The 57,671-nt window shown below is 35.8% G+C and carries 57 protein-coding genes (2 of these 57 cut by a window edge); 43 read left to right on the top strand and 14 right to left on the bottom strand.

Annotated elements, in window-relative coordinates; all coding sequences use genetic code 11:
* Positions 1-1,953, top strand: the 3' portion of a protein-coding gene (locus tag RUH95_RS11760) for a S9 family peptidase (protein ID WP_313893060.1). Its footprint begins 24 nt before the window's first position; 1,953 of the gene's 1,977 nt are visible here — the last part of the coding sequence; its start codon lies beyond the left edge, outside the window; its stop codon occupies positions 1,951-1,953.
* Between the two features lie 84 nt (positions 1,954-2,037).
* Here RUH95_RS11760 and RUH95_RS11755 read toward each other — a convergent pair whose 3' ends face one another.
* Positions 2,038-3,393, bottom strand: a complete 1,356-nt coding sequence (locus RUH95_RS11755; protein WP_483880135.1) for an amino acid permease — start codon at positions 3,391-3,393, stop codon at positions 2,038-2,040.
* Between the two features lie 151 nt (positions 3,394-3,544).
* On the opposite strand from RUH95_RS11755, the gene RUH95_RS11750 reads away from it, so the two are divergent.
* The 5 genes from RUH95_RS11750 to RUH95_RS11730 are packed head-to-tail and all read left to right on the top strand — an operon-like array spanning position 3,545 to position 6,314.
* The gene (locus RUH95_RS11750) at positions 3,545-4,069 is read left to right on the top strand and encodes a GNAT family N-acetyltransferase (protein WP_397469501.1); all 525 of its coding nucleotides are present in this window, start codon (positions 3,545-3,547) and stop codon (positions 4,067-4,069) included.
* A complete protein-coding gene (locus RUH95_RS11745; protein ID WP_313893057.1) occupies positions 4,066-4,794 on the top strand; it encodes an ABC transporter ATP-binding protein in 729 nt (242 codons plus the stop codon). The genes RUH95_RS11750 and RUH95_RS11745 overlap by 4 nt, the downstream gene beginning before the upstream one ends.
* The gene (locus tag RUH95_RS11740) at positions 4,791-5,540 is read left to right on the top strand and encodes an ABC transporter permease (protein ID WP_313893056.1); all 750 of its coding nucleotides are present in this window, start codon (positions 4,791-4,793) and stop codon (positions 5,538-5,540) included. The genes RUH95_RS11745 and RUH95_RS11740 overlap by 4 nt, the downstream gene beginning before the upstream one ends.
* A 22-nt stretch (positions 5,541-5,562) precedes the next feature.
* On the top strand, positions 5,563-5,733 hold the full coding sequence (locus RUH95_RS11735) for a hypothetical protein (RefSeq protein ID WP_313893055.1): 171 nt from the start codon (positions 5,563-5,565) through the stop codon (positions 5,731-5,733).
* Between the two features lie 23 nt (positions 5,734-5,756).
* Positions 5,757-6,314, top strand: coding sequence for a hypothetical protein (locus RUH95_RS11730; protein WP_313893054.1), 558 nt, complete (start codon positions 5,757-5,759; stop codon positions 6,312-6,314).
* Between the two features lie 768 nt (positions 6,315-7,082).
* Here the strand turns inward: RUH95_RS11730 and RUH95_RS11725 are convergent.
* Positions 7,083-8,084 carry a S66 family peptidase gene (locus tag RUH95_RS11725; RefSeq protein ID WP_313893053.1) on the bottom strand — a complete coding sequence of 334 codons (1,002 nt, stop codon included), beginning with the start codon at positions 8,082-8,084 and terminating at the stop codon, positions 7,083-7,085.
* Positions 8,085-8,782: 698 nt separating this feature from the next.
* On the opposite strand from RUH95_RS11725, the gene RUH95_RS11720 reads away from it, so the two are divergent.
* The 9 genes from RUH95_RS11720 to RUH95_RS11680 all read left to right on the top strand — a co-directional run bounded on the left by RUH95_RS11720 (position 8,783) and on the right by RUH95_RS11680 (position 17,758).
* Complete coding sequence (locus tag RUH95_RS11720; protein WP_313893106.1) at positions 8,783-10,627, top strand: SLC13 family permease; 1,845 nt, start codon at positions 8,783-8,785, stop codon at positions 10,625-10,627.
* Between the two features lie 134 nt (positions 10,628-10,761).
* The gene (locus tag RUH95_RS11715) at positions 10,762-11,400 is read left to right on the top strand and encodes a class I SAM-dependent DNA methyltransferase (RefSeq protein WP_313893052.1); all 639 of its coding nucleotides are present in this window, start codon (positions 10,762-10,764) and stop codon (positions 11,398-11,400) included.
* A 12-nt stretch (positions 11,401-11,412) separates the two neighbouring features.
* Positions 11,413-11,883 (top strand): S-ribosylhomocysteine lyase, encoded by a 471-nt coding sequence (locus RUH95_RS11710; RefSeq protein ID WP_313893051.1) that lies wholly within the window; start codon positions 11,413-11,415, stop codon positions 11,881-11,883.
* The gene (gene cysK / locus RUH95_RS11705; protein ID WP_313893050.1) at positions 11,883-12,815 is read left to right on the top strand and encodes a cysteine synthase A; all 933 of its coding nucleotides are present in this window, start codon (positions 11,883-11,885) and stop codon (positions 12,813-12,815) included. The genes RUH95_RS11710 and cysK overlap by 1 nt, the downstream gene beginning before the upstream one ends.
* Position 12,816: 1 nt before the next feature.
* Positions 12,817-13,953 carry a bifunctional cystathionine gamma-lyase/homocysteine desulfhydrase gene (locus RUH95_RS11700; protein WP_313893049.1) on the top strand — a complete coding sequence of 379 codons (1,137 nt, stop codon included), beginning with the start codon at positions 12,817-12,819 and terminating at the stop codon, positions 13,951-13,953.
* Positions 13,954-14,736: 783 nt separating this feature from the next.
* Positions 14,737-16,224, top strand: coding sequence for a carboxylesterase/lipase family protein (locus tag RUH95_RS11695; RefSeq protein ID WP_313893048.1), 1,488 nt, complete (start codon positions 14,737-14,739; stop codon positions 16,222-16,224).
* A 69-nt stretch (positions 16,225-16,293) separates the two neighbouring features.
* A complete protein-coding gene (locus RUH95_RS11690) occupies positions 16,294-16,662 on the top strand; it encodes a hypothetical protein (RefSeq protein ID WP_313893047.1) in 369 nt (122 codons plus the stop codon).
* A 12-nt stretch (positions 16,663-16,674) separates the two neighbouring features.
* The gene (locus RUH95_RS11685; protein ID WP_313893046.1) at positions 16,675-17,211 is read left to right on the top strand and encodes a GNAT family N-acetyltransferase; all 537 of its coding nucleotides are present in this window, start codon (positions 16,675-16,677) and stop codon (positions 17,209-17,211) included.
* Between the two features lie 40 nt (positions 17,212-17,251).
* Positions 17,252-17,758 (top strand): P-loop NTPase family protein, encoded by a 507-nt coding sequence (locus tag RUH95_RS11680; protein WP_313893045.1) that lies wholly within the window; start codon positions 17,252-17,254, stop codon positions 17,756-17,758.
* 129 nt (positions 17,759-17,887) lie between these two features.
* Here RUH95_RS11680 and RUH95_RS11675 read toward each other — a convergent pair whose 3' ends face one another.
* Both RUH95_RS11675 and RUH95_RS11670 read right to left on the bottom strand, forming a co-directional pair.
* Complete coding sequence (locus RUH95_RS11675; RefSeq protein WP_313893044.1) at positions 17,888-19,318, bottom strand: GGDEF domain-containing protein; 1,431 nt, start codon at positions 19,316-19,318, stop codon at positions 17,888-17,890.
* Positions 19,319-19,466: 148 nt separating this feature from the next.
* The gene (locus tag RUH95_RS11670) at positions 19,467-19,715 is read right to left on the bottom strand and encodes a hypothetical protein (protein WP_313893043.1); all 249 of its coding nucleotides are present in this window, start codon (positions 19,713-19,715) and stop codon (positions 19,467-19,469) included.
* A 128-nt stretch (positions 19,716-19,843) separates the two neighbouring features.
* Here RUH95_RS11670 and RUH95_RS11665 point away from each other — a divergent pair, with 128 nt between their 5' ends.
* Positions 19,844-20,695: a DUF2268 domain-containing putative Zn-dependent protease gene (locus tag RUH95_RS11665; RefSeq protein WP_313893042.1), complete on the top strand. Its 852-nt coding sequence runs from the start codon at positions 19,844-19,846 to the stop codon at positions 20,693-20,695.
* Here RUH95_RS11665 and RUH95_RS11660 read toward each other — a convergent pair.
* Positions 20,676-21,383 carry a class I SAM-dependent methyltransferase gene (locus tag RUH95_RS11660; protein ID WP_313893041.1) on the bottom strand — a complete coding sequence of 236 codons (708 nt, stop codon included), beginning with the start codon at positions 21,381-21,383 and terminating at the stop codon, positions 20,676-20,678. The two genes, RUH95_RS11665 and RUH95_RS11660, sit on opposite strands and share 20 nt — an antisense overlap.
* A 227-nt stretch (positions 21,384-21,610) precedes the next feature.
* On the opposite strand from RUH95_RS11660, the gene RUH95_RS11655 reads away from it, so the two are divergent.
* From RUH95_RS11655 to RUH95_RS11585, 15 genes are all read left to right on the top strand, one after another.
* Positions 21,611-22,102 carry a GNAT family N-acetyltransferase gene (locus RUH95_RS11655; protein WP_313893040.1) on the top strand — a complete coding sequence of 164 codons (492 nt, stop codon included), beginning with the start codon at positions 21,611-21,613 and terminating at the stop codon, positions 22,100-22,102.
* A 132-nt stretch (positions 22,103-22,234) separates the two neighbouring features.
* Entirely contained in the window at positions 22,235-23,029 is a 795-nt protein-coding gene (locus RUH95_RS11650) for an alpha/beta fold hydrolase (RefSeq protein WP_313893039.1), read from the top strand.
* Between the two features lie 55 nt (positions 23,030-23,084).
* Positions 23,085-23,324, top strand: a complete 240-nt coding sequence (locus tag RUH95_RS11645) for a hypothetical protein (protein ID WP_313893038.1) — start codon at positions 23,085-23,087, stop codon at positions 23,322-23,324.
* Between the two features lie 615 nt (positions 23,325-23,939).
* Positions 23,940-24,638: a response regulator transcription factor gene (locus RUH95_RS11640; protein ID WP_313893037.1), complete on the top strand. Its 699-nt coding sequence runs from the start codon at positions 23,940-23,942 to the stop codon at positions 24,636-24,638.
* Between the two features lie 20 nt (positions 24,639-24,658).
* Positions 24,659-26,068 carry a sensor histidine kinase gene (locus RUH95_RS11635; RefSeq protein ID WP_313893036.1) on the top strand — a complete coding sequence of 470 codons (1,410 nt, stop codon included), beginning with the start codon at positions 24,659-24,661 and terminating at the stop codon, positions 26,066-26,068.
* A 94-nt stretch (positions 26,069-26,162) separates the two neighbouring features.
* Positions 26,163-26,921: an ABC transporter ATP-binding protein gene (locus RUH95_RS11630; RefSeq protein WP_313893035.1), complete on the top strand. Its 759-nt coding sequence runs from the start codon at positions 26,163-26,165 to the stop codon at positions 26,919-26,921.
* 5 nt (positions 26,922-26,926) lie between these two features.
* Positions 26,927-29,323, top strand: coding sequence for an ABC transporter permease (locus RUH95_RS11625; RefSeq protein ID WP_313893034.1), 2,397 nt, complete (start codon positions 26,927-26,929; stop codon positions 29,321-29,323).
* Positions 29,324-29,539: 216 nt separating this feature from the next.
* Positions 29,540-30,574: an ABC transporter permease gene (locus RUH95_RS11620; RefSeq protein WP_313893033.1), complete on the top strand. Its 1,035-nt coding sequence runs from the start codon at positions 29,540-29,542 to the stop codon at positions 30,572-30,574.
* Between the two features lies 1 nt (position 30,575).
* Positions 30,576-31,250: an ABC transporter ATP-binding protein gene (locus tag RUH95_RS11615; RefSeq protein ID WP_313893032.1), complete on the top strand. Its 675-nt coding sequence runs from the start codon at positions 30,576-30,578 to the stop codon at positions 31,248-31,250.
* Positions 31,251-31,526: 276 nt separating this feature from the next.
* Positions 31,527-31,892, top strand: coding sequence for a DUF2089 domain-containing protein (locus RUH95_RS11610; RefSeq protein ID WP_313893031.1), 366 nt, complete (start codon positions 31,527-31,529; stop codon positions 31,890-31,892).
* 12 nt (positions 31,893-31,904) lie between these two features.
* Entirely contained in the window at positions 31,905-32,291 is a 387-nt protein-coding gene (locus tag RUH95_RS11605) for an SHOCT-like domain-containing protein (protein WP_313893030.1), read from the top strand.
* 9 nt (positions 32,292-32,300) lie between these two features.
* A complete protein-coding gene (locus tag RUH95_RS11600) occupies positions 32,301-32,582 on the top strand; it encodes a hypothetical protein (protein ID WP_313893029.1) in 282 nt (93 codons plus the stop codon).
* A 235-nt stretch (positions 32,583-32,817) separates the two neighbouring features.
* Positions 32,818-33,384 (top strand): RNA polymerase sigma factor, encoded by a 567-nt coding sequence (locus RUH95_RS11595; protein WP_313893028.1) that lies wholly within the window; start codon positions 32,818-32,820, stop codon positions 33,382-33,384.
* Positions 33,362-34,990, top strand: a complete 1,629-nt coding sequence (locus RUH95_RS11590; protein ID WP_313893027.1) for a DUF4179 domain-containing protein — start codon at positions 33,362-33,364, stop codon at positions 34,988-34,990. Before RUH95_RS11595 ends, RUH95_RS11590 begins: the two co-directional genes overlap by 23 nt.
* A gap of 191 nt (positions 34,991-35,181) precedes the next feature.
* Entirely contained in the window at positions 35,182-35,448 is a 267-nt protein-coding gene (locus tag RUH95_RS11585) for a YqhV family protein (RefSeq protein ID WP_397469500.1), read from the top strand.
* Between the two features lie 21 nt (positions 35,449-35,469).
* Here the strand turns inward: RUH95_RS11585 and RUH95_RS11580 are convergent, their stop codons facing one another.
* Positions 35,470-36,717, bottom strand: coding sequence for an MFS transporter (locus tag RUH95_RS11580; protein ID WP_313893026.1), 1,248 nt, complete (start codon positions 36,715-36,717; stop codon positions 35,470-35,472).
* A gap of 77 nt (positions 36,718-36,794) precedes the next feature.
* Positions 36,795-37,421, bottom strand: a complete 627-nt coding sequence (locus tag RUH95_RS11575) for a LysE family transporter (RefSeq protein ID WP_313893025.1) — start codon at positions 37,419-37,421, stop codon at positions 36,795-36,797.
* 416 nt (positions 37,422-37,837) lie between these two features.
* Here RUH95_RS11575 and RUH95_RS11570 point away from each other — a divergent pair, with 416 nt between their 5' ends.
* Entirely contained in the window at positions 37,838-38,104 is a 267-nt protein-coding gene (locus RUH95_RS11570) for a YqhV family protein (protein ID WP_397469500.1), read from the top strand.
* Positions 38,105-38,271: 167 nt separating this feature from the next.
* Positions 38,272-38,592 carry a DUF378 domain-containing protein gene (locus tag RUH95_RS11565; protein ID WP_313893024.1) on the top strand — a complete coding sequence of 107 codons (321 nt, stop codon included), beginning with the start codon at positions 38,272-38,274 and terminating at the stop codon, positions 38,590-38,592.
* A gap of 51 nt (positions 38,593-38,643) precedes the next feature.
* Here RUH95_RS11565 and RUH95_RS11560 read toward each other — a convergent pair whose 3' ends face one another.
* Genes RUH95_RS11560 through RUH95_RS11550 form a run of 3 tightly spaced genes read right to left on the bottom strand, consistent with a single transcriptional unit; the run spans position 38,644 to position 41,721 of the window.
* Entirely contained in the window at positions 38,644-40,206 is a 1,563-nt protein-coding gene (locus RUH95_RS11560; RefSeq protein ID WP_313893023.1) for a YndJ family protein, read from the bottom strand.
* The gene (locus RUH95_RS11555; RefSeq protein WP_313893022.1) at positions 40,196-40,807 is read right to left on the bottom strand and encodes a DUF4166 domain-containing protein; all 612 of its coding nucleotides are present in this window, start codon (positions 40,805-40,807) and stop codon (positions 40,196-40,198) included. Before RUH95_RS11555 ends, RUH95_RS11560 begins: the two co-directional genes overlap by 11 nt.
* Before the next feature lie 11 nt (positions 40,808-40,818).
* Positions 40,819-41,721 (bottom strand): DoxX-like family protein, encoded by a 903-nt coding sequence (locus RUH95_RS11550; RefSeq protein ID WP_313893021.1) that lies wholly within the window; start codon positions 41,719-41,721, stop codon positions 40,819-40,821.
* A 110-nt stretch (positions 41,722-41,831) separates the two neighbouring features.
* Here RUH95_RS11550 and RUH95_RS11545 point away from each other — a divergent pair, with 110 nt between their 5' ends.
* From RUH95_RS11545 to RUH95_RS11520, 6 genes are all read left to right on the top strand, one after another.
* On the top strand, positions 41,832-42,266 hold the full coding sequence (locus RUH95_RS11545) for an NUDIX hydrolase (RefSeq protein ID WP_313893020.1): 435 nt from the start codon (positions 41,832-41,834) through the stop codon (positions 42,264-42,266).
* A gap of 57 nt (positions 42,267-42,323) precedes the next feature.
* A complete protein-coding gene (locus RUH95_RS11540) occupies positions 42,324-43,169 on the top strand; it encodes a DUF2268 domain-containing putative Zn-dependent protease (RefSeq protein WP_313893019.1) in 846 nt (281 codons plus the stop codon).
* 32 nt (positions 43,170-43,201) lie between these two features.
* The gene (locus RUH95_RS11535) at positions 43,202-43,990 is read left to right on the top strand and encodes a class I SAM-dependent methyltransferase (protein ID WP_313893018.1); all 789 of its coding nucleotides are present in this window, start codon (positions 43,202-43,204) and stop codon (positions 43,988-43,990) included.
* 156 nt (positions 43,991-44,146) lie between these two features.
* Positions 44,147-45,190, top strand: a complete 1,044-nt coding sequence (locus RUH95_RS11530; protein WP_313893017.1) for an ArsR/SmtB family transcription factor — start codon at positions 44,147-44,149, stop codon at positions 45,188-45,190.
* 24 nt (positions 45,191-45,214) lie between these two features.
* Positions 45,215-46,438 carry an MFS transporter gene (locus RUH95_RS11525; RefSeq protein WP_313893016.1) on the top strand — a complete coding sequence of 408 codons (1,224 nt, stop codon included), beginning with the start codon at positions 45,215-45,217 and terminating at the stop codon, positions 46,436-46,438.
* 80 nt (positions 46,439-46,518) lie between these two features.
* On the top strand, positions 46,519-47,322 hold the full coding sequence (locus RUH95_RS11520) for a class I SAM-dependent methyltransferase (protein ID WP_313893015.1): 804 nt from the start codon (positions 46,519-46,521) through the stop codon (positions 47,320-47,322).
* Between the two features lie 83 nt (positions 47,323-47,405).
* Here RUH95_RS11520 and RUH95_RS11515 read toward each other — a convergent pair whose 3' ends face one another.
* The 3 genes from RUH95_RS11515 to RUH95_RS11505 form a co-directional block, all read right to left on the bottom strand.
* On the bottom strand, positions 47,406-47,936 hold the full coding sequence (locus RUH95_RS11515) for an MFS transporter (RefSeq protein ID WP_313893014.1): 531 nt from the start codon (positions 47,934-47,936) through the stop codon (positions 47,406-47,408).
* Positions 47,933-49,369, bottom strand: a complete 1,437-nt coding sequence (locus RUH95_RS11510) for an FAD-binding protein (RefSeq protein WP_313893104.1) — start codon at positions 49,367-49,369, stop codon at positions 47,933-47,935. The genes RUH95_RS11515 and RUH95_RS11510 overlap by 4 nt, the downstream gene beginning before the upstream one ends.
* Before the next feature lie 181 nt (positions 49,370-49,550).
* On the bottom strand, positions 49,551-50,327 hold the full coding sequence (locus RUH95_RS11505; protein ID WP_313893013.1) for an enoyl-CoA hydratase-related protein: 777 nt from the start codon (positions 50,325-50,327) through the stop codon (positions 49,551-49,553).
* A gap of 160 nt (positions 50,328-50,487) precedes the next feature.
* Here RUH95_RS11505 and RUH95_RS11500 point away from each other — a divergent pair, with 160 nt between their 5' ends.
* Positions 50,488-51,717, top strand: a complete 1,230-nt coding sequence (locus RUH95_RS11500) for an EAL and HDOD domain-containing protein (protein ID WP_313893012.1) — start codon at positions 50,488-50,490, stop codon at positions 51,715-51,717.
* Positions 51,718-51,806: 89 nt separating this feature from the next.
* Here RUH95_RS11500 and RUH95_RS11495 read toward each other — a convergent pair whose 3' ends face one another.
* The gene (locus RUH95_RS11495) at positions 51,807-52,349 is read right to left on the bottom strand and encodes a competence protein ComK (RefSeq protein ID WP_313893011.1); all 543 of its coding nucleotides are present in this window, start codon (positions 52,347-52,349) and stop codon (positions 51,807-51,809) included.
* Between the two features lie 175 nt (positions 52,350-52,524).
* Between RUH95_RS11495 and RUH95_RS11490 the strand changes: the two genes are divergently transcribed.
* The 3 genes from RUH95_RS11490 to uvrA all read left to right on the top strand — a co-directional run.
* On the top strand, positions 52,525-52,761 hold the full coding sequence (locus tag RUH95_RS11490; protein ID WP_313893010.1) for an IDEAL domain-containing protein: 237 nt from the start codon (positions 52,525-52,527) through the stop codon (positions 52,759-52,761).
* A 118-nt stretch (positions 52,762-52,879) separates the two neighbouring features.
* The gene (gene uvrB / locus RUH95_RS11485) at positions 52,880-54,862 is read left to right on the top strand and encodes an excinuclease ABC subunit UvrB (RefSeq protein WP_313893009.1); all 1,983 of its coding nucleotides are present in this window, start codon (positions 52,880-52,882) and stop codon (positions 54,860-54,862) included.
* A gap of 6 nt (positions 54,863-54,868) precedes the next feature.
* Positions 54,869-57,671, top strand: the 5' portion of a protein-coding gene (gene uvrA / locus RUH95_RS11480; RefSeq protein ID WP_313893008.1) for an excinuclease ABC subunit UvrA. Its footprint extends 86 nt past the window's final position; 2,803 of the gene's 2,889 nt are visible here — the first part of the coding sequence; the start codon lies at positions 54,869-54,871; its stop codon lies off the right edge, out of view.

The raw sequence follows: 57,671 nt of genomic DNA, 5'->3' as shown, positions 1-57,671 counted from the left end.
GCAGATTTGTTTAAACTGCACTCAGTGGCAAGTCCAGTAATAGCACCAAATGGAAAAGAAGCTGTGTTTATACGAACACAAATGGATGAAAAAGATAATACATACTATGCGTATTTATATCATGTCAATTTGGACACGGAAGTAATTACACAATGGACGCATAAAAAAGAAAGAGTTTCATCTGCCCAATGGTCAAAAGACGGGAAATATATTGCGTTCTTAAGTAATCGTGAAGAAAAGAATCAATTATTTATTTTGCCGACAAGTGGAGGAGAAGCAAAGAAACTAACAGAATTAGAAAATGGAGTTTCAAGCTTTCTATGGTCCCCGTGTGGAGAAAATATTTGGTTTTCTGCATCTTTAAAAGAAGGAAAAGCTTGGACAGATAAGCCTGAAAAAGAGGAAAAGAAACAACCAGAAGCTTATGTAGTGGATAAAATGAAGTATCATGCAGATGGCGTTGGTTTGTTACCTAAAGATATGTATAAACAAATTGGGTGGATTGACTTAGCTACAGAACAATTGACACAGTTTACAGAAGGTAATTATCAGTATAATTTACAAACGATTTCTCATGATGGGAAAAAGCTTGTCGTTGGTGTCAATCGTGATGAAAATCAAGATTTTTCATTCCGCCAGCCTTTGTTACTAGTTGATATAGCAACAAAAGAAGAAACAATTATTAAAAATGAAGAAGGTTATTTTGGAGGAGCCGCATTTTCCGCAAATGATCAGTATATTGCTTTTGTTGGAATGACACAAATGTTCAAAAATGCAACACAGGCTGAACTTTTTGTATATGAAGTGGGCTCGGGTATTAGCCAAGTATTAACAGAAGGAATGGATGCACCAGTTGGTGATTATTCAGTTGCAGACTTCCAACAAGGAGCAGCTGCACCTGATGTAGTTTGGACAGATGCTAATCATTTGTATTTCCAAGTATCAACTATGGGAGATGTTCGTCTTTATTTCGCTACTTTAGAAGGAGAATTATATCCAGCTACTGTAGAAAATGAGCATGTTTATGGATATGATGTCGACGCTTCAGGAACGTTTGCACTTGTAACAGCGAGCAACCCAATATTTCCCGGGGAATTATTTAAGCAAAATTTAGCGACTGGTGAAAGAACTGCTCTTACAAACTTCAATGAATCTTTTATAAATGAAGTCGAGATTGTCGAACCAGAAGCAATTGTGTATCAAGGTGCAAATGAGTGGGATGTGCATGGTTGGCTAATGAAACCAGTGGGATATGTAGAAGGAGAAAAATATCCTTTAATTGTCGAAATACACGGAGGACCACATGCGATGTATGGAAATACATTTTTCCATGAGTTACAGTTATTGGCAGCTGGTGGTTATGGGGTGCTATATGTGAATCCTCGTGGAAGTCATGGCTATAGTCAAACATTTGTAGATGCTGTTCGAGGAGATTACGGCGGTGGAGATTATAAAGATATCATGGCTGGACTGGATCTTGTGTTGAAAGAAAATAATTGGATTGATGAAACGCGACTTGGAGTAACTGGCGGAAGCTACGGTGGATTTATGACGAACTGGATTGTTGGACATACAAATCGTTTTAAAGCTGCCGTGACACAGCGATCTATTTCAAACTGGATTAGTTTTTATGGTGTATCGGATATTGGCTATTATTTTAGTGAATGGCAAATTGGAACAGATATGACCGATATCGATAAGCTATGGAATCACTCTCCGCTGAAATATGCTGCGAATGTGGAAACACCATTACTTATTTTGCATAGTGAAAATGATTACCGTTGCCCAATTGAACAAGCACAGCAACTGTATATTACGTTAAAGGGAATGGGGAAAGAGACAAGCTTCGTCCGCTTCCCACAAGCAGATCATAACTTATCACGAACTGGTTTACCAAATTTACGCTTAACAAGACTAGAGCAAATTACTAGTTGGTTTGAAAAATATATTTGAGTATGAAAAAGCCCTTCATTTCGAGTGAAATGAAGGGCTTTTTGTGGAATCAATCGAACTTCTTCGATAATCGATCAATCTATTCTACCGCTTATGGAATCCTTTTCTATAATAATTAAACACCAATCCGATGATCCAAATAGGTCCTACGATTAATGCAATACGTGTTTCAGGGAAATATGCCATAAGCCCGAGTACTAAAAGTAAAAAGCCAAGTGCTAAATAAGATCCGACTGGGTAAAATAATGCTTTATACGATAGTCGAGAAACTTCCGCATTTGTTAGCGTTTTTCGGAATTTTAATTGGGATAATAAAATAATTCCCCACGTCCAAACTGCACCGAACGTCGAAATACTCGTTACCCATATAAATACTTTTTCAGGAACAAGGTAGTTTAAAATTACCCCAATTAACAATAAAAAAGCAGAGAACACAATTGCTTTTGAAGGAACACCTGCTTTACTAATCTTTTTAAAAGAAGCAGATGCTTGCTTTTGTTCTGCTAAATTAAATAACATACGCCCAGTGCTGAAAATTCCACTATTACAACTTGATAATGCAGCTGTTAATACAACAAAATTAATAATGCCAGCAGCTGGCCCAATGCCGATTTTTTCAAACATTAATACGAAAGGACTTCCATTTTCACCAATTTCATTCCATGGATAAATGGACATAATAACAAATAATGCCCCAACATAAAACAGTAAAATACGCCAAAAGACAGTATCAATAGCACGAGGAATAACTACTTTTGGATTCTTTGCTTCTCCGGCAGTGACACCAATCATTTCTACTCCTAAGTATGCAAACATAACCATTTGTAAGGACATAAGAATACCAGTAACCCCATTTGGAGCAAAGCCACCATTTGACCATAAGTTACTTATTCCTACCGCAATTCCGCCATTTCCTACACCAAAAATAATGACGCCTAGTCCGACAATAATCATTGCAATAATGGCAACAATTTTAATAAGTGCGAACCAAAATTCAAATTCTCCATAAGCTTTCACCGTTATTAAATTAATTAATGTCATCAATACAAGTGCGGCTAATGCCCATATCCAACTAGGTGTATTTGGATACCACATTTGCATATAAACTCCTACAGCTGTAATCTCCGCCATACAAGTAACTACCCATAAAAACCAATAATTCCATCCTGTAATATAGCCTGCAAGAGGTCCTAAATAATCTTTAGCATATCTACTAAAAGATCCAGCTACAGGATTATGTACAGCCATCTCCCCAAGTGAACGCATAATGATCAAAATGGCGAGACCCCCAACTACATAGGAGATAAGAATTGCTGGCCCAGCTAATTTAATCGCTGTTGCAGATCCTAAAAATAATCCAACTCCAATTGCTGCTCCTAAAGACATTAAGGTGATATGTCGTTGTTCTAACCCACGTTGTAATTGCTGATTGCCACCCAAAGTTGTTGCACTCCTTTTTTCCATTTAAATTGCTTAAATACTTTTGTTATATAACACTCTAACATAATAAAGTTCATCAAGGAAACAGTCTATATTGCCGATATTATGATAAAATTATGTATATGCAAGTAAGGCGGAGGTCATGAAATTGATGCAAGTAACAATTAGACCAGTAGTAGAAGAGGAAATAAAACGATTATGGGAATTAAGTGCAAAAGATGATGTGCCAGAATGGAAAAAGTGGGATGCACCATATGATCCTTATGAGGCACAAACGTTAGAAGTATTTTTAGAAAAAAAAGATCAGTTTATTAATCAAGAAGATTATTGGGGAATTTATGTAGAGAACGAACTAGTGGGGTCATTGTGTTACTACTGGGAGCACGAAGCGTCACTATGGCTAGAAATGGGCATTATTATTTATGACCCAAAACATTGGAGTAGTGGAATTGGAACAGAAGCAATTCGTATGTGGGTTACACATTTATTTAATGAACTGCCGCTTGTTCGAGTTGGCTACACAACATGGTCAGGAAATGAGCGAATGATTAGAGTAGGGGAGAAGTTAGGAATGACAATGGAAGCAAGGTTGCGTAAATGTCGTCTTTATAATGGAGTTTTCTATGATTCCATTCGTATGGGGATTTTGAGAGAAGAATGGGAAGGACAATCATGACATCTTTATTAGCAATAAAAAATGTAACGAAAAATTATTGGGATACGAAAGAAGAAACAAAACGTCCTCACTTATTTTCTGATATAACGGCGGCGCTTCAAAAGTCTGAACGTGTTACATTACTTGGAACATCTGGACAAGGAAAAAGCACTCTGTTAAGAATTCTTGCTTTGTTAGAGAGTGCAGATAGTGGTGAAATACATTTTAACGGTACTTCTTATACAAAAATGGATGCCCGCACTTGGCGAATGAAGATCTGTTACGTTGCGCAACAGTCTGTCATGCTTCCAGGAACGATAGAAGATAATCTAAAAATGATTAGCAAATTACATAGCAGCATATTTGAAGAAGATTTTGCCCGAAAATTAATGAACCAAGTAGGGCTAGAGCATTTAGACTGGGCAAAACAAGCGACAGATTTGTCTGGCGGAGAAAAACAACGGGTTGCTTTAGTTCGCTCCTTGTTATTAAGACCAGCCATTTTATTACTAGATGAAATAACTGCATCACTCGATCAAAAAAGCAAAGAACATGTGGAACAGCTGTTGATGCATATGAGTAAAGAAGATGGAGTTTCTTTTATATGGGTGACACATGACATCGAGCAGGCGAGAAAAGTAAGTGAACGAGTGTGGTTAATGGACGATGGAAAAATAGTGAGAGATTTAGAGACTGAAGAGTTTTTCAACGAACAAAGTGTTCGAACAAGTAAGGTGACTGTATGAGTCTAGTTGCGCTTAGTTTTACATTATTATTTGTTATTATTACGATGCTTGTTTCTGTTTGGCAAAAGCTCGATTTAGAAAAAGATATTGCGATTGGGACGATACGTTCAGCTATTCAGCTTCTAGCTGTTGGATATGTTTTGCAGTTTGTATTTAAGTCGGAAAGTATATTATTTATCGTGGCTATCATATGCATAATGATTATCGTTGCTGCTAGAAATGCGGCTCAGCGTGCAAAAGGGTTGAACGGAATTGAGTGGAAAGTGATTATTTCCATTGTAACGATGGTTGTTTTAATGATGGGGCTACTTTTAAGCCTTCAAATTATTGAAGCTACTCCGCAGTATATTATCCCTTTAAGTGGAATGACTATTGGAAATGCAATGGTTGCGTGTGGGTTATTTTTAACACAATTAAAAAGAGAGGTAGAAGCTTCTAAAGGAGAAATTGAAACACTTCTTTCTTTAGGAGCAACAGCTAGACAAGCAGTACAAGAAGTTTTAAAACGCTCGGTTAAATTCAGTTTGATACCAACGATTGATTCGATGAAAACAGTTGGATTAGTACAGCTTCCAGGTATGATGACTGGGATGATTGTTGCAGGAGCAGATCCAGTAGAGGCTGTTCGCTACCAACTATTAATCATCTTCGTATTTACTTGTTCTTCTGCAATTACTAGTATGATCTTAAGTTCACTATGCTATAAGAGTTTGTTTACGAAGGATTTCCAATTAAAACAGTGGTGAATAAAAAGGAGATTACTTATAATTGAAACCAGTCATTGTTGAAACAGTACCTAAAAAAGTAACCGTTAAATTAGATTCTACACCTTTATTACTTCCGAAAAAAATTCAAGAGCAGCATCAGAAGTTTTGGGAGGAACGAACGGAGCAGAATCCTATTTACGTAACGGAGAAGTTTTTACGATTACGGAAATAAAAGAGACATCTGAGGAACTTCAAGTGACAGTCATAAAAACAGACTACAAACACTTTTTGTATACGATTCACCATCCAGAGTGTACGTATCCTTGTAAAGTTATTTTTACTTGTGTATCAGTTATAACAAGTGACAATTATATTGCTTTTGGTCGGATGAATGAACATACCTCTACACCTGGACGATTACAATTTACTGGTGGAGGACTGGATGAGTCTGCTTTAGATGGCTCTGTATTTGATCTGGTCAAAAGTATTGGAAGTGAGTTAGAGGAAGAGATGGGCTTGCGTATTGAGTCCTCCTATACGAAAGATTTTGCTCCTAAGTTTGTTAAAAATAAAGGAAAGTATGATTTTTGGGCTATTATATTTGAGCTTCGTGTTGATTATTCAGCACAAGAGCTTCGAGCGTTATTCGAAGAGCATAATGAGCGTTTGCTTGATCAGGGAGAACAGCCGGAATTTGATGAATTTGTCTTGGTGTTGTTAGAAGAAAATGAAGTGGAAGCATTTATTGAAAATGATAGCTCTTTAAAAGAGGATTACTTAGAACCGATTTTGAGGAAGTATGTTGAAAAATAAGTTGAATTTATAAAATGGATTCAACGGTTATCTAATAATGAAATGCAGTGAGGGCAGAGTCCCACACTGCATTTTTCTATATATTTTTACACGTCTGTTGATTATCCTACTTCTTGAAAATTTGTGCTAATAGGAAAAAAGAGCACCATTTAAAACAAACACTCGTTTTCGACTTGCTTTACGTCCTCATTCGTACTTTACATATAGTGCGTCTTAGTGGTTTCGGCAAGGATTTGGGCTACAGAGGCGGACGCTTACCACGTGCATGGCTTCAGCAGCTTCCTTCACTTCGTTCAGTCCAGGGTCTTCAGCTCGGTGCTCCTGCGGTTACTCGTCGCAGAAAACATCCGCTACACCCGCTGGTATCGCCGCCTGTTTCGCTCCAATCCAATGGAGCATGCTACGTATTTAGAATGGAAGCACTATTTCTTAGAAAAGCAAACGTAGAGTGACAGATGGGAAAGTAAATGAACATGTAAAAGCATTAAAAATAGAAAACTGATCGTCACAATTTATTGTTAAGACCTATGATTACTAACCTATATAGATAGAGATTTACTGAATGCCGTAGCGCGTCGGGCCGCATGAGCCGAAGTATGAGACCCACTTGGGCGTAGCACAAGTTGGCTCATGCAAGGTGCGGCAAGCGCGAAGGCATAGTGACTATTCACTCAGACATACTTTATCTAGAAATCGAACGATAATATAAAATTGAATAAAATGGTTAATCAACACGCGTGATATTTTTATTGAGTTCTGTATGTGATTTCACTTCACCCATTGTTCCAAAATGGTTACTTCTTTATTGGTTGCATCCATCTTCACTGTTCTTCCTAATGGCATCGTTAGCATTGGATGTGTATGGCAACAATCGAAGTCTGCTAAAATTGGAATATTAGTTTCTCCTATCACTTCGAGCAAAATACCATAAGGGAGTCTTCCAGTGCCTTGATCATCAAATACTTCATGCTTTCCTAATAGTATGCCTGATACACGATCAAACACTCCGTTTAACTTTAGCAGGTTAAAGTTTTTTTCGACTACAGAGGCTGTTTTCATCGTGTCTTCGATTAAAAGAATATCTCCATCCTTTATAGGAGGCATATAAGGACTTCCCCAAATGCCATACATCGCATTTAGATTTCCACCAATCAACTTTCCTTGTGCAGAGCCTTCATTTACACAAATCCAGTCATTGTTTCTCTTTTCTTTTTCAGCCGTTTTGACTTCCCAGTTGAGAGGTTCATCTGTCCAGTAGGGAGGCATAGGAACCGGGAAAGGAATCTGCTGTGCTTCTACTAACATTCTACTGAAGTAATCATATGTATAGTTGACAAAAGGCTCGAATTCTCCGAATGAAGGTACGAGTGCTGGACCATAAAAAGTTGGGATTCCAGTTTGTGCATATATCGCTAATAAAATTGCAGTAGCATCCGAATACCCTATCAGGATTTTTGGGTCCTTTTTAAAAGCTTCGTAGTCAATATAAGGCAAAAGTGCGTTAGAATTTGTTCCGCCAATTGTTGATATTATGCAACGAATGTCGGGGTTACGAATAAGTTCGTTTAATTCATTTGCACGTTCTTGAATTGTTCCAGAACGGTAGTAGTCCTGCTTTCCAGTGAGGCTTCCTTCTATAATTTCGAAGCCTTGTGATTCAAGAAACGTTTTGGATCTTTCATATCGTTTAGGTGAATCAAAAGTTATAGGTGAAGAAGGGGAATAAATTCCGATTTTATCTCCTTGTTTCAACCGATTTAATAGAGTCATTTGTAGAGTCTCCTTTAACTAAATATTTTTTTTCAAAATTCATATGCTCTTACAAGAAATAATGGGCTTTATCTCTAGATATCCCAGAATATAATATTATTTATTCCTCTGAGCTAACTCATATCTATAGTGCATTATCCAACGACCAACGTTTTTAAAAATATATTGTAAAATCATAAACATAGCTATGAATAGTAAAACTTCAACTAAAAATTTTAGTATAGAACTCCACATGAAATTCCCGTTTTGGAAAAAATGATACTGGAAAAATGCTAATTTAAAAATAGTCATATCTCCAACTAGCCTAACAATCAAAAATGAAAGAAAAAACATCCAAAATCGCATTGGTAAGCACCATCTTTCTACTAGAAAATTAATTTAAAACAGAAACCTAATAAGGATGGCTATCAATCCTACTACTAATATCATGATGTATCTAATGTTCTTATTTTTACTTTCTTTGCGACGTCGATCTTCTTTTAAAATTGGATATTCTTTTTCTAGACTACTCATCTTTCAGACCTCCAATCTGATTATTCAGAAAAACCGCTTTGATTAAATTATACCTTAATAGGAATTTTCAGTAAAGATGTCAAGTTAAAGTGATGAACATATATATAAGGTAGTTAATATGGCGTACTTCTTACTCTTGTCCTATATAATAAGGATAGAAAACGATGGAAAGGGCGCAATTTAAGATGCAGCTTATTGTTACGTTTAGTATTTTAGCGATTAGTATTGTGTTATTTATTAGTAATCGAGTGCGGGCGGATTTAGTCGCGATTTTAGCACTTTTAGCGTTTGTTATTACAGGAGTGTTAGAACCGACAGAAGCACTTGCAGGGTTTTCTAATTCAGTAGTGATTATGATTGCTGGATTATTTGTTGTGGGTGCTGGGATTGTAAGGACTGGCCTTGCACAATCAGCCGGGAATTTATTGCTCAAATGGTCGGGACAAAGTGAGAAGAAGTTATTTGTCTTATTGCTTATTATTACCGGAACTGTTGGAGCATTTATGAGTAATACGGGAACAGTCGCATTAATGCTGCCGATTGTTATTAGTATTGCGATTAGTATTAATAGTAGCCCATCGAAGTATTTAATTCCCTTATCTTATATCAGTAGTTTATCTGGGCTGTTAACATTGATTGCTACACCTGCTAATTTAATTGTCAGTCAGGTGTTGGTCGATAATGGTTATGAGAAGCTTGGTTTTTTTGAAATTACACCAGTTGGAGTTATTGCAATTATTGTAGGGATTGTTTATTTCGTAGTTGCTCGAAATTTTATTCTTCCGAATGGGAAAAATAAAAAAACATTGAAAGATGGGCATAAACTTTCACCAAAGCAATTAGCTATTGACTATGAACTAGGTGGAAATTTACATCGACTAAAGGTTCCAGAAGGATCAATCATGATTGGCAAACAACTTGCCGAATTAAAACTGCCTGCTAAATACCACTTAGCTATTTTGAAAATTGATCGTAAATCGATAGAAGGAATTAATCTTTTACCGATTACATATCAAGAAATGGCAGGACCAACGAGTATTATTCAGGCGAAGGATATTTTATATATTCAGGGGACGTTGGAAAGTGTTGAGGAATTGGTGAAAGATTATTTATTAGAGATTGATCAGGAAGAATCGGAAGCAGATGTACTTGTAACGAAGCAATTAGGAATTGCGGAAGTCTTATTGACCCCACATTCGAGCTTGATCAATGAAACAGTTGGAAGTATTGGCTTTAGAGAAAAATATAATCTGAACATTTTAGGCGTTAATCGTAAGGGTGATTATGTACTTAGTGAAATGGCGAATGTCCGTCTTCGTTTTGGAGATGCACTTTTAGTTCAAGGTGCTTGGGAAGAAATTGAGTTACTTTCTAAAGCAATGCAAGATGTCGTAGTTGTTGGGCAACCGAAAGAGCATGCTAGTATGGCGGCGGCAAGTGGCAAAGCTCCAATTGCTGGAGCGATTATGTTATTAATGATTGGCTTGATGATTTCAGAAGTGTTCCCAGCAGTTATTTCTGTATTGATAGGGGCTGTATTAATGATTATTACAGGTTGCTTACGAAATATGGATGATGCGTATGGAAAAATGAACTGGGAGAGCATTGTGTTAATTGCTGCCATGCTTCCAATGGCTACAGCTCTTGAGAAAACGGGAGGTATGGTCATTTTATCGAAGGGTATTATTGATCTCCTTGGTGGTTTTGGGGCAATGGGTGTTCTTGCAGGTATTTATTTTATAACAATGGTGTTTGGTCAATTTATTAGTAATACTGCGACTGCGGTTTTATTTGCACCGATTGCGATGAGTGCAGCAATAAGTATGGGAGCAAATCCATATACTTTTTTAATCGCGATTGCTGTATCATCTAGTATGGCTTTTGCAACACCGGTTGCATCTCCGACAAATGCTTTAGTTATGACGGCGGGAGGATATAAGTTTTTTGACTTTGTGAAAGCAGGTATTCCGCTACAAATTATTATGTTCATAGTGATGTTAATTGTCATTCCACTATTTTTCCCATTATAAATTACGAAAAGTTTCTCTTTTGTGGAGAAGCTTTTTTTATTTGACAAATTACTTGGTTATGATATAACTATTTATATTAGCCTAAAACAAAGTAAACAAGTAGGAATAATATAAAATGAAAAAGGGGCTATATTATGGGAAGAGAATTTGTTGATATTTTTGATGAATGGGCATATTCATATGATGCATCTGTAGCTGGTGAAGATCCAGAATATCGAGATGTTTTCGAAGGATATGAAACTATTTTAAAAGAGGTTGCAAGTCGAGCTTTTGGTACAGTTATCGAATTTGGTACTGGAACAGGAAATTTAACTGCCGAGCTTAAAGCAGCAGGTTTTTCGGTAATTGGTATCGAACCTAATACGATGATGCGCAAATTAACTGCTGAGCGTTTTCCTTCGTTTCAAATAGTAGATGGTGATTTACTTCAATTTACTACGGGAGTAGATAACGTAGATTCGATTGTTAGCTCGTATGTTTTTCATCACTTAACAGACGATGAAAAAGGGATAGCTTTGAGAAAATATGCTCAACTTCTACCGACAAACGGGAAGGTTGTTTTCGCAGATACTGTTTTCTTAACGGAAGAAGCAAAACAAGCACAAATTAATAAGGAAAGAAAACGCGGATTCCATCATGTAGCAGATGATTTAGAAAGAGAATATTATACGACGATCCCAGTACTAACAAATTTATTTAATGAGGCTGGATTTCAAGTAAGCTTCACAAAAATGAATGATTTTGTTTGGTTAATGGATGCGACGAAAAGATGAGGAGCTATTCACATGAAAAAAATGAATGTTGAAAGTTTTAATTTAGATCACACAAAAGTAGTTGCACCATTCGTACGTTTAGCAGGAACAAAAGAAGGTACTCGTGGAGACGAAATTTATAAATACGATATTCGTTTTAAACAACCAAATAAGGAACATATGGAAATGCCGGGATTGCATTCATTAGAACACTTAATGGCGGAAAATATTCGCAATCATACTGATCAAGTAGTGGATATTAGTCCAATGGGATGCCAAACTGGTTTTTATTTATCTGTTATTAATCATGAAAACTATGATGAGATTTTAGAGATTTTAGAAAAAACATTACAAGATGTTCTTGAAGCGAGCGAAGTTCCAGCATGCAATGAAGTGCAATGCGGTTGGGCAGCAAGTCATAGTTTAGAGGGTGCAAAAGAAATCGCAACAGAAATGCTAGCTAAAAAAGATGAATGGCGACAAATTTATCAAGAGGAAGCGTAATGAAAATATTTCGCAGTGTTCAGGAGTTAGTTGGAAATACACCAATAGTGGAGATTACTCATATTGCTATTCCAAATAATTGCCGCATCTTTGCAAAGTTAGAGTATTTAAATCCAGGTGGTAGTGTGAAGGATCGACTTGGTTTGTCTTTGATTGAGGATGCAGAGAAATCTGGAAAACTTGTACCTGGTGGAACGATTATTGAGCCAACAGCTGGAAATACGGGAATAGGTATTGCACTCGCTGCAATTGGAAAGGGATATAAAGTTATTTTTGTAGTCCCTGAAAAATTTAGCGTAGAGAAGCAGACGCTTATGCGTGCTCTAGGGGCAAAGGTTGTCAATACAGATACGGCACTTGGAATGCAAGGTGCTATTCATAAAGCAAGTGAACTTGTTGCTGAAACACCAAATGCTTACTCTCCTTCTCAATTTTCTAATCCAGCAAACCCAGCTATATATACAAAGACGCTTGGTCCCGAATTATGGAGAGATTTAGATGGGCAAATTGATGTATTTGTAGCTGGCGCAGGTTCAGGTGGAACATTCATGGGAACATCACAATATTTAAAAGAACAAAAAAAGCAGCTGAAAACAGTCATAATAGAACCCGTTGGATCTATTTTGAACGGAGGAACTGCTGGACCTCATGTTACAGAAGGTATTGGTATGGAATTTTTGCCGACGTTTATGGACATTTCATATTTTGATGCGATTCATACTGTAAGTGATGAAGATGCATTTGCTCAATTAAGAGCTTTATCGAAAGAAGAAGGGCTATTAGTAGGAAGCTCATCGGGAGCAGCCTTTTTTGCAGCATTAAAAGAAGCAGAAACTGCAAGAGAGGGAAGTCATATAGTCACTATTTTCCCAGACTCAAGCGAACGATATTTAAGCCAGAATGTCTATGATCTATTTAAGGAGAGAATATAATATGCGCGCAAAAACGAAATTAATTCATGCTGGTATTGTTGGAGATGAAGCAACTGGTGCTGTGTCGACACCGATTTATCAGGTTAGTACGTATAAGCAGGAAGCAGTTGGTAAATTTAAAGGATATGAGTATTCACGCACTGGAAATCCTACCCGTCATGCTTTAGAAGTACTAATTAGTGACTTAGAAGGTGGCGTGGCAGGATTTGCTTTTGCATCAGGAATGGCGGCAACGACCTCGATTATGATGCTTTTCAGTAAAGGGGATCATGTTATTTTAACGGATGATGTATACGGTGGAACATATCGTGTCATCACAAAAGTACTTAATCGCTTTGGCATAGAAGCGACTTTTATTGATACGAGTGATGTGTCAAAAGTAGAAGCTGCTATTCTAGAAAATACAAAAGCAATTTTTTTAGAGACACCGACGAATCCTTTATTAAAAATTACTGATATTGAAGCAATTAGTAAACTTGCAAAAGAAAAAGGCTTATTAACAATTGTCGATAATACATTTATGACTCCATATTTTCAACAGCCAATTACACTTGGTGCTGATATAGTTGTGCATAGTGCAACAAAATATATTGGTGGCCATAGTGATGTCGTAGCAGGACTAGTTGTTGTGAATTCGGAGCAGTTAGCAACAGATGTACATTTTGTACAAAATTCAGTAGGAGCAGTACTTGGACCTCAAGACTCTTGGTTACTTATGCGTGGTATTAAAACATTAGGTCTTCGTATGGAGGAACATCATACGAATGCGCTGCGTATTGCAGAATTTTTAAATAAACATGAAGCTGTTGAAAAAGTGTATTATCCAGGTTTAGTAGATCATCCAGGTCACGAGCTGATGAAAAAGCAAACAACTGGCTTTGGTGGAATGATTTCTTTCGATGTTGGAAGTGAAGAAAAGGCAGATCATTTATTAGCGAAGCTTCGATATTTCACACTTGCAGAAAGTCTAGGTGCGGTGGAAAGTTTAATATCTGTTCCTGCACGAATGACACATGCTTCGATTCCACATGAGCGTCGTTTAGAACTAGGTATAACAGACGGATTAGTTCGTATTTCAGTAGGTATTGAAGATGTGGAAGATTTATTAGAAGATTTAACGCAAGCATTAGCATATTAAAGTATTAGTACACCACAAATATAGTGGTGTATTTTTTTCGTGAAAAAACATCGAGTTATATGTAAATGTGGTAAAGTTAATTATCTGAAAGTTCGAATTGTATGTTGTGTATACTTTTTGTATTTTGAAATCAAAGGGGATTTACTATGTATAAAAGGTATGATGCTCGGCATATTTTTCTTGTAATAGGTATATGTATACTTTAATTTTCTCCATTTATTACACTACTCACACCATTGATAGTTAATGAAACACTTTATTTTGAGAAGGGACAGTGGGTCATTTATACAACAGGTGTGAACTATATGTTGTGTGGGGTTGGAGTACTGTTATTGCTCATTGCTAGTGTTGTTATTTACTTTTTTTTAATGTTCATAAAGTAGCTGTAGGCATTGGAATCGTTTGTGGCGCGTTATTTTACGGTGCTTCCTTATCTTATGTAACAATATCTGCTGAAGAGATTTCTTTAAGAAATGCCTTTTCTACAGAAATACAAAATTATCGTTGGGAAGAAATCGACCATTTGATATTTTATGATAGGATTGAACTTGATAATGAAAGAGGATATTATGAGTTTTATTTTAAAGAAGAAAAGATGCTTTATGTTCTTCAAACTGGTTTTTTCACGTGAGAAATTACTTTGTATTTTGATAGAAAAGTAAGAGAAAAAGGTATTATATTTGAACATATTACAGAATATTATACTATTTATTGTATGAATTTTCAGTAAAATTATAGGGTTTTACTTGTACGAAATTATATTAGGGTGAAAGGGGCTATTCAATGAAGGTGAAAGAAGAAGCTTTAATAGAAACGACAGCAGGATGGATAAAGGGAGTACGATTATCGAAAGTAGATAAGTTTTTAGGGATTCCTTATGCTGCACCACCGGTTGGTCAACTACGATGGAAGAAGCCGCAAGACTTAGAACCTTGGGAAGGGATATATGAGGCAAAGACATTTAAAGAGCCGTCTGCGCAGTCTGGTACTATTTATGGAACAGCAGATACAAGTCTTTACGGAGAGCTTGTAGGTTCTGAAGACAGTCTTTATCTAAATGTCTGGACGCCTGTTAGAGAAGGCGATAAAAAGCGACCAGTCTTAGTTTTTATCCATGGTGGAAGCAATACGAGGGGAACCGCCAGCGATCCGATTTATGAAGCTTCTCGTATGGCAGAGGAAGCAGATGTCGTTGTTGTATCGGTTAATTATCGATTAGGTTTCTTAGGCGCGTTTTATCATCCTGCTTTACATACTGGAGATGCTGCTGATGATTCAGGGAACTATGTGACACTTGATTTGATCAAGGCATTGGAATGGGTACAGTATAATATCGCAAGTTTTGGTGGAGATGTAAATAATGTCACTATTCAAGGACATTCTGCTGGATGTATGAATGTATGGGGGCTTGCTCATTCACAAATGGCATTAGGATTGTTCCATAAAGCAATTGCCATGTCAGGATATCCACAACTCCGTTCTACAGCTAAGGCAGAGGAAGCAGCGGGAGCTTTTGTAACAGCCTTATTATTACAGGACGGATTAATTGATTCAGCTGAAAAGGCTGAGGGTTATACGCAAAATATGGGAACAGATGGTATGCGGGATTACTTGCTAAGCCAAACAACGGAGCAGCTTATCAAAGCTGGAGCGGGAGTGAAGCAAATTTCTCATATTCGAGATGGAGTAGTATTACCTTTCGGGAATGATAAGGAGCTTCAAATAGCGAATGCTGTTCCGATGATGATTGGTACTGTTCGCAATGAAGCTAGTCTTTTGCTAGTTTATGCGTATAAAGGACAGAAGGAATTGTGGGAGGTATTTAATCATAATGAGAACAGTTATAACAGACGTGATTTTTTAAAGAATCTAACGTATTTGTCTTATAAAATGAAATGTACATTATTCAATACAGTTCTTTTCTATTGGTTTGATAATAAACTGATGCGTAGAGTGGCCCGCATTCCAAAGCCGATTTATCAATACAAGTTTACGTGGGATCAGCTACCATTACCATGGGGGAAAGTATTTGGCACGTTCCATGGATTAGACGTTATTTTTGCATTTGGCAACTTTTTAAGAGAAGTACCGAATTTAGGGCGTTTTGTTTGGTCGGAGGATAATGAAAAAAGTCGTGAAGTACTTCATTCCGAAATGATCTTTTCGATGAAAGGCTTTATGGAAACAGGTGATCCCAATTTGTATCGTAAAGAGTTAGATGTATGGAAACCGATAGATAGTACTTCTAAAAATTACGCGGTTTGGAAGTAGGAAGGTTCGACTCAGGGACCACCTATTACTTAAATTATGGGGTGTCCTTGTATAAAGGGGGAAATTACTTTGAGTAAACATTTTTTATCAGGATCTATTATTTTATTAAGCATCGCTATATTTTTCTTTGCGTTCCAGCTTAGTAATAGCGAAAGTGTATCAAGTGAAACGAAAGAACCTGAACAAAGTAAGGACAGTCTAAATATAGATAATGGATTACTTTCAATTGAGGCAGCTGCACTGTATTTAAGTATGGATGTGGAACAATTTAATGAGTTGATAAAGGCGCAAAATGTTGGCAGAGCGCAATTAACTAGCTATGATACTTATCTATTTATTCCGTACATACAAATGAATGGAGAAATGTATTTTTCTAAAAAACAATTGGATGAGTGGATAGATTACAACATACTTAGTCGGCAGGATATTAATTATTAAGGAGATTTAAAGGTGAATTTTAGACAAGGAAGTACCAAAATAATTTTACGTGAAATGGAAGAACGGGACTGGGAGGATGTTCATAAATACGCTTCTAAAGAAATCGTGTGCCAATATCAACCATGGGGTCCTAACAATGAACAGCAAACAAAAGATTTTGTAAACGAAGTTCTTGCAGATGCCAAAAAAGAAGGAAGAACACGGTTTGTTTTTTCTATTATCGACAAAGAAAATGAAAGCATGATTGGTGCAGGAGAATTTAATATTCGAGATTTAGCAAATAAAACTGGGGAGATAGGTTACATTGTAAATCCTGACTTTTGGGGGAATGGAATAGCAACGGAAGTAGCTAAACTTTTAATAGAGTTTGGCTTTAAGCAACTTCAGTTTCATCGCATCTATGCTACTTGTGATCCTAGAAATATTGCTTCATCAAAGGTGTTAGAAAAAGTAGGAATGACCAAAGAGGGTTTACTCCGTGAAAATATATTGTTAAAGGACGGTTGGAGAGATTCCTTTATATTCGGTATTTTAGAACAAGATCTGTAAAAAAATTTAGTAGTAAAAGTATTGTTTTGGAGAATGAGAAATGATGAAAATTTTTATTATGGGAATTGTAGCAAGTGGTAAAACAACATATGCAAAAGCACTTTCTGAGTTGTTAGAGCTCTCTTTTTTCGAATTAGACTCCGTTGTCTATCATGAGGTAAATGAGAAGCGGATAAAGCGTACGCCAGAACAACAAGTTGAGTTCATTCACAAAATAGATAGTAAAGGAGATTGGATATTTGAGGGTGTTTATCGCCCATCATATCATTTGGTGCTAGATCTAGCAGATGTAATTATTTGGCTAGATCCGCCATTGTTCAAAAGGAAATATCGCATATTCAGAAGACATATTAAACAAGTGTTAGGAATTGAACAATGCGCGTATGAACCAAATTTACTTATGCTCCGTAATATGTATAAATGGACGAGTGATTTTGAAAAGAAGCGTCCTTTGTTAAACGAAATGTTAAAACCATACCAGGATAAAATTATTACAATAAATAATAGTCCATATAAAAATCGAGAACTGCAACAGATATTTAAGTAAGGATGTCGAGCCACATAAAAAAATAATTGAAAGAGAAAGGAGTTATTGCATGAAGGTTCAAGAAAGCATAGGAGTATTTAAATGAATAAATAAAAAATCTCTGTGAAATTGCATCCACAGAGATTTTTTTTACTTACTATCTTGCAATTGATTATAAAAAATAAAATGACCACGTCCATTGTTCTTTATATGATACAATGCTCGATCTGCTTGTTTTAGAACCGTTTTTAAATGAGTTGGCTCTTTCACAAGCGTCATGCCTATGCTGAAACTTAAAGGCATAAGATGCGTGTCTGTTTCTACCGATAGAGAACTTAGTCCGCTATGCACTGTTTGTGCGAAGTTTTCAAGACGTTGGCGATCCTTACTTGTGCAAATTAGTAAAAATTCATCGCCACCATAGCGTGCTACAATCGCTTTTTTTTGCAAAGCAAATGTTTTTAAACCTAAGCCAACTGTAATGAGCGCATCATCCCCAACTAAATGACCATGTGTATCATTAATTTGTTTGAAGAAATCTAAATCAATCATGGCGATCAATGCATAGGTCGTGCCATCTAGCTGAGATAAAATCTTTTGCGCCTCTGTTTCGAAATAAGTTCGATTGTAAACGTCCGTCAAAACATCAATAGATGCTTTGCGTAAAAAATGATTTTGCTGAATTTTCGTTTCTGCTTCTAAAGCATATTCGGTTTCCCGTTCATCCAACAAATCATTTAAGACTTTCACTTGTACTTTCAACATTTGTACTAAATCGGGATGGTTGATTTTTTCCATGCATTCACACATATATTGATAAGCAATTGCTTTTAAAGAAATATCCTTAAACTCATCTGTGTACAATGCAAGCTTTTGAAATTCAGCAATTGCTTCTTCATAGTTTTCTTGCTGCATTAATAAATAACCGAAGTTTTGTATGACTAAGCCTTTTTGATAGCCAGTCAACTCATCCATTTTATTATAAACAAAAGCATTAACGTTATTAGCTATTTCATAGTGTTTGAGCATTGTATTTAAATAAATTAAATCAATGACTGTACTATATAGGAGATATTCTTGCGCAGGGTTTTGCTCTACTACAAGCTGTGCATAGAAAAAAGCTAATTCTAAATAATCACAAGCACGTTCATATTCTCCCACATTCATCAAATAAGTTGCCATCGTTCCATATACACGACGCTTTAAATTTGGATCTTCTGTCTGAGCACTGTATTCTAGTGCCTTTATTACATGCCTATGAACAATCCCATCGACCGCAGGGGAACCACTTCCCCATAAATTCACGGCGCAAATATGAAACCAAATCGCACTTTCAACTGTCCCATATTGTTCAATAAACATATGAAATTCGGTCAACGTATCATGTGCACGTGAAGGAAGTTCTATAGACATATAGCAATCTATTTTAATATCATATAACTTCGCAACTGCAAATCGTTCATTATCTGCTTTACCTAATTCTATTACATGATCTACTTGCTCTAGTACGTCCGTATATTGTCCGTTAGTAAAGGCAAATTGTATATTCGTAAATGAATCATTAAATTTCTTTATCGTCATCTTGTCACCTGCTTATGTATTTCGATCACTTAAACTACGTACAATTATAGCATTTTAAGATTTTTCTTCAAAACTCCACGAAGAAATAAAAAAGAGAAATAGGTAATAGTAACAACCTATTTCTCTTTTCCTTTTAAAAGGAATGATATTACCAGAAAAATATAGAAGCTAAAGCGATTGCACTAATTGCACCGAGAGCAATACCAAAGCCTAGTCCAAATCCTCCACCAAAGAATCCGAAACCATATCCACCAAAATTATTATCAGGTCTAATCCAAACCATGTTTCTATCGACCCTTGTAATTTCTCCTACGTGAACTCTGCCATCTCTACAAGTAATTCTTACTCTTTGTCCATGAAATCTACAGCATTGATTGTATACACCAGATTGATTCATCTTTATCCTCCTCTCGAAATATATTCATACGAGTATGTTCTATTAACATATGATGTTGGTAATATTACACAATAGACAATCGTCTAAAAAATAGAAGTTTTCAAATGCGAATAAAAAGGATGAGATGTTTGCCGGTAATTTTAACGCAGAATTGGCTCAATCAATTTGTCCAATCATGTAAAGAACAGCGAGGAAAAGATGTATCTTCTATGCACTGTGAAATAATATGTGGTCCACTCGAGAAGTTAGTTCCAAAAGTTAATCGAGAAGTATGGCAATATGAACTTTCAAGACATGGATTATTTACTCCCCATGAATGGAAGAGTGTAGAAACTGTCGTAAAAAAAATGGAAGAACAAAAAGTATGGGAAATTGTGAAACAGCATTACCGATTTCTTAGAAAACGATGGAATGGCCCACATGTTTCCATTTATATTTTTCCTATTAGAAGTGTACGTTTAGAATTAGGGGAGCAACTGCCGAGTAAAAATGGAGTAGCGTATAGAGGAGCCTTGTTTTTATTTTTGTCTACGGAACTTACAACAGAAGAAATAAAGGCGTTATTAACGCATGAATACAACCATGTTTGTCGACTGGACCATTTAAATTTGGCACCAGATAAAATTACTTTAAAGGATTCTCTCATTATTGAAGGACTTGGAGAATATGCAGTGAAGGATTTGCATGGTGAGAAGTTGGTAGGGCCATGGGTGAATCTCTATTCCTTTACTGAAGCGAATGAAATATGGGAAAAGCATTTTATCCCGTCGCTAAATATTACAGGAGTGAATAATCATTTTATTTTTTTATACGGAAAATCTAGAAGCCCGTTACCTAAATGGATTGGTTATTATATAGGTTATCAAATGGTTCATTCGTATGAAGAAAAGCATGGACCTTTTTCAAATGAAAAGCTTTATAGTAAATCTGCCGAAGAAATAATAGCGGGCTCTAAATTTATTAGTGTAACTGACATCTAAACACTCGGTAGCCGGTTAAATGACCGTATTGACGTAGAAAATGATTATGTTTATCTAATAGGTCAAATAAATCCATATGGATGTTTTCAGATTGGTTTATATCATTAATTTCACTTGGGGTTAGCTCTGATGGGGTGTTTATTATATGAACTTTGGTAAAACCAGCTTCCTGTAACTTCGACTTCCATTGTACTTCTGTTAAAACTTCTTGGATGCCATATAGGCTGCATACTTTTTCTTGTAATTCTTCTGATAAAGTTTGTTCAGCTGTCATCTCAATCATGATCATGCGTCCATCGCTTTTCAAAACTCTGACAAGTTCATTTAAAGTCTTCGAAATGCTAGTAAAAGCAATAACAGACTCGGCTAGGATTAAATCGAAGGAATTATCTACAAAATCCAAGCGTTGTACGTCACCTTCAACAACGCTAACATTAAAGTTAGTATTAGCGAATCGTTGCTTCGCTTTTTCTATCATAATTGGATGATTATCGACTGCTGTAACTTGGCAATCAAATTTTTCAGCTAAGAAAGCCGCAGTTTGTCCAGTGCCACATCCTATATCTAGCACCGATTCCGTACGTTGAATGTTTTCATCTCCTAATATAGATTGTGTCAGATCAAATCCTCCAGGATGTGCCCCCCCAATTCCAAAGTATGCTAATAAATCCAAATATGCATTCGCCACTTAATTCGCCTCCTAAACAGTTACATTTATAGTATGCTGATGATTTATATTTGTAACTGCATAGGAGAGTCTTGATATTAGAAGCTAATTAGCTTTTATTTGTACCAAAAAAGGGGAATATTGCTATAATAATTATAGCTAAAAGAAGTTAAAGGTAGAAGGAATTCCAACATTAGTATTATTTATCTAAATGGAATTTATAGAAACATTCTAAAGGGGAAATGAAAATGACTATTACACTGCAGTTAGCCTTAGAAAATGAAGCATCGATATTGCGCAATTTATATTCACTTTATCTACATGACCTTTCAAAATTTACCACAACGATCGATATTGGAGCTGATGGTTTTTTTCTCTACGAGGATTTAGAAATGTTTTGGAAAACGGAAGGAATTTCACCTTACTTTATAAAATATGAAGATAGCATTGTTGGTTTTTTACTATTATTAGAACGACCATTTTTAAAAAAAGAAAATGATTTTTGCGTTAACGACATATTTATATTGAATAAGTACAAAGGGAAGGGCATTGGTAAAAAAGTGTTGGAGGAATTATTTGAACAAAAAACTGGAAAATACTATGTAATTGAATTAGTTGAAAACCTACCGGCGGTTTCTTTTTGGAAAAAGATATATAAGGAATTACATATAGAATTTGATGAAAAAGCCGAACTCATTGATGAAGAACCATGTTTCATCCAAACATTCACAATAGGGTAGAGATAAAAAACATTATGTGACGAAAATAAGTTATGCGTTTACAATATGTCGTATTTTGGTGGCGCTATAGTTGTCTTAGTTTTATAGATAATGCTTAAATAGTAGTAGACAACTATGGAAGGATGACATAACTTGCTTCACTATAGAACTTACGAAATTAGCGATACTGCCCCCTGGGTAACATTTATACATGGTGCGGGAGGTAGTTCTTCTGTTTGGTTCAAGCAGATTCGCGAATTTAGAAAAGAACATAATGTACTTTTAATTGACCTACGTGGACACGGGAAATCCGAGCGTGGCCAATGGGAAAAAGGAGATACTTTTACAGATGTCTCAAACGAAGTAATTGAAGTGTTAGATGAAATCAAAGTTGAAAAGACACATATTATTGGAATGTCGCTTGGTACAATTGTTGCGCAAACAATCGCGGATCATTATCCGGAACGCGTGAAATCACTGATTCTTGGTGGTGCAATTATTCGTTTTGACATCCGAGCAAAAATATTATTATGGGCAGGGCGTGCAGCCAAGCTCTTTGTTCCTTATATGTTGCTTTATAAATTATTTGCTTATATTATTATGCCGCGTAAAGAGCATGAAGAATCAAGATTGGCTTTCGTCAATGAGGCGAAGAAGATGTGTCAGAAGGAATTCATTAAATGGATGTCCTTAACGAAGGTCATCAACCCTTATTTGACACGCTTACAAGCATCAACAACAGCGATTCCGACATTGTTCTTAATGGGTGATGAAGATTATCTATTCATCCCTCCAATCGAGGAAGTTGTTCGGCGCAATGAAGGATTTGAATTTATCAAAATAAAAAAATGCGGTCATGTATGCAATATTGATCAACCAGACTTGTTTAATTCGTTTTCTATCGATTATATTTCAAAAGTTGAGCGTAGCAGCGTCGTTGTTGTTTAACTGAATACTAGCTAGCCATTTTCGAAGGACCATAAATACTTGGTCCTTTTTTGTTTTGGTTCCAGTTGTTTGTGTCCTTGTGATAGATGCAATTACCTTATATTTTGGTATGAAAAAATTTTCAGTACCAACGACTATTATTTCTTCTATTCTAATTGTTATGGTTGTTTCTTCGAATAATGGGGGTTTTTCATTAAATGATATTATAGTTATTCCAATCTCATTGGCATTAATTGGAGTAAGTGTTGCCTACTTAGCGATTAGGAATATTGAAAAGGTAGATTTAAAAAACTGAAAACTATCCTAATGAAAAGAGTTGACTAGTTACGACTCTTTTTTTCATTTTATTTCATGAATTACGACTTGGCGTAATTGCGTCCGAAATTACTGAATCAAGTTAAAGTTAATGAAAATAAGTTTAGTTTGACAAAATTCCTGGAAAAGCCGAACTATAACAAAAGTATGCAGTTTTGGATAAATTTTTTTCCCTTATTTAAAGAACCAGTAATCCAACTATCTGGCTCACGTTTCATCTCCCACTAGCAGCAAACACGATGCTTCTTTTGATAAATCATAATATTATCATGAAAGATGGATTGGTTATATATCCCGAATGAGGGACTACCCACTGAAGTTTCACGAATAATTTGAATGATAATAATAATCAATGTATATTAATAGACAGAGAGAAGAGATTCGTATGGAAATTGTATTCGCAAAAGCAACCGATACACCATAGAACCACTACTTAATGATTCAATTCAAGCATTTATGACATATAAAAACGAAGCATCACCTTTAAGTACTCTAGAGAAATCGGCACTATTGATATCGAACGCTTTAGTTGATGGAGAACAAGTAAACATTAGTTATATGGTTGACTAGCCATATATGCATTGGGGGGGAACTAGTGAATAAAAAAAAGAAAATACTTATTATTGAAGACGAAAAAGATATATCACGTATTGTAAAAGATTATCTCAACAAATACGGCTACGAGGTTTTTATTGCAGAAACCGGGAAAGAGGGTATGCGATTTATTGAGACATTGGTTCTGGATTTTATCATTCTGGATCTAATGCTCCCTGACGCTGATGGGATTGAGCTTTGTCGCAAAATCAGAGAAAAAAATAATACACCTATTCTTATTTTAAGTGCTAGAACAAGTGATACGGATAAGGTTCTTGGACTTGGTTTTGGTGCGGATGATTATATGACGAAACCATTTTCATTAAGTGAGTTAGTCGCCAGAATAAATGCCCATCTACGTCGCTATGAGGGAGCTGATAGTACACAAAAGAATGAGGATGTTTTGCACTTTGGAAATGTCGTCGTTGATAAAAAAGCGTACCGTTTAACGGTAGACGGCAATGAGATTACACTATCTTCCAAAGAATTCGAGCTGCTGTATTTTTTGTCCAAAAATAAGAATCAAGTTTTTTCGAAAAGTCAGTTGTTGGATGCAATTTGGGGGCACGCCGCGTACGGAGATGAAAATACAATCACTGTTTATATTCGGAGAATACGAGAGAAGTTTGAGGTTGACCCTTCAAACCCGACGTATATTAAAACGGTTTGGGGCGTTGGCTATAAACTAAGCTTAGATTAAGTTCAGGATTGGAGAACGTGATGACGTTAAAAGAGTGGATGAAAAAATGGTTTGCGTCAGTTTTAATCTGTTGGTTGGTGTTTTTGGGCTGTATTCTATACTTATTTGCCGATCAGTTCTTAAATGACAATGAAGCTAAGCCTGCTTATGTGATAAATCAGGCTCGCTTACTTGTAAGTGCTAGCATGGCATATCTTGAGCAATATCATGATGAAATCGATGCTACTGTTCTTCAGGAGATATGTGACAAGAACGATGTGAGCTTACTCTTAATCCAATTGGACGGCAACGTATTATTTAACTCTTCAGCTGATAAGTCAATTCAAAAAGTCGATGTGAAAACATCGCTCCACTATGATTTGTATACTGCTAAAATCGAAAAAAATTATTTCAAGATTACTTTTCCAGTAGTTGATGATCAAACACAAATCCAAATAGGTAATGCAATTTACTTATTGCCAAAAAGTGAGGTAGGTATGGAGAATGCAAAGGGAATTCCTCTAATCCCAATCTATTTGATGATCCTCTTTTCACTTCTTTTTTGCGGCTTACTCTATATTCTCGGTCAAAAAATGAAGAAAAATATAATCCAACCCATCCGAAAATTATCCTACTATTCACAAGCAATTTTAAAAGGCGATTATGAGCAAAAGGCGGAGTATAGTGGGACGGACGAAATGGGTGAAGTGTATGCCGTTTTCGATCAAATGCGGATTGAAATTTGGCATCATAGCCAGCGAAGAGATGCACAAGAGAAAGCCCAAAAAGAGCTGATTACAACTATTTCTCATGAAATAAAAACCCCTCTGACAACAGTGCAAGCATATCTCGAAGCTATAAGAGATGGCGTCTGTCCAGACATGGATTCCGTTATGGACTATGTTGAAGTGATGCGTTCGAATACAGATAAAATGACGAGACTTGTGGAAGATTTATTACTGCATGCCCTGCAAGAATTAGGGCAGATATCAGTAAATCCTATTGAACAGTACAGTAAAAGCATGCTTTTGCATATGATCCAACCAATGGGTCATTACGTTCGTACTACGGGCGTTGTATTCATAGAGCCGACGGAAATTCCGGATGTACTTATAGCTGTCGATGCAAATAGATTGGAGCAAGTTATTTCTAACCTCATAACAAATGCGTTAAAACACACGTCTCCCGGGGATTCGATTCGTATTCAAATCGAGCAAGAGTGGGAGCAGTTAAAAATTACAATAATAGATACGGGCGTGGGAATTCTCCCACAGGACATGCCTTTTATTTTCGGTCGTTATTTTAAAGGGCAAGTTAACGCTAATAATGAAGGCAATGGTCTGGGGCTTTCAATTTGTAAACATATTATTGAAGCACATAATGGAACAATTTCTTTTAAAAGCACAACAGGTGAAGGCACTATTTTTAATTTTACGATTCCATTGTGTTAATTCCCCTTTGTAATAATTCATTAATAACTTGATAAGTATTGTTAAATAATTGCACGCTACAATGAAGGTTAGAACAAAAAAGGAGTGTGCGATTTTGTCAAAAAGAGCTATTATCCATGCAACAAACCTTTGCAAAACATATTCAACAGGTACGGAACAATTTCACGCCATTCGAAACATTGACTTAGACATTTATGAAGGAGATTTCACCGTAATTATGGGGAATTCAGGGTCAGGAAAGTCTACGCTTCTTTATCTTCTGAGCGGACTTGATAGCATAACGGCAGGAGAGGTGTATTTTCAAGATCAGCGAATAAATGCATACAACGAAAGGGAACTTGCGGATTTCAGGGCCAAAAAAATCGGCTATATTTATCAAAGCATAAATTTGGTGCCTGATCTTACATTAGTTGAAAATATTTCTTTGCCTAGTTATGTAGCTGGAAATCCTAAAAAAGAAGTCAAGAAAAAGGCCATTTCGCTAATGAACGCGATGAATATTGAGGAACAGCAAAATCGGTTACCCTCCCAAACTTCGGGTGGCCAGCAACAGAGAGCAGCCATCGCTAGAGCGCTCATTAATTCTCCAGATATCCTATTTGCAGATGAACCAACAGGCAGTTTAAATTATGATCAAGGTGTTGCAGTCTTGGATATCTTAACGGAAATGAACCGTAAACGACAATCCATCGTGATGGTAACCCACGATATAAAGGCTGCTTGTAGAGCGGATCGCCTAATCTATATTCGGGATGGGAAAATTGGTGGGGTTCTGGAATTCGAAAAATATGATGCTACTACAATCCAAGGCAGAGAAAACGTAATCTTTTCATACGTTTCTGGAAAGGAGTAAGCACTATGAATGCTATTTGGACACTTTGTATAGCCAATTTAAGGGAAAAAAAGATTCAAAACGGATTAACCGGCCTGCTTATCTTATTATCCACATTACTACTTGCAACGTCGGTGAATGTTATGTTAAATACAGACAATTTATTTGCGGCTACTCATGAAAAAACGAATGGTTCGCACCAAATTTTGACGTTTAATAATGGTTTTCACAATCCTCAGCTGGTAAATGAGTGGTGGAGTGAGCAAGATGGGGTTAAGGCGTCGAAATTATTGCCTTTTAAGAACTTAACGACGGTCATGTACGAAGGTCAAGAGATTTCAAATTTATATTTATATATGATGAATACACCAAAGCTACCTCTCGGGGTTGATGAACTTACGTTTGCGGAAGGAGATGTACGTTCAAATCCTGAAATTGGCACAATTTGGATATCTACTGCTTTAGCGTATAAACACGGGATGCAAATAGGAGACCCTATTGAATTTACAACGGGTGTAGAAAAGTTCGAGTTAGAAATATCAGCCATTCTCATTGATGTTCCTTATGGTGGCCCTTTTTCAAATGGTGTACGTGTCTGGATGAATACTGAAGATTATCAAGAAAAGCTTAGCTCCATGCAAGTTAGTGATAAGTACATGATGGGGCTCAGATATGATGATTATAGTCAAAGTGCACACTATTGGGATCGTTTTGAAGATTTTATTGGTACGCCTTTTCTTGAATCGAAAGAAGAGTTCGAGACTATTTCTGCATTCTATCTAATTATGAATAAAATTATTGCATTTGTGATGAGTTTTCTCGGAGTCGTTATGATGTCTATTGCCTTAATCACCATTGGATTTACGATTTCTGACGCTATTTTGTCGAACTATAAAACCATTGGTGTTTTAAAATCTTTAGGTTTATCGGCAAATAAAATAATCTTGACATACGTCAGTCAATATTCTTTCCTTGCTATAATTTCCATTATTCCAGGGGTAATACTCAGTCTCTTTTCATCAAAGCTTATTGTAGAAAGTTCACTTTCTAACTTAGAAATGGAGAGCACAACCTCAAGTATCCAGGGTGGGATGATTTCAATTACCGTAGGATTGTTTGTTTTTCTTCTTATTATCCTTTGTGTATTGATTTACTCCAACAAAACTCGATCCATACAACCTGCACAAGCGATTCGATATGGAATGTCTGAAGTAGAAAACAGTAAAATGACACGGCGGTTGAGTTCATCTGGGGTAACTAAATTTGGATTTGCGTCCTATCCGGTACCTTTTGTCATTGGGCTGAGAAACTTATTGAAAAATAGGAAAGGCTCCCTTTTAATGATGGTGTTAACCGCTGTTACATCGGCCGTGCTTGTTTTCGGATTTGTCTTACTAAATAGTCTCGTTTCCATTCAAAAAACTATACCATTATGGGGATACGACTCTGCTGATATAGCGGCGGTTGTATTTAATCAGACGAAGTTTTCTAGGGCTGACTTTGAAAAAGAACTATTGTCAGATGAACGAGTTGAAGCAGTCGGTTGGACGGGGGATGAGTTAAGTGCTACATTTCCCGCACAAGGTCAAACGACTGAGTCAAAGAGTGTTTCACTCACAATCATTGATGGGAACTATGATGAACTGGGATTTGCCACATTAAGAGGTAATAACCCTACAAACAAAAATGAAATCTCATTAGGTATTAGCGTTGCAAAGTATCTTAACAAAGACATAGGAGACGTAACGGAAGTATATATAGGTGGGAACAAGCATACGCTTACCATTACAGGGATTTACCAAGCAATCATGGATATGTCTCATTCAGCAAGAATTACAACCGATGTAGTAAAGGTTTATAATCCTGACTACCATGCTACACTTTTGGGGTTAATTATCCTCAAAAACACGGCGGATTCGGATGACATTGCAGGTGAACTGAATGTCACATTTAAAGATTCAGTAAATGCGCTTACTCAGCAAACATTATTAGCTTCAGTGTTTACTGAAGCTGTGTCTATTTTAATCGTGCCCATGAGTATCATGGGATTGATGTTTGTGCTGGTTACATTCATCATTATCTACAGTACGTGCCGCATGAACATCCGAAAAGAAAGTAAAACATACGGAATTTATAAGTCTGTCGGAATGACTTCTACTAAAATAAGACGATCTGTGACTTCCGGTGTTATCGTTCTATCTACAATCGGAGCCTTGCTCGGAATAGTTGTTGGCACTTCGCTATTACCCATTGTTATGGAATCAGTTCTATCTAGTTATGGAATTGTTGAACTGCCACTGATTTTCAATTGGGTCGGCATCCTACCGATGGCGTGTATAAGTATCGTTTCAGCAGGTTTTGGTTCCTGGCTTTCTTCAAGAATTATTGCTAAAACTTCACCATGTATACTTGTAGTCGAGTAATTAGACTAACAAAAAAACCATCCTAGAACTCCTCTACAGGAATTCTAGGGTGGTTTTTATCGGAGTAAACAAGATTCTAGGTTGTTAGCATCGGCTTTATTACCGACTAGCAGCAACCTCAACAGGTCATTTCTTCAAAAACGTAATACCGAGTTCATCTTCCGTTCACCTAGCTGTTATATGCTCTAGCTATCAAGTAATAACGGAGGCGTAATGATGAATATAGCGTGGAAAGAAATGAAGAAGAATAAAGTGAAGTTTATGATTTTAGGTTCGATCATTTTTTTGGTCAGCTTTTTAACATTTATTATTTCTGGATTGGCAAATGGGCTATCCCAAGACAATGCAGCTTTAATAAAAGATTTACCAGAAGGTCAATTTTATATGAATGCAGATGCAAATGAAAAGTATAATCTTTCGAGAATAGACGTAGATCTACAAGCGGAACTATTAGAAGAACAGAAGGATGCTACAGCATTTTCGATTCAAATGGGTTTTGTAAATGATAAGGAAGACAAACAACATAGTGTTGCTTTCGCCACATCAACCGATTCGGAGTTGTTTGCGTCCGTTGGGCCAGGTGAAATCGTTTTAGATCGTTCATTGGAAAAGGACGGTATCAAAGTCGGAGATATCTTAACGAACAATCAGTTTAGCGGTGAATTTAAAGTAATTGGTTTTGCAGACAAACAAAAATATAGCCATGCTCCAGTTGCTTTTATCAATATGATAAACTACCAAGAAATTTACCGTGTCCTTGAAATGCAAACAATTTTCATACCAGGACAAGAAGAAACGCTAGATAATGCATCCTTACAAGCATTTTCAAATAAAGAATTTTTGGATGCTATTCCAAGTTACAGCGCGGAACAAATGTCACTCAATATGATTGTTTGGTTTTTAGTCGTTATTAGCGGAATGTTATTCGCGATATTCTTCTACATGATGAACGTACAGAAAATTGGCTTGTACGGAATTTTGAAAGCACTTGGCGTTAAAACAAGTCGATTATTCAGCATGATGTGGTACCAAATGGTTGTTATAACTGTGATTGCACTCGGACTGTCGGTTGCGTTAAGCCAAGGCTTTGCAATGATTGCACCAGAAGGAATGCCTTTCAGTTTAACTGTTGACACAACTATTCAATTATCCATTGTGTTCTTGGTTATCGGATTCATAGGCGCGACGCTTTCTGGTCTTCAAATAAAAAAAGTGGAACCACTGCAAGCTATCCAACAAGGAGAGGTGTAATATGACAATTTTTACAATAGACGAAGTGACAAAAATATTTACGAATGGCGAAGTCGAAGAACAAGTATTAAAAGGCGTTAATATTACCCTTAAGGAAGGGGAAATTACGGCATTAGTTGGTGCTTCGGGATCTGGCAAAAGTACGATTCTTACAATTGCTGCCGGACTGCAAAGTGCATCAGGTGGTAAAGTAGTGTTCGAAGGGAAAAATATGACCGAGATGAACCAAGAGCAGATTCGAAAAACGAGAGCAAGCGAGTTTGGCTTTGTCTTTCAATCTTCTCATCTTGTCCCTTTTCTAACGGTAGAAGAACAACTCCTTCTAATGCTTGATGTGTCAGAAACGAAGATGAGTAAGCGTGTACTAAAAGAAGAAGTTGAAAAAACGCTTAAACTAGTTGATATGTATCATAGGAAAGATGCATACCCATCTTCTTTATCGGGTGGGGAAAAACAACGAGTAGCAATTGCCCGTGCAATCATCCACAAGCCTAAATTGCTATTTGCGGATGAGCCAACAGCAAGCCTTGATTCAAAAAGATCGAAAGACGTCATGACATTGATTCGAGAATTGACGAAGACGTTGAACATCACGACGTTGATGGTAACTCATGACGAAGAGATGCTGCCTTATGCAGACCATATTATTACAATGAAAGATGGATTAGTTTTATAGTAGTAACGGTCCCTGTGATAGACTAAATTTTAAGGCTTTTCAGAATCGTTTTGGATTTGTGTCGAACACAGGGAGAAAAACAGCCTACGAAAACCATTAACATATGGTTTTCAAAGTCTGTTTTTTATTTGTTTTTAATAATATATTGCAAATACGAATAATTTTATATTATAATTAATATTATTAATTAATTTTAGTTAAATATTTTAATTTGTTAATCCGAGTATTGATTTTAAGAATATGATGATGTGGGTGAAAGGAGGAATTAACAGTGCTATGGGATATCCAATTATTAGTCAGTGTCCGGTTTGTAGTGAAACATTAAAAATCACTAAGTTGCATTGTTCTCACTGTCACACAACAATTGAAAATGAATTCGAATTATCCAAGTTGGCTTCCCTTTCAAGTGAACAACTTCGATTTGTTGAAGTATTCCTAACGTGCAGAGGCAATATTAAGGAAGTTGAAAAGGAACTAGGGATTTCTTACCCAACGGTTCGAGGAAAGCTAAATGAGGTTGTTAGTTCTCTTGGATACGAAACAAAGAAGAAAAACGAAGTGGATGAGAAAAAAGTTATTGAAATGTTAGCAAACGGAGAGATAAGTTCGGAAGAAGCGATTAATCTTTTAAAAGATGAATAGGGGGAAATAGCGATGAATACTGAAATTGAAAAAGTGTTAACAATGGTACAAGAAGGAAAATTGGATGCAGCAAAAGCATCAGAACTTATTCAAGTATTAAATGAACGGGATTCTGGCAGTACCCCTAAAGTAAAGTCATCTTCATATATAGACAAAACATTGAAAGTGCGAGTTGTATCAGCTGAAAATGATAATGTTGCTGTTAATCTGCCAATTAGACTTGTAAAAGTTGTGTTATTAGCTGGGCACAATATAGCTTCAAATATACCCCAGTCTGAAAAATACGTAAAAGACATTGATATTAGCTTAATTCTGGAGGCAATTGAACATGAATTAGACGGAAAAATTGTCGATGTTAGATCTGCAAATGGTGATACAATTTCCGTTACGATTGAATAGAGTACATTTATGTTAAACGTAAAAGTGAAAGCTAATGCAGTAAGACTTTCTATTCCAGTTCCTTACCTGGTGTTAAACATCGGTATTACTATACTTTCTTCCCGAGTGTTGAATAAAATGATAAATAAGTGGATTATTGCAGGTACGAAGGAAAAAGATATGTCATTTACAATTCCACAACTAAATAAAATGGAACTAAAAGAAATTGTGAAAGAACTGAAAAGACATAGAGGGCTTCATATAGTTGATGTTAAAGCAAAAGATGGTACAGAAGTCTTGATAAGGTTATAAATGGACCCTGTGACAAACATAACTTGAAAACTATTCAGAATAGTTTTCATGTTGTGTCGGACACAGGGACAAAGAACAGTCTGAGAAAACCGATAACAATTGGTTTTCACTGACTGTTTTTTTTGTTAAATGTTTTTTTGGCAAAAAATGAAATTATTTCTCACGTAAACTCGTTATTATAGATGAGTGACAAAAACGAGACATGCGCATGGTCGTTTTGAGTTGGGAGGTCAACATGGAAGAAGAGCTACGGTGGATCAAAGAAATACTATTAGGCAACAAACAAGCCTACGCCCACATTATTAATAAATATAAAAATCCGTTATTTGGAACAATTTTACGAATGACTAAAAATCCTCACGATGCTCAGGATCTCGTACAAGAAGCATTTATCAAAGTATATGACCAACTAGATAAATATGATAAAAAAGGTTCGTTTTCTGGTTGGTTGTATCGTGTGGCAATCAACCACTGTATGGATGAGTTCCGAAAGAAGCGCTATAAGATGAAACAAGTGGAGATTGATGAAGAAAAAGTAGTACATGTAAATCATCCAGAAGTTATTTATTTAAAAAACGAGAAAAGCAGACAATTAGAACGGCTAATCGCAACCTTACCAAAAGACGAACGAATGATTATTCTTTTACGCTATGTAAATGAATTAAGCTATAGCGAAATAAGTGAGCTAGTCGAAGTCCCTCTCTCGGATGTGCGTAATAAACTTCATCGTGCAAAGAAAAAAATGAGAGATACAGTAAAACAAGAAGGAGGATATTTTTATGAATTGTCCGAAGGCAGATAAACTTTCACAGTATGTTGATAATCTACTAATAGAAAAAGAGCATGCCGAAATACAAACGCATATTAAAAGCTGTGAAGGGTGCATGCGTGTCGTAGAAGCTTTCAAAGAGGAGCAGCAATTTATTAAAGAAACATTACAAACGCCAACTTTGCCTGATGATTTTGCATCCATTGTCCTGGAGCATCTGGAGCCCTATGAACAGAAGAGTATTCCGAAAAGAAGTAAGCCTTGGAAACGCATACTACTTACTGCAGCGGGAATAGTTTTAGCTTTAGGTATAACAGCTACATTTAGCCCTAGCTTTGCTCAATTAATAGGAGGATTTTTCGGCTCGGAACAGGCAGATGAAGGATTAAGAATTGCAATGGAAGAGGGGTTAGTGGAAAGGGTCAATTTAGAAGTAACGGACAATGGAATGACGCTTAAAGTAGAAGATGTTGTGATCGATTCTTCGAGAGTTGGACTTTCCTTTCAAGTTTTAAATAAAGATGGAAAACCCCTAGATACGAAACTGAACCTTGGCCTTGCTGATTCTGAGAATGAAAATAAGATTATTGGATTCGATCAAAATGGAAAAGAAATTAATAGAGTTGGAACAGGATGGTGGGAAGGAAGTGACTATGGATTTGCCGAAATTTCATTACGTGAACAAGAAGCAATAGAGAAGTTGACGGTAAAATTCGATTTAGTTGAACTTAATGGGGTAAGTGGCAACTGGCAGTTAGAAGTACCTGTGGATTTAAAAAAAATGAATAAGCTTACAACAACTATCCCATTAAATGATGATAAAACAAGCAGTTTTGGTGTGGCCGTTAATATGGAACAGGTCCAATTTTCAGCTTCTTCTACTGAACTATTGTATGAAACATCTTTTACAAAAGAAGAAAGTATTAAGGTGAACGAAGACATTAAAAAACTTAAAAAGGAATTAGGAGAAGGAATTATTAATGATAATGGTAAATATGACACATCTATTCAATACCATATAGAAAATGAAGATAAAAAAGTTATATATTATCATAATAACTATCTAGCGGATGAAGCAGACTCTAATAATTTGGGGATGCTACAAAGCTCTGGAAAAGGTATGGAACAGCTTGGCCAAGTTGCATGGAATGAATCATTTGTTCCACAAAAAGATAAGACCAAACTTACACTAGTATTGGATGGTGTCTATAAAAAAGTACCAACTGATTTCTCTATAAAAATAAAGCCAAAAGAATTGAATAAAGCGCCTGTTTCATTTGAATACGAAGGCAATTTTATTACGATTAAAAAAACCAAAAAACAGAGTGAGTTTTCTCTACGCAAGTCGTTGATACCAGTCGAGAAGGAAGATATTTTTAAAATTGAAATGGAAGGTAGCAGAGATGCACTTGCTCCAGAACTTGGAGAGTGGGTTCTAACAGACGACAAAGGAAAATCATATGCTACTTTACTGGATGGATCTTATCTTTACAAAAAAGATAAGAGCGATGGATACGAGTTAACAATGGGTCTCAAATCATATGACTTAAAGGAAGTTCCTGATGAATTAACACTTCACTTAATTTCCGTCACACGTTTTGAGGAAGTTAAAGATAAATGGATAGTTCCACTATATTAAAAAAAAGCATCTTCCTCTACAAATACATTGTAGAAGAAGACGCTTTTTTTTACTGTAGTATTTTGAAATAAAGTAGAAGGTTGATAAAAGTCGAACAGCGTACATACACTATTTGAAGGGTCCTAGTTTTGATATATAGCGTAAAACTCAGTTGTCCTACTATTGAACAACTACGAAAAAGAGGAGGCTGTATTATAGAAAAAGCATTACTATTAATTATTTTATTAAGAATGTTTTCTGGAAGCATTGATATAGTTGCTGCGATGTTTATGTTTAAATACAATGATTTAGAAAAGGCCTTTTATATCAATACACTCCTTGCTTTAGTGGGTCCAATCGTTTTAATTATTACGACAGGAATTGCATTGTTTGGCTTAGCTGAAAAAATATCTCTACTAAGAATAGTTTGTCTCTTCGGAGGAATCTCCCTCATTCTTTTCAGTTTAAATTCTAAATGAAAATACAAGTGAAAGATTGTATTATAAGGCTGAATTCTTTTCAGTTTTATTGATTTCATCGACTTGAATGCATTTAAAAACAATGAATAACAAGATAAATCCTAGGACACCTGCCGTAATATAGCTTATATGAAGATAATCTTTCATAACGAGTGACATAATGGGAGGGCCTGCTGCAACACCGATAAATCTTGCAGAGCTATAAAAAGAGGAGATAGTACCCCTTTCTTCTTTTTCTATATTTTCTGTAATAATGGCATCTAGTACAGGAAGTATTGCACCAATTGCTATACCCATTATGCTAGTGACAATTAATAGAAAAACGAGTCTTTTACTTGTAAATCCGACGAATAAAACACTTGCTGAAATTGCAATCAAACAAATAACCATCATTTTTTTTATTAATGTCAATTTTCCTTTAATATTTCGTCCGGTAATAAAAGAGGCGATGCAAAGAAATAGTAGTGGAATAGCCAAAATGAATCCTTTTTTTATTCCTTTTATATCGTGAGCGCTATCGAGGCTCTCGGATAAGAAAAATAGCACCCCAAATAAAATAAGCATGGCAAACATTCCAGTAAGGAATACGGTGAATAGCCATTTACCTTCCAGCTTGAATGTTTTTTTTATGTTAGATAAAAATTGTTTAAAAATGATTGGTTCATCTTTTTCCTTTGGGACTTTAACAAAGAAGAAAATAAGTACAATGGAGATTAAGCTAAAGAAGGATATAGAGAAGAACGGCAAAAACCATAAAAAAGCAGCAAACACTGAGCCGAGAATAGGACTTAGTACTTTGCCAAACGTATTCGATGTTTCAATAACACCTAAGCAGGAGCTCGTTTTTTCATCATCATCTTTATACAAATCACCTACGAGGGGTAATACAATCGGCATAGCACCAGATGCCCCTACGCCCTGCAAAATCCTTCCTATAATGATCCAAGTATATGGGTCTTCCATTTTCCATGAAGCAAATCCTGCGATTAGACCACCGATTAATGCTAGGATTAAACTCGGTAAAATCACCACTTTTCTTCCGAAACGATCCGATAAATATCCAGCTACTGGAATGAGAAAAATGGCTGCAACTGAGTAGCTGGTAATAATCATGCTAGACTGAAATGAAGTAATTCCAACTTTTTTTTCTAAAATTGGTAGTACTGGAATTAGCATAGAATTTCCGAGTGTCATAATTAGTGGAATAGAGGCCAAACTGACAATACACCAAATACTTACTTTACCTTCACCTTTATTTGTATTTTCCATACCGGCACCTCCATGATTCCTTGGAATGGATTTATTAATGGTATGGTTTCCTTACAAGTTTTTTTTATGCCCTAAAATCAAAAAAGTGATCGATAAGCTTGAATGCCAAAGTATATACCGAATCCGATCATGGATAAGGAAGAAATAATAGAAATGAATGTCAAAAATGAGGGAGATAACAACTTACGAGAACCACTAGATACAACCGCCATTATGAAGTCCACTAGAGAAATTCCAAGTAAAATCGCAACACTATACAATATTATTTGATAACTTGACGTAGTACCGGCTCCTCCTACTAAAATAGAACCGTATATGCCTAACCAAAAAAGAATGGTTAATGGATTCAATAATGCTATGAGAAAGCCGGATAATAATGAGTGTCTCAGTCGGATTATTTTGCGGAATTTGGTGTCCATCTCAATATGACGTAGCGTAAGTAAATTTTCAATACCAGTGTACATAAGAACAAAAAAACCAAATGACCATAAGAATGTTTTCATAAAAGGGGAGTCGATAAATTGTGCAACTCCAAAATAAACCGTGAGCATGTATAAAATGTCTGTTACTATAGCACCGAGCGCAAAAAACCAAGCATGAAAAAAACCATTTTTAATACCCGTATTTAGTAAAGTTGCCTTAACAGGGCCAATCGGTGCCGCTAAAGAAACACCTAAAAAGAAATAAGTAAGCATGGAATTCATAAAAATAGCCTCCGTTTAAATGATGTCTTTGCATCATATTCGGAACGAACTACTTGTACGACTACTTAAAAGGACCATTGAACGAAATATTTTGGTCCCTGTGACAGACACAATTCGGAAGCTATTCAGAATAGTTTAGGATTTGTGTCGAACATAGGGACATAGTTAATTTCCGTCACACGTTTTGAGGAATTTAAAGATAAATGGATAGTTCCACTATATTAAAAAAAAGCATCTTCCTCTACAAATACATTGTAGAAGAAGACGCTTTTTTTTACTGTAGTATTTTGAAATAAAGTAGAAGGTTGATAAAAGTCGAACAGCGTACATACACTATTTGAAGGGTCCTAGTTTTGATATATAGCGTAAAACTCAGTTGTCCTACTATTGAACAACTACGAAAAAGAGGAGGCTGTATTATAGAAAAAGCATTACTATTAATTATTTTATTAAGAATGTTTTCTGGAAGCATTGATATAGTTGCTGCGATGTTTATGTTTAAATACAATGATTTAGAAAAGGCCTTTTATATCAATACACTCCTTGCTTTAGTGGGTCCAATCGTTTTAATTATTACGACAGGAATTGCATTGTTTGGCTTAGCTGAAAAAATATCTCTACTAAGAATAGTTTGTCTCTTCGGAGGAATCTCCCTCATTCTTTTCAGTTTAAATTCTAAATGAAAATACAGGTATAAGGCTGAATTTTTTATTTGATTGAATCGAATATAAGAACAAAGAAAAAAGTAGCTTGTATTAAACCTTCTTTATTGTAAAAGATAATAATGAATTTTAGTTATTAATATGAGCATTTTGCTAAAATTCATACAAAAAATGAAGGAGGTTAATCTGTGAGAACTACACATCGAATAGCTTTAGTACTCATTATTATTGGTGCAATTAATTGGGGGCTAATCGGCTTTTTTAAATTTGACTTAGTAAGCTCCATATTTGGAGGACAAACTGCGCTTTTCTCTAGAATTATCTTTGGTCTTGTTGGAATAAGTGGACTAATTTGTTTACCGCTTTTATTTGAACCAGCGAGGGATGTTGGAGTCGAAAGAGGTCGTACAGGTTACAGAAATGCTAATTTAGGGACAGAATTTAGTGAAGAAGAAGACTTTACCGATATAAGGGAGTATTCGAAGCAAGATTCTGATGAAAAGAAATAAGTAAATATAAATGTAGGAGGGGCTTTCAAAAAAAGAAAGTCCCTTCTATGTTTATAAGCTGTTTTCATTCAAAACAATAGCATAGTCAATTGTTAAAAAAGGCAAAGAAAATATTTTCATCTGATGTTTTGCATGGAGCTGATCTTCTTTCATTTCCCTTATTAAAAATTGTTCTTGTAGTGGTAGTTTAAAAACGTATTTGTTAGCCGTTAAATATATTCCAGCATCTGAATTAGCTGCTCCTTTACTTGTTAAAAGAAGTTTTTCTCCTTGTTGGTGCAACTCTAGAATACCGATCATGGACGACCAAGGTAGGGGTAAGGAGATATTCATATACGTGTTACCTTTTGTTTGATAGGAAGAATAGAGAGCAACAAAAATTATGTCCTTTTCTATTTTTCGAATCCATGCCCTTGTCTTTTCACGACCATCTTCTATCGCTACTATGTCCCCTGTCATTTCCATTTGTTTAGCTGAAATCGGTAGATTGAGCTGTTGAACTTTTCGACTGATAAGTTTATATATAAACGCTAACGGCTTAAACCAACTATGCCAGCGTACTTCCGAAAATAATCTATATTGAGTAGTATTTTCATAAAAATGAATGATTGATGATGGCAGTTTTTCCTTATCAACGTATATACTCATGTCATCTACAAGACCCTTGAAAGTATCTGTACCCAAATTTTTCGTTAGAATCTCTTCGCCAATTATGCGCTTTCCTCTAATAGTACTTAGAGGAAACTGAGAGCTTCTTTCTTTTGATGGGGGAGTAAATAAAGACCACCCAATCACCCCGCATAATGCGAATAAAACACAATTAAAGAAGCCATGAAAACGCAACATGAAGTCTATATCTACGTTAGTAATTCTTGCCGCATATAACAAAGAAAAAATAATCGTAACACCTAAAGATCCGAATGATAATCGAACGAGAACTGCTTGTATAGTACTTGCAAAATACGCTTTAAAAGTTAAATAAATAAGTCCATAAATTCCGAAGATATATAGAAGGACTGAAACGATTTCTAGCCACGGAAAGAACGTAATGCCAATTGCAACGACAATCGGGCATATTAAAATGATTGTGCAAACAACTTTGTATAAAGTTGTTTTATACAAACGACCAAGAAATCCGACGAAGATAGGTAGTAAAAAAGCAGAGTAATGAAAGTGAATAGCGGTCAGCCATGTTAACAAAGGTGAAAAACCAGTATCTATTTCTGCAATATAAGCAAAAAACCAAGCCCCACCAATGAATAAATACATTAACCCCATATGAATAGAAAACTCTTCTAAATTAGCGAATCCTCTTCGTATAAATCTTCCAAACCCATACAAGGCAACAACTAATGTGAAAAGTAAATAAATAATAGCAAATAATATATTCCATCCAACCGGTACTGTCGTTTGTAAAATGAAAACCGCAGCAAAAGCTGGAATGGCGAAATAATAATATAGTTTATACTCTTGTTTCCATATTAATTGAAAAGTAAGAGGAACAAATACAAGCTGTGCCGCAGTTAGCATTAAAAAATACCAAGGTGTCATGCTAAAAATGATAACAATCAGGAATAAAATAATATGTAGTATGGCAATTTTTTTAAAAGTCATCGGCTTTAAATTCTCCTTCATATTCAAATAACTGACCGATTAATGGATTTGTAATGACGACATGTATGGAAAAAAGCTCGCTTTCTTCTATATAATATTCTGTTACTTGCACGTTTCCTTGTAACAATTTAGGTAGAGGAATTTCAATTGGACCTAAGACCAAACGCTGTTTTCCCGATTCAATCCGCATATGACCTTCCTCTGAAACAAAGAAAATCAATTCGGAGTAGAGTAAGCTTGGTTCCCCTAAATAATCTTTTACAACGTTTTTCCCCGTATCCAAACTCATTAGTGCATTAAAATATCTTTTTCTCTTCGGGAAATGAAAAGCTCTTTCCCAGTGAACTTGATTTTCTCCGCCAGCTCCAACTTGGCTCGTATTACTAATCGTAAATGGAATATTATCTCCTTTCTCTGGAAATAAAAATTTCCACCGCGTACCTAGTAAAAAAAGTGGAAACATCCATTTTGGTCCTCCACTTATTTTTTTCATTGTGCCAGTTGCTTTAAATGATTTTCCTATAGGCAGTTCATATCTTTTGCGGAGCATTGGTTGTAACTGCTGAAATTGTTCTCTTAATATTTCTTCATAGATAGACATACACATGCTCCTTATCTTTTTCGTTTGCAGCTTTTGGCAGACGGAATATCGTTATTCATGAAAAAGCCGATCATTGAAATAACAAATAAAGTTAAGTTAAATGTTAATGGATTGAATGGATGACTTAGAGAAGCAGGCACCGCAATAATTGCAGAGAGTGTTAATAATGGAAAAAGTATTAACTGTAAGCCTAGTAATCTCTTTTTATTTTCATAAAATAACCAAATGAACCCGAAGATTATTTCTACTATACCAATCCATAAAACCGCAGTTGTCGCTTGGCTTAACCTTACGGACAGTAAACTTTTAGTCATAGAAATTTCTTCTGGATGCTTCATTAACAATTTAGGAATTAAACCTTGATAAATCCAGATGAATGCGAATAAAAAAGTTATCATCCAATGACTAAAAAATCTTCGGTATTGTATGGAAGGTGACTCTCCTTTTTCAAGCCATCTTTTTAGTACATCAAAACTTAGTGCGGTTGCCCATCCCATAAGTGGTCGAAACAATAGAAAATCAAACAACTTCCCTAGAGCTCTAAAATTAGTTTTGTAATCATACTGTGTAAGAAATTTAATCGAATTTTGCTCAGGTTTATATTTCCAATAGCCTTTACCTGATCGAATAATGGAAATTGGTTGTTCTGTCCCAAAGTGTAAGGAGGAAGTTCTTGAACCATCTTCTGCGTGAAAAGATCCAACACTTTTTCCAAAACCTGCAATATTTAGTCCAAATCCGATATTCGTTTTATATAAAAAATGTTGGGGTTCATTTTCTTGTTTCGGTAAATAAGTGATAGAAGAAAAACGAAGATCCCATTGCTCATGTAAATCTGGTTTTTGCGTCGCATCCCACAGCTTTTCCATATCTGAATAAATAGATATTTCTACATATATTGGCTTGTTTTTCATACGATTCACCTCCAGTCAAGCTTATCATAAGATGGAGGTATTTTGACTAGTCGTGAAGAATAGGTATAGATTGGATCAAAAAAGAAACGGTAATGAAAGGGAGATTCCATATGTTTTATGTAAATGTTGAAGCGGCAGTGTTTAAGGATGACAAGTGGCTACTTATAAGAAGGAGTATGAAGGAGGAGCACGCTGGAGGTGAGCTGTCCTTAGTAGGTGGTACTGTAGACAATGAAGGCAATTCTAACGATATTTTGGAAAGGACATTACGTCGAGAGCTTTTGGAAGAAGTCGGAGTCGAAGTAAAGGACCTCATTCAATATGTTCGGAATACTTCATTTGTATTAGCAAGTGGGAAGGAGGTTGTGGACATAGTGTTTCTTTGTGAATTTGATAAAGGGGAACCATATGCAAAAAGTCCAGATGAGATTGAATCTATTCAATGGATGACGACTGACGAAATTGTTAATCACGAGGAGGTACAGTTTTATTTGAGTGACAATATTTTAGCGGCAGAGGCTATGAGAAAAAAGAGAGTTTGGTAAAGTAGAAACGTATGTTTTCAGTAAATCAATGTAATAAAATTAAGGGGGTCATCTACTTTGAAAATAACTGATACAGTTCCGTACTTTCTAAAAAATTATGAACCATCAATTAGCTTTTTAAGAAAATACTATGCAGAATATCCAAATATTTTTGCAGATTATTTTCCTCGTCATTGCAAAGACACAGATAAAAGGCATGGTGAGTCGATAAAAAAATACCCGCAACATTTTTCATCTATTAAACAAGTGTACAAAAACATTTTACCTATTATAGAAGGAGTTGCAGCCGAATACGAAAAGTTGTATCAAATTAATTTTCCGATTGAAATAAACTTGATCGTTGGTGGATTTGGATCAAATGCCTATACAAATCGTCAAATTATTCCAGACATCACGTTTGCATTAGAGAAGCTATCATCAGAACCTAACCATCTAAGAGTAATTGTTGCTCACGAATTTGGACATGTGGCACAAAATATTATATCGAATAATGCAGGTCTGGATTGGCCAAAAGTTGACTGGATTAATCCGCTTCTTTGGCTTTATCGTGAAGGAGCTGCAACACACTTCTCGCGCCAAATAGTTTCAAAAGAACATCCTTCCATTTATTTTTCTTACGATGATATGGGGCACGATTGGTTATCTTTTGCAAATGAAAATACAAGAGATATCAAAAATGCGTTTGCTGAGGACTATTTAGCTTTAAAATCAGATGATTTATATCATGAGTGGTTTTCCATTAATGGCGGGAGAAAGTTTGGATACAGCAGATTAGCCTATTTTATTGGGTATTTATTTTTCCAGCATGAATTAGAGAAGTTTGGTGAAATGGCTACTATTGTAGCGTGGAAAGAGGAGGATTTTTTAGAACGAGTAAAACAGTGGCTTATCCAAGGGGAATGAAAAAATTAGTTATTTATTAAGGAGAAGATTTAATGACAAATTCAATGTTTACAGACAATCTAGAGGAATATGATGACCCTATTTCATATGATTTGGAGAATAATGCGTACGTAGGGGAATTGCCATTTCTTATGCAATGGGCTTCCGAAAAAAAGGGACCGATTATTGATTTAGCCTGTGGTACGGGAAGACTTACGATTCCTTTGGCGAGCAAAGGCTATGAAATGATAGGAGTAGATTTACACACCGGAATGCTTAAACAGGCTCAAAGGAAAGCACGTGAACTTGATTTGCAAATTGAATGGGTTGAGCAGGATTGCACACAGCTAAATTTGGATGTGAAAAGTCCATTAGTCTACATGGTTGGAAACTCCATTCAACATTTTCGTACGAATGAATCACAAAATCAGCTTTTATCTTCAATCCATAATCACTTATTAGAAAATGGAGTGTTTATTTTTGGAACGAGATTTCCTAGCTCGGAGGAGTTATTGCAGCCAAATACAGAAGAGTATTGGAAAACATACATAGATACAAACAGCAACGAAGAAGTGGACGTTTCTACAATTAGTAACTACGATGCTTTAGGTCAAATTCAACATTACACGACCATTAGAAGGATTAAAAATGCTAATGGTGAAGTAATAAATGAAAAACGAACGAATATAAGCTTACGATATACTTATCCAAAAGAAATGGAAAGATTGCTGGCGGAAAGTAGATTTGACGTTGTGCATGTATATAAAGATTGGAAAGGCACTCCTATTGATAATGAAAGCTATGAAATGATCTATGTATGTAGAAAAAAAGGGAATCGCTGAATTTGTCCCTGTGTCCGAATTGTGTTGAACACTGGGACCAAAAAAGCTCATTCATTTTGGATGGGTTTTTTATTATGAAAAAATGAAATGTTCTAAATATATTGAATTTTAAATTCTAATAATATAGAATTTATAGAAAAGAAATGAGGGGATAAAATGGATGTTTTAAATCTTTCGAGTAGGAAACGAAAAACGTATCAAGTGCATATAACGTACTCGGTTTTATGGGAATGCGCTCTAGGAATAGCTGCAATAACTAATACACCACTTATTAAATCTTTAGAAAAACCATCGAAATATTGGAGTGATATTAAGGAATCTCTACCTAAGAAACTACTAGATGATCTAGACTTTGTCGAAAGTAATAATACATGGAAGTCTTTATTGCAGCTGCTACATGAAAAAGATTTCGCACATTTATCGGAGTTTGTTGATTTCATTCAAGAACTTCCTGCAACCGAATTAAAATTTGTTTGTTTGCCATTCGTAGATCTAAAATATGAAACGTTGAGACGAGATGCTGCATTAGGTCAAGAAGAAGCAATAAATGAAATGCAAAAATTCACAATCGACAATCCATTTTTTCCTCGCTATGTAGAATTTATAAGCAAGGTCGATGTAGTACAACTTAGAGAACATCTTATAAGTGTTATGACAGGTTGGTATGAAGCAGTAATACAAAAAGATTCAGAGCAACTTCATAAAATTTTGCAAACAGATTTTGAAATGAAGACGAAGATGGCTGAAAAAATGTCTCCAGAAGAATTTGTTGAATGGGCAACAGGCGGAATAACCTATTTGCCAGAGCCTGGTGTAAATAACGTTTTGTTAATCCCACAATATATTTATCGTCCGTGGAATATAGAGGCAGATGTAGAGGAAACAAAGGTTTTTTATTATCCTATAGCGAACGAAAGTATTACACCAAATGATCGATACACTCCAAACAACTTTTTAATACTAAAACATAAAGCGCTAGGGGATGATGTACGTCTTAGGATTGTGAAATTATTACATGAAAAAGACCGTACATTGCAAGATATTACCGAGCAATTAAATATTGGTAAGTCTACCATTCATCATCATCTTAAAATTTTGAGGGCTGCTAATTTAGTAGAGATTTTGGATTCCAAGTATTCACTTAAAAGGAATGCAGTAGATGCCCTTTCAAAAGATTTAGAGCTTTATTTGGAACAGTAATAATTGGAATGGGCGTGATTTTGAATGAGTAATAGTTTACTAAAGAACCGTCAGTTTCTCATTGTTTGGATAGGAAATGTTATATCAGAATTGGGAGGGGCTTTCGGTACCTTTTGTAATTCCATTCTTATATATCAGCTAACAAATTCGACAATGGCGTTAGGGAGTATGTGGCTACTTTATTTTATCCCATCGCTTTTTTTGCAATTGTTCATTGGTCCTTTTATTGATAGATGGAGTCGAAAATGGATTATGGTATTTTCTCAATGGACGAGAGGGTTAATTTTTCTTATTCCACTCTTTTCATTAGTATTTGGGAACTTAGAAGCTTGGCATATTTATGCTGTCCAAATTATCGTAGGTTTAATAACTCCTATATATACACCAGCCAATCAAGCGATTACTCCTACTATTGTGACAAAGGATCAATTAAGCTCAGCTAATGCGTATATTGATGGAGCTGTTAGATTAATGACTTTCTCTGCACCTATTTTAGGTGGCATCGTTATAGAATATATGGGGGTAATACCAACTTTGGTTTTTGTGTGTGGAATACTTATCTGCAGTGGAACTCTTTTGCTCTTCATTAGAGAGGAGAGAAGCATCCAAAGTATACGGAAATCTTGGTTAGAACAATTTATGGAAGGTATATCTTACTTTTTTAAGCAACCTGTCATTGTTTGGTTAGGAATTTTTTTGGCTTTCGTGCAATTTGGAGTGGGGGTGACGATGGTTGTTACTCTTCCTTATATTACAAATGAATTATCAGGAAGTTATGCTGAGTATGGATATTTCATGGCAAGTTTTCCATTGGGCTATGTAATTGGTTCCATATTTGTAGGGAAGGTTAAATATAAGAGTCGTAGAGTTTTAATGCTGGGAGCATTAGTTATTGGTGGATTAACGTTCATTTCTTTAGGGTTTAATCAAAGTATCGTGTTTGCAATTGTCACGGAGGTTACTGCAGGAATATCTATGGCTTTTTTTGGTGTCCATAATATTACGATTTTTCAACAAACGGTACCCAATGAGTTAATGGGAAAAGTATCTTCTGTACGACTTTTTATTATCAGAGCTGCGATGCCATTAGGTGTACTTACAGGAGGCTTCTTGAGTGAACTTTGGGGCATACGACCAATGTACTTTTTAATAGGAACAATTATTTGTACTGTATCTCTATTAGGAATTTTGCTCCCTTACTTTAAGTTTTTGGATGATCCAAATAGGGATAGTCGTGCTGCTTCCTAATTTTACAATTTTAAGTGTTTTTTATTACAAATATTGTAGAAAAGCCAATCATCTATTTAATTTTTCATGGGGGTAGTTTAATGAAACAAGAAACAGTAAGTCGTATAAATCAAATAGGATGGAATCAATCTGCCTATCAAGCTTGGACGAATCGCCATGGCTTACCAAAAGAATATGCTAAAAAATTGATAGAAAGCCCAACAGCATCTGTTGCTCACTATTTAAAATTAATGGGAGATATAAAAGGTAAAAAAATTGCAAATTTCTTAGGGTCCAAAGGAAATAAGGCGGTATCTTTTGCTTTGTTAGGTGCAGAAGTTTGTGTGGTAGATATTTCAGAGGATAATAGAAAGTACGCAATGGAATTAGCTAAAGAAGCAGGAGTAAATATAAAATACATTGTTTCAGATATTTTAGAAGTTCCCGAGGAAGAAAATTTAGTAGATTTTGATTGTGTACTATTAGAATTAGGTGTACTGCATTACTTTGTAGATTTATTACCGTTATTTCAAGTAGTTTACGATTCTCTTAAATCAGGGGGACAATTTATTTTAAGAGATTATCATCCCATTCTTTCAAAGCTAGTAAATGTAAAAGAAGATGAACTGATTGCTAATGGGAATTATTTCAATAATGAAGTGATAGAAGAGGATATTGCTTACAGTACCTTGTTATCGGAGGAAGAACGTTCTGCTTTGAAAAAGGTAAATATTAGAAGATGGACTTTAGCTGAAATTATTACAGCTATCTCAACTGCAGGTTTTCGTATTAGTTATCTGGAAGAAGAGGCAGGAGTAAGATGGGCTTTTCCATCGAATTCACCAGAGGGAATAGAAAATAGAGTACCTGGATTATATACATTAATTGCAATGAAAGAGGGATGACAATAGGTCCCTGTGACAGACGCAATTCGAAAGCTATTCAGAATAGTATTAAATTTATGTCGGACACAGGGTCAAAAACAACTTCATCCTTTCTTCATCACATAAAACCCGCTCCATGCAAATAGAAGGGAAGCAATATAGAAGATACTCCCAATCGTTAGGAAGTCTACTAAATAACCGGTCGCAATTACAGCAATAGCAGCTCCGACGGATGTCCAAATATGGTATTGTCCAATTTCTTTTCCTGCTGTTTCTTTTTGGACAGTGCGGGCTAATACTGTTTTTTCAGAGTTTTTTTGAACTGCTCCAAGTAAACCCATCACAATTTGCAAGACGTAAACATGCCAGATTTCATAAGCAAGGGGGAAAATAAGTAAAATTAGTGCCATTCCCCATGAATAAATGATTAAGAGCATTTTATCGCCAGCATGGTCAGCATATTTTCCAATTATGGAATAGCTAAGTGCTGCCGTGAGTGCAAATAATCCGTATGCCCAGCCAAACTGTGAATAGCTGTTGCCAACGTTTTTTAAAAGCAGGACATAGAACGGAAAAATCATGCTAGACGCCATTCCTATAACACCTTGATATACAATAAATCTTCTATAATTCATTTGTGATACTCCTCATAAAAAAGATTCATAAATCGTTTGTCTGGGTCATATTTTTCTTTCATTTCAAAGAATTTTTGGGTGTTAGGATACGCTGTCTCTAACTGTTCTTTTGTCGGATAACTATAGTAGGGAAGATAGTAGCTCCCACCGTGATCGATTGTTACATCAATCATATCTCGAATGACTCTTCCGGTTTCTTCAATACTTTCCTCACTAGTTCCTTGATTAATGAGCATAACAAGTGCAAACATATCATCTTTTGCATAGGACATAAGTGACTCTTCATTTTTTCCAACATATCGAACAGTAATATTGAGTAGGTTAAAATCTTTTTCATCTTTTAACGTTTCTCGCAAGTCATCGATATATGGCTCAAATTGATTTATTGGCACAAAATACTCCTGTAGCACTTCCGTTTTTTTCGTATGATCATAATCCATGAACGCTGAATCCGACCGCATGACATTGTTTCTGGAAATGTATGAGTCGTCTAGCTTATCATTGTACGCTTGTTGAGTAGTCCAGAACATATTTTTGCCCCAATCATTTAAGCGAGAAAGTCCAAGAAAAAGTTTTGGAAAAGCAACAATCGTTTCACGCTTTAACGATGTATGGTTTTTTATTTGTGCCTGATTATCAGCCGTGTAATAGTCCGTAACATACATTTCGGTTAAATAACTATCTGGAGCTACTGAAATTCTTGCTAAATGCATTTTCACGGTGTCATCTAGTAGAACATTTGTAGTGAAATACGCACTGTATTCATCATAAGCAAGAGATTGGGTATGCGTTTGATAAAGTTCATCATCTGTTAATTGCAACGTCACATCGAGAATTACCCCAAATAATCCGTAGCCTCCGATAACTAACGGAAAGAGTTCGGGGTTTTCTTGTCGACTAACATGAATAATATTTCCTTCCGCATTAAGTAATCTAAAAGACTCAACTGTTTCAATCAAGGAGGTGCTTCGAATATCACGACCGTGCACATTCACACTTAGCGAACCACCGACTGTAAAAATATTTTGCGACTGACTAACTTTTAATGCGAGCCCACGAGGGTTTATGTAAGATTGAATATCAGCCCATGTTACGCCACTTTGCACAGTTATTATTTTGTTCTCAATATCTAATGCTAAAATTTTATTGTAGCTTTTCATATCGAGCAGAATACCGCTAGGGTATAGTGTATGGCCGCCTTGGCTATGTTGCATTCCTGCAATGGAAATCGGATCGTTATTCTGATTTGCTCCTATTACAATTTGTTTCAGTTTCACTTCGCTATCTTCGGATTTCATAGCTTTCATCTTGACTGGCAGGAGGCGACCATGATCTTCAACAACTGGATTGGTAAGCTGAGTTTGAAATATTTGTACGGAACAAATAAATAACAGCACATATAGAATTATAAAGAAATATCGGATTTTGAAAATGTGCCTCGCCTCCTTGTTGCATATATTTTACCATTATATTTTTGGGAAATGTCCTATTTCCATACAAAAAAGGAGAGATGAAATCATCTCTCCTTTTTCTTAGTAGGTCCCTGTGACAGACACAATTCAAGAACAATTCAGAATAGTTCCCGAATTGTGTTTAACACAGGAACAAAAAAACTTATTTCCCTTTAAACACTGGCTTTCTTTTCTCACTGAATGCATTTAATGCTTCGATACGATCCTCTGTTGGAATGGTCATTTCATACGCCTTGCGTTCTATATGTAGACCTGTGTGTAAGTCTGTATTCATACCATGTTTGACTGCGAATTTCGCTTGTTGAAGTGCTATTGGACCATTTGCAAGCATAAGCTCAGCAAAGTTTTCCGTTTCTTCTATTAACTTTTCTCTTGCAGTTACTTTTGTCAATAAACCATAAGCAAGTGCTTCATCTGCTTTTAATCTCTTCGCTGTTAAGATTAATTCTAACGCTTTTGCTTCGCCGATAAGTCGTGGTAGACGCTGTGTACCACCAGCACCAGGAATGATGGCCAAGCTTGTTTCTGTTAGACCAAGTTGAATATCATCAGCTGCAATTCGGAAATCACATGCAAGCGCAAGCTCAGTTCCTCCACCAAATGCATATCCATTTATCATGGCAATTGTCGGCTGTGGTAAATTTTCAATAGCTGAAAACACTTCACCAATTTTATAAACATTCCTTTTCACTTGTTGATCAGTTAATGTTTTTCGTTCTTTCAAATCTGCTCCAACGCTAAATGATTTCTCACCAGCACCCGTGAAAATAACGACACGAATATCTGGATTAATACGAATAGATTCTGCAATATCACCTAATTTTCGTAACATATCATAATTAAAAGCATTTAATGAATCGGATCTGTTTAGTGTGACATATGCAATATTTTTTTGCTGTTCATATCGAATGGAATCCATTTTTTTTTTCCCCCTAAAAGTACAGTAGTATGACTATACAAAACATACCATTTTCTTTGAAGTCTGTCATCACTGCAATTACTTCGAAGATAGGTCGATTTTCTTTTTCAATTTTGTTATACTAGATAGTAATCAAAATTAACGAATATGAGGTATTCACGTGGACATTTTTGTTGCGAGACAACCGATTTTTACTGAGAATGAACATATTTTTGCTTATGAACTATTATATCGCAATGGAAAACAAGATTCTTTTCCTATGTTAGATGGCGACAGAGCAACATTAGATGTCCTAACGAATTCTTTTTTGACTATCGGAATTAATGAATTAGCTGGTGATAAACTATGTTTTATCAACTTTACAGAAAACTTATTGAATAAAGAAGTAGTTAGTAAATTTCCGGCAGAACGAATTGTCATAGAAATTTTGGAGAACATTCCCATCACAATGGAACTGATTGAAGAGCTAAGGGAGATAAAATCATTAGGATTTTTTATAGCATTAGATGACTTTGTTCTTCAAAAAAATGTTGATTTGTATGATGAGTTATTTACTATTGTTGATTATATTAAAGTTGATTTTATTTTAAGTAGTCTGGCAGAACGACAAGCAATAGAGCAAATTGTTAAAGCTAATTATCCGCATATTGTGCTACTTGCAGAGAAAGTAGAAACTCGTGCTCAATTTTATGCGGCAAAAGCTGTTGGTTATGAGCTGTTTCAAGGTTACTTTTTTGCAAAGCCGGAAATTATTAAAGGAACAGAAATTCCGGCAAATATTGCCCAATATTTTCGAGTTATAGGTTTGTTAAAAGATGAAAGTGTCACTATTGAAGAAATTGCAGAGGAAATCGAACGAGATGTTTCTCTTTCATTTAAAGTGTTAAAAATGATTAATTCACCTGTAGTTCGTACAAAATCAAAAGTTCGATCTATTAAACAAGGTGTGTTAATGCTTGGGTTAGATGAATTAAATCATTGGTTGTATGTGCTATTACTCCGTGAATCAAAAACAAAGGATTTTGAAAATGGTTTAGCTTTAATTGAGGCTTCGCTATTTAGAGCGAAATTTTGTGAGCTTTTAGCAAAGCAAAAGCAGTTGAAAAATGCATCTGAGTATTTCCTTATTGGAATATTTTCTTTAATTGATACATTATTGCATCGTTCGATGAATCAATTATTGCAGGAATTGCCTTTAACAGATGAGGTTGCAGAAACACTTTCAGGAGCTAATACAGCAATGTTGCCATTCTTAGAGCTAGCCATTGCATGCGATGAAGTTCGATGGGACGATATGATTGCAGGAGCTAATGCAATTGAAGTGGATCATGCTACATTAAATAGCTTGTATATAGAAGCTCGTCGATGGGCAACAGATGTTGCGAACTAAAAAACTGTCCAATCTCTACATAAGAGATGGACAGTTTTTTTATATAAAAGAATAAATTCCATGTATTATTTTAGTGCAAATAAGCAATATTAATCGTATGAATCCTTTTGAAGAAACTGATTTCGAGTTGTTAAAAACGCTTCGTTTGAGAGACGATTCATTCGCTTTAAAAAATGCATATTTAAAATATTTGCAAACCCAATTTGCCGACTAATGGTTGTTGTAGAAGAATTGACATCTAATGTTTGTCCATTTGTTAAAATAATCGAACACCCATCTTTACTTGGGTGAAATGATTGAATTGCTTTAAGTGAAAACCAAACGTTTAAATCCGATTTCGGAGATAATGTAGGTATTAAAATGCATGGATTTCCATAGTCATGTGCTATGACTGCAGGCAATTTATGATATTTTCCAATAGCTTCTCTAGATAATTTAACGGATTGTTGAAAAGAAGAACCGTAATAAGAACATGATTGACGCACAATGTCATAAGGCTTTTTGCCTATTACTAACGATTCTCCAGAGAATTTGGTAACCTTTGTAAATGTTTTATTATTCATCTGAATTGGCTGTAATACCGCAGTTTCAAATGAAATGATGAAAAACTTATCTTCGGTTTGAATAGACATAAATTATCACTCCTTAGTAGAATATACATCAATTATAGTTAAATATGGAAAAAAAGCAATACTATACAATGAATATTCTGAAAATAATTATGGTGTAAATTCTAAATCTTCCGAAATCTATTGCAACTCTAGCTCAGCTTTTATATAATGAAAAAAAGGCATCGGGGTGATGGAAATGGACAAACAATATTCATACGCTGATTTTTTAAAAGCAATGGCTCAAACAGGGAAAGAAAGCTCTGCAGAAAAGTTGTTAAATGAAATTTATCTTGATATGTTTTTGAACATTATCCACCGGGAACAAAGTTACTGCCGAATAATTGATTTAATTGACGGAGCGCTAGATCGAAAAGATCAAGCTGCATTTATGAAGTACACAGATGCACTGCATCATTTACAAAATATGAAGTAAAGCCGCTTATGCAGAGCGGCTTTTCTTTTCATTGTCAGAAAACATACGTTCGTTTTTATTTGTATTTGAAAAAGATAATATGTTAAAATGAAAGCATTCAAAACATAGGAGGCCGCGTATGGAACGATTATTCGAATTGCAAGCTCCGTATGAGCCAGCAGGAGATCAAATAAAGGCCATAGAGCAACTTGTAGAAGGGCTTGAAGAAGGAAAAAAACATCAAACATTGCTTGGTGCAACGGGTACTGGAAAAACATTTACGATGTCCAATGTTATTCAACAAGTCAATAAACCGACGCTAGTCATGGCGCATAATAAAACACTCGCTGGACAACTTTATAGTGAATTTAAAGAGTTTTTTCCAAACAATGCAGTGGAATATTTCGTGAGCTATTATGACTATTTTCAACCAGAAGCCTACGTACCCCAAACAGATACTTATATAGAAAAAGATTCAAGCATTAACGAAGAAATTGATAAGCTGCGCCACTCTGCGACATCTTCTCTCTTTGAAAGACAAGATGTCATCATTATAGCGTCTGTTTCGTGTATATATGGGCTAGGGAATCCGGAAGAATATAGAGAAATGGTCGTATCACTTCGAACGGGAATGGAAATTGAGCGAAATCAGTTATTGAGAAAGCTAGTGGATATTCAATATGAACGAAATGATATTAATTTTACTCGTGGAGCTTTTCGTGTTCGTGGAGATGTAGTGGAAATCTTCCCAGCATCACGTGATGAGAAATGTCTTCGTGTGGAGTTTTTTGGCGATGAAATTGATCGTATACGAGAAGTGAATGCATTAACTGGAGAAATATTAGCAGAACGTGAACATGTTGCCATTTTCCCAGCTTCCCATTTCGTTACTCGTGAAGAAAAATTATTATTGGCAATAGAAAATATCGAAAAAGAATTAGAAGAGCAACTAACGATTATGCGGAAAGAAGATAAATTACTAGAGGCACAGCGACTCGAACAACGTACAAGATATGACTTAGAAATGATGCGTGAAATGGGTTTCTGTTCGGGAATTGAAAACTATTCCCGTCACTTAACGTTAAGAGAAGCGGGAGCGACTCCATATACATTACTCGATTACTTCCCGAAAGATTTTTTACTCGTTGTAGATGAAAGTCATGTTTCATTGCCACAAGTAAGGGGAATGTTCAATGGTGACCAGGCTAGAAAATCAGTGCTTGTCAATCATGGTTTTAGACTACCATCTGCACTAGATAACCGGCCGCTTACTTTTAGTGAATTTGAAGATCATGTTCATCAAGCAGTGTTTGTATCCGCAACTCCTGGGCCATATGAGTTGGAGCACACACCAGAAATGGTAGAACAAATTATTCGTCCAACTGGGTTGCTTGATCCTGTCATTACAGTGAAACCAATTGAAGGGCAAATCGATGATTTGATTAATGAAATACATGAGCGCGCTGCGAAAAATGAGCGTGTGCTTATTACAACATTAACAAAGAAAATGTCAGAGGACTTAACTGATTATTTAAAAGAAATTGGTATCAAAGTGCAGTACTTACATTCTGAAGTAAAAACATTGGAACGTATCGAAATCATACGAGAACTTCGATTAGGGATATACGATGTTTTAATCGGGATTAACTTATTAAGAGAAGGTATCGATATTCCAGAAGTTTCATTAGTAGCGATATTAGATGCTGATAAGGAAGGATTTTTACGTTCGGAGCGCTCTTTAATCCAAACGGTAGGACGAGCTGCAAGGAATTCTAGTGGGGAAGTAATTATGTATGCAGATAGAATGACGGATTCGATGCGCAAGGCAATTGATGAAACTAATCGTCGCCGAACAATTCAAATGGAATATAACGAAGTGCATGGAATTACACCGAAAACGATTGTAAAGAAAATCCGAGAAGTTATTCGTGCATCTCAAGTGGCAGAAGAACAAGAAACTTATGCTCAACAGCTACTAAGCGGCAAAGCATTAACGAAAGAAGAAAAAGCAACATTATTAGGAAACTTAGAAAAAGAAATGAAAGACGCTGCAAAAGCGCTTAATTTTGAGCGTGCTGCTGAACTACGTGATGCAATTTTGGAATTGAAGCTGGAAGGATGAATCGTGTTGAAAAACCAAGAAATTATTATACAAGGTGCTAGAGCACATAATTTAAAAAACATTAGTTTAAAAATACCGAGAGATAAACTCGTAGTAATGACCGGACTATCTGGTTCAGGGAAATCTTCATTAGCATTCGATACTATTTATGCAGAAGGACAGCGACGCTATGTAGAATCATTGTCTGCATATGCAAGACAGTTTCTTGGGCAAATGGAAAAGCCAGATGTAGATGCAATTGAAGGATTATCTCCCGCTATTTCAATTGACCAAAAAACGACTAGTAAAAATCCTCGTTCTACAGTAGGAACTGTAACCGAAATTTATGATTATTTACGACTATTGTTTGCACGTATCGGAAAACCAATTTGCCCGAATCATGGAACAGAAATTTCTTCCCAAACGATTGAGCAAATGGTCGATCGTCTAAGTGAATATCCAGAAAAAACGCGTATGCAAATACTTGCTCCAATTGTTTCTGGAAGAAAAGGTACGCATGTAAAACTACTAGAAGAAATGAAAAAACAAGGATATGTGCGTGTTCGAGTAGACGGAGAATTAATCGACTTAGATGATGACATTAATATAGATAAAAACAAAAAGCATAATATTGAAGTAGTCATTGATCGCATCGTGATGAAAGATGGTATTGCTGCTCGATTAAGTGACTCATTGGAATCTGCTTTAAGAATTGCAGATGGAAGAGTATTAATCGATGTAATGGAGCATGAAGAAGTTTTATTTAGTGAACATCACGCTTGCCCAATTTGTGGATTTTCTATCGGTGAACTAGAACCACGAATGTTTTCGTTCAATAGCCCTTTTGGTGCATGCCCAGGTTGTGATGGTTTAGGAACGAAATTAGAGGTTGACCCTGAGCTTGTTGTTCCAGACAAAAGTTTAACGCTTGCAGAAGGAGCAATTGTTGCGTGGCAACCGACAAGCTCTCAGTATTATCCGAAATTATTGGAAGCGGTATGTAAGCATTACAAAATTAAAATGAATGTTCCAGTTGAAAAATTGCCAATCGATCAGTGGAATAAAATTTTATATGGATCAGGCGAAGAAAAAATTAGATTCCGATACGAAAATGAGTTTGGACAAGTAAGAGATAATTCAATCGCATTTGAAGGGGTACTAGCAAATATCGAACGGAGATACAAAGATACTTCTTCCGATTATATCCGTGAGCAAATGGAAAAATATATGGCGCAGCATGATTGTCCGACTTGCGCTGGATACCGATTGAAACAAGAAACACTTGCAGTAAAGCTTAATTCTCTACATATTGGACAAGTATCGGAATTTTCGATTGAAGAAGCAAATGCATTTTTTAATACGCTTACTCTATCTGAAAAAGATATGCAAATTGCACGATTAGTATTAAGAGAAATTAATGAACGATTAGGATTTTTAGAAAATGTCGGTTTGGATTATTTAACTTTAAGTCGAACGGCCGGAACATTATCTGGTGGAGAAGCACAGCGTATTCGTTTAGCAACTCAAATAGGCTCAAGGCTTACAGGCGTTTTATATATTTTAGATGAGCCTTCTATTGGCTTGCATCAACGAGATAATGAACGATTAATCGAAACATTAAGAAGTATGCGTGATATTGGAAATACACTAATCGTAGTAGAGCATGATGAAGATACGATGATGGCCGCTGATTATTTAATTGATGTTGGTCCAGGAGCAGGTATTCGTGGTGGAGAAATTGTTGCCGCAGGTACTCCAGAACAAGTTATGAAAAATAAAAAATCACTTACTGGTCAATATTTAAGTGGGAAAAAGTTTATTCCAATACCGACGGAAAGAAGAAAACCAGACGGTCGATACATCAAAATAAAAGGTGCTTCTGAAAATAATTTAAAAAATGTAAATGTAGACATTCCATTAGGTGTTTTTACTGCTGTAACTGGCGTTTCTGGTTCAGGGAAAAGTACGCTTGTGAATGAAATTCTGTATAAATCACTTGCACAAAAGCTGAATCGCTCCAAAGTAAAACCAGGAGCAAATAAGGGTGTCGAAGGTATAGAAGTACTTGAAAAAGTAATCGAAATAGATCAGTCACCAATTGGGCGTACCCCACGATCTAATCCAGCGACCTATACGGGTGTATTTGATGATATTCGAGATTTGTTTGCAACGACGAATGAAGCGAAAGTAAGAGGATATAAAAAAGGACGATTTAGCTTCAACGTAAAAGGCGGTCGCTGTGAAGCTTGCCGTGGAGATGGAATTATTAAAATTGAAATGCATTTCCTACCAGATGTATATGTGCCTTGCGAAGTATGTCACGGAAAGCGATATAATCGCGAAACATTAGAAGTACAGTACAAAGGCAAAAATATTGCAGAAATATTGAAAATGACAATAGAAGATGGATTAGCCTTTTTTGAAAATCATCCGAAAATTGGTCGTAAGCTTCAAACAATCGTCGATGTTGGTCTTGGCTATATGGAACTAGGGCAACCAGCAACGACATTATCAGGCGGGGAAGCCCAGCGCGTGAAGCTAGCATCTGAATTGCATAAACGATCCAACGGAAAATCATTTTATATTTTAGATGAACCTACTACTGGGCTACATGTTGATGATATTGCTCGTTTGCTTGTCGTATTACAGCGTCTTGTTGAAAATGGGGACTCGGTACTTGTAATCGAGCATAATTTAGATGTTATTAAAACAGCTGATTATATGATTGATTTAGGTCCAGAAGGCGGGGACAAAGGCGGAAGTATTTTAGTAGTCGGTACACCAGAAGAGATTGCTGCAACAGAAGGTTCTTATACAGGGAAGTATTTAA

It is taken from the genome of Psychrobacillus sp. (assembly GCF_032154225.1).
Taxonomy (GTDB): Bacteria; Bacillota; Bacilli; order Bacillales_A; family Planococcaceae; genus Psychrobacillus.
This window is presented reverse-complemented; position numbering and strand designations above follow the sequence as displayed.

What these genes read in the sequence shown, in the direction of transcription:
- RUH95_RS11750 (WP_397469501.1), top strand. Translation starts at nt 3,545, where the DNA reads ATGCAAGTAACAATTAGACCAGTAGTAGAAGAGGAAATAAAACGATTA.
- RUH95_RS11745 (WP_313893057.1), top strand. Translation starts at nt 4,066, where the DNA reads ATGACATCTTTATTAGCAATAAAAAATGTAACGAAAAATTATTGGGAT.
- RUH95_RS11740 (WP_313893056.1), top strand. Translation starts at nt 4,791, where the DNA reads ATGAGTCTAGTTGCGCTTAGTTTTACATTATTATTTGTTATTATTACG.
- RUH95_RS11725 (WP_313893053.1), bottom strand. Translation starts at nt 8,084, where the DNA reads ATGACTCTATTAAATCGGTTGAAACAAGGAGATAAAATCGGAATTTAT.
- RUH95_RS11720 (WP_313893106.1), top strand. Translation starts at nt 8,783, where the DNA reads ATGCAGCTTATTGTTACGTTTAGTATTTTAGCGATTAGTATTGTGTTA.
- RUH95_RS11715 (WP_313893052.1), top strand. Translation starts at nt 10,762, where the DNA reads ATGGGAAGAGAATTTGTTGATATTTTTGATGAATGGGCATATTCATAT.
- RUH95_RS11710 (WP_313893051.1), top strand. Translation starts at nt 11,413, where the DNA reads ATGAAAAAAATGAATGTTGAAAGTTTTAATTTAGATCACACAAAAGTA.
- cysK (WP_313893050.1), top strand. Translation starts at nt 11,883, where the DNA reads ATGAAAATATTTCGCAGTGTTCAGGAGTTAGTTGGAAATACACCAATA.
- RUH95_RS11700 (WP_313893049.1), top strand. Translation starts at nt 12,817, where the DNA reads ATGCGCGCAAAAACGAAATTAATTCATGCTGGTATTGTTGGAGATGAA.
- RUH95_RS11695 (WP_313893048.1), top strand. Translation starts at nt 14,737, where the DNA reads ATGAAGGTGAAAGAAGAAGCTTTAATAGAAACGACAGCAGGATGGATA.
- RUH95_RS11680 (WP_313893045.1), top strand. Translation starts at nt 17,252, where the DNA reads ATGATGAAAATTTTTATTATGGGAATTGTAGCAAGTGGTAAAACAACA.
- RUH95_RS11675 (WP_313893044.1), bottom strand. Translation starts at nt 19,318, where the DNA reads ATGACGATAAAGAAATTTAATGATTCATTTACGAATATACAATTTGCC.
- RUH95_RS11670 (WP_313893043.1), bottom strand. Translation starts at nt 19,715, where the DNA reads ATGAATCAATCTGGTGTATACAATCAATGCTGTAGATTTCATGGACAA.
- RUH95_RS11655 (WP_313893040.1), top strand. Translation starts at nt 21,611, where the DNA reads ATGACTATTACACTGCAGTTAGCCTTAGAAAATGAAGCATCGATATTG.
- RUH95_RS11635 (WP_313893036.1), top strand. Translation starts at nt 24,659, where the DNA reads ATGACGTTAAAAGAGTGGATGAAAAAATGGTTTGCGTCAGTTTTAATC.
- RUH95_RS11625 (WP_313893034.1), top strand. Translation starts at nt 26,927, where the DNA reads ATGAATGCTATTTGGACACTTTGTATAGCCAATTTAAGGGAAAAAAAG.
- RUH95_RS11620 (WP_313893033.1), top strand. Translation starts at nt 29,540, where the DNA reads ATGAATATAGCGTGGAAAGAAATGAAGAAGAATAAAGTGAAGTTTATG.
- RUH95_RS11615 (WP_313893032.1), top strand. Translation starts at nt 30,576, where the DNA reads ATGACAATTTTTACAATAGACGAAGTGACAAAAATATTTACGAATGGC.
- RUH95_RS11610 (WP_313893031.1), top strand. Translation starts at nt 31,527, where the DNA reads ATGGGATATCCAATTATTAGTCAGTGTCCGGTTTGTAGTGAAACATTA.
- RUH95_RS11605 (WP_313893030.1), top strand. Translation starts at nt 31,905, where the DNA reads ATGAATACTGAAATTGAAAAAGTGTTAACAATGGTACAAGAAGGAAAA.
- RUH95_RS11600 (WP_313893029.1), top strand. Translation starts at nt 32,301, where the DNA reads ATGTTAAACGTAAAAGTGAAAGCTAATGCAGTAAGACTTTCTATTCCA.
- RUH95_RS11595 (WP_313893028.1), top strand. Translation starts at nt 32,818, where the DNA reads ATGGAAGAAGAGCTACGGTGGATCAAAGAAATACTATTAGGCAACAAA.
- RUH95_RS11590 (WP_313893027.1), top strand. Translation starts at nt 33,362, where the DNA reads ATGAATTGTCCGAAGGCAGATAAACTTTCACAGTATGTTGATAATCTA.
- RUH95_RS11580 (WP_313893026.1), bottom strand. Translation starts at nt 36,717, where the DNA reads ATGGAAAATACAAATAAAGGTGAAGGTAAAGTAAGTATTTGGTGTATT.
- RUH95_RS11575 (WP_313893025.1), bottom strand. Translation starts at nt 37,421, where the DNA reads ATGAATTCCATGCTTACTTATTTCTTTTTAGGTGTTTCTTTAGCGGCA.
- RUH95_RS11560 (WP_313893023.1), bottom strand. Translation starts at nt 40,206, where the DNA reads ATGACTTTTAAAAAAATTGCCATACTACATATTATTTTATTCCTGATT.
- RUH95_RS11555 (WP_313893022.1), bottom strand. Translation starts at nt 40,807, where the DNA reads ATGTCTATCTATGAAGAAATATTAAGAGAACAATTTCAGCAGTTACAA.
- RUH95_RS11550 (WP_313893021.1), bottom strand. Translation starts at nt 41,721, where the DNA reads ATGAAAAACAAGCCAATATATGTAGAAATATCTATTTATTCAGATATG.
- RUH95_RS11545 (WP_313893020.1), top strand. Translation starts at nt 41,832, where the DNA reads ATGTTTTATGTAAATGTTGAAGCGGCAGTGTTTAAGGATGACAAGTGG.
- RUH95_RS11535 (WP_313893018.1), top strand. Translation starts at nt 43,202, where the DNA reads ATGACAAATTCAATGTTTACAGACAATCTAGAGGAATATGATGACCCT.
- RUH95_RS11530 (WP_313893017.1), top strand. Translation starts at nt 44,147, where the DNA reads ATGGATGTTTTAAATCTTTCGAGTAGGAAACGAAAAACGTATCAAGTG.
- RUH95_RS11525 (WP_313893016.1), top strand. Translation starts at nt 45,215, where the DNA reads ATGAGTAATAGTTTACTAAAGAACCGTCAGTTTCTCATTGTTTGGATA.
- RUH95_RS11520 (WP_313893015.1), top strand. Translation starts at nt 46,519, where the DNA reads ATGAAACAAGAAACAGTAAGTCGTATAAATCAAATAGGATGGAATCAA.
- RUH95_RS11515 (WP_313893014.1), bottom strand. Translation starts at nt 47,936, where the DNA reads ATGAATTATAGAAGATTTATTGTATATCAAGGTGTTATAGGAATGGCG.
- RUH95_RS11505 (WP_313893013.1), bottom strand. Translation starts at nt 50,327, where the DNA reads ATGGATTCCATTCGATATGAACAGCAAAAAAATATTGCATATGTCACA.
- RUH95_RS11495 (WP_313893011.1), bottom strand. Translation starts at nt 52,349, where the DNA reads ATGTCTATTCAAACCGAAGATAAGTTTTTCATCATTTCATTTGAAACT.
- RUH95_RS11490 (WP_313893010.1), top strand. Translation starts at nt 52,525, where the DNA reads ATGGACAAACAATATTCATACGCTGATTTTTTAAAAGCAATGGCTCAA.
- uvrB (WP_313893009.1), top strand. Translation starts at nt 52,880, where the DNA reads ATGGAACGATTATTCGAATTGCAAGCTCCGTATGAGCCAGCAGGAGAT.